Source organism: Mycobacterium sp. IS-1556, from assembly GCF_001499985.1.
Lineage (GTDB): Bacteria > Actinomycetota > Actinomycetes > Mycobacteriales > Mycobacteriaceae > Mycobacterium.
Genome location: NZ_LQIM01000001.1, coordinates 569976 through 626366, shown reverse-complemented (window position 1 = coordinate 626366; position 56391 = coordinate 569976). Strand labels below are relative to the sequence as shown.

Below are 56391 nucleotides of genomic sequence, written 5' to 3'. Positions count from 1 at the left end.
GGCACGCACCGGTCGCACGCCGCCGAGCGCGAACAGGTTCTGTCCCTCGTCGCTGTAGAGGAATTCCTGCCACAACCGCGCGGCGGCCGGATGCGGCGCGTCCTTGTTGATCGCCTGGTAGTAGTAACCGGCCACCGCGTGGTCCGACGGCACCAGCACCTGCCACGACGGCAACCTCTTGGTTTCGGCGGCGTTGGTGAAATTCCAATCGATGACCACCGGCGTCTGCCCGGACTCGATGGTTGCCGGCGTCGGGTCGACGGGCAGGAAGTTGCCCGCGTCGGCGAGCTTTCGGAAGAACTCGACGCCCGGAACGATGTCGTCGACCGAACCGCCTTGGGAGAGCGCGACCATCAGCACACCGGAGAACGCGGCACCGGCCTGGGTGGGATCGCCGTTGAGCGCGACCTTGCCGCGGTACTCCGGTTTGAGGAGATCATCGACAGCCGTCACCGGCGGGACTTTGGCCGAGTCGTATCCGATCGACATGTAACCGCCGTAATCGTTGACCCAGGTGCCGTTCGGGTCCTTGAACGCCGCGGGGATGTCGTCGAAGTTGGCCACCTTGTACGGCGCGAACATCGCGGTGTTGGCCAACGCAACGGACTGGCCGAGGTCGAAAACGTCGGGCGCGGTGCTCTTACCCTTCTGCTGGGTGGCCGCGTTGATCTCATCCTGGCTCGACGCGTCGGGCTGCGCGGAGTTCACCTTGATGCCGTACTTGTCCGAGAACGCCTTGATGATCGCGCCGTAGTTCGCCCAATCCGGTGGCAGCGCAATGACATTGAGCTCGCCTTCCTTCTTGGCTGCCGCCACGAGCCCGTCGATTCCACCGAAATCCTCGGCGGAGGTGGCCTCGGCGGCCTTCACGCCGGACTCCGTCTGTGCGCCGTCTCCGCTCTTCTGCGGCGGCGCGCACGCGGTCGAACCGACCAGCAGGAGAACGGATGCGGCTGATGCGGCCACCAGGCCTGTGAAGTTCATTGCCGAACCTTCCGATGGTCTGGCGAAACGGCGCAGTGGCGCAGCGGTTACCGCATCCGATCGCCGCGGTGAATCAATCTGTGCGGGGCGCTCGAACCCTATCGCGGCCGTACAGAGGACGGGAAACTTGCTTCTGTTCAGTTTGTCCGACCGGACATTTGTGCAGGTCTGTCGGCGTTAACATTCCTGTGTGGCGGAACGCGAAGCCTCGGGGGACTTCGACTACCTGTCCGACATCGTCGATGTCGCGGACGCCGATGAGGCCCGCGACGATGAACTGCCGGAACCGAACATGGCGTTCGACGCCTTCGACGAGCGCACCTGGTACTTCGAACCCGCCCCGCCGCCCTGGTATCGAACCAAGCCCATGCTGACCGTGCTGGTCGCCGCGTCGGTCGCGGCCGTCGCGCTCGTCGTCTCCGGTGTCCTGCTCATGTTCCGCGGACCCGGCGAGCCCGCCGGCGAGGAGGCCACCACGGTCACCCCGACCGCGCAGACCACGGCCGCCCCGGCGCGCACCGCATCGGCGCCCAGGAAGTCACCGCCGCCACCTGCAGCACCACCGCCGGTCGTGAGGTCGGCGGCACCCGCCGCCCCGCCGCCTGCCGCGACCAACCGGCCGCCCCCGCCGCAGACGAGGGCCACCCGCGACGCGGAGTTCGGCGTGACGCGCACGCCGGTGACGCGATCGCCGATCAGCGTCGCACCGCGGCGACCGGGGCAGGCTCAGCGGTGATGCCACCGCCGGAGGGATCCGGAATACGCTGAACGTATGGCCGAATTCGATGCCGAGGCCGTCTTCGCCGAGTCGCCGGTGGCGATGCTGGCCACGGTGGGGCCGGAGTCGACGCCGCACGTCGTTCCGGTGGTGTTCGCGGTGCACCGCAACGTCGTCTACACCGCGGTGGACGCCAAGCGGAAGTCGACACACCGGCTGCGCAGGCTGGTCAACATCGAAGCCAACCCGCAGGTGAGCATGCTGGCCCATCACTACGACGACGATTGGGCCAAGCTGTGGTGGGTGCGCGCCGACGGCCGCGCCGAAATTCATTACAGCGGCGAGGAAATGGCGGCCGGTTACGCGCTGCTGCGCCGCAAGTACCCGCAATACCAGCGGCTCGAGCTGGCCGGGCCCGTGGTGACCGTCGACATCGAGCGATTGTCGTCATGGCAGGCCTGAACAGCTTCGCGCAGCCCTTGTGCTCGCTGACGGTTAGAGGAATTGTGGTCTAACACACACTGCGGCGGCTGGGCGGCCGCCATCGGACGGGCGGTGGGAAGGGAACGTCATGGCCGACAAGACGACACATGCCCAGGGCGCCGGAGCCGCTCCAACCGCGGACAGTCCGGCCGCCATCCGAAACGTGGTGCTGGTGGGCCCATCGGGTGGCGGCAAAACCACACTTGTCGAGGCGCTTCTGGTGGCCTCGGGTGTGCTGACCAGAGCCGGCTCCGTGCAGGACGGCAGCACCGTCTGCGACAACGACGAGGCCGAGATCTCCCAGCAGCGTTCGGTGGGCCTCGCGCTCGCGTCGCTGCGACACGACGGCATCAAGGTCAATCTCATCGACACGCCCGGCTACGCAGACTTCGTCGGCGAACTGCGCGCGGGGCTGCGGGCCGCCGACTGCGCGCTGTTCGTCATCGCCGCCAACGAAGGCATCGACGGACCCACCAGGTCGCTGTGGATGGAGTGCAGCCAGGTCGGCATGCCACGCGCGGTGGTGATCACCAAACTCGACCACGCCCGCGCGAACTACGACAACGCGTTGGCCGCCGCGCAGCAGGCGTTCGGCGACAAAGTGCTTCCGCTGTACCTGCCGGCCACGCAGGCGAAGCCCGGCGCCAACGGAGCGGATTCACCGTGCACCGGGCTGATCGGGCTGCTGTCCCAGACGCACTACGAGTACGCCGACGGCAAACGCACCGCGACGCACGATCCCGACGACGCTTACGCCGAGGCGATCGAGGAGCACCGCGGCGCGCTGATCGAGGGGATCATCGAGGAGTCCGAGGACGAGACGCTGATGGAGCGCTACCTCGGCGGTGAGCAGATCGATCAGTCGGTGCTCATCGACGACTTGGAGAAGGCCGTCGCGAGGGCGTCGTTCTTCCCGGTCATCCCGGTGTGCAGCAGCACCGGGGTGGGCACCGCCGAACTCCTCGAGATCATCACCGCGGGATTCCCCTCGCCGCCCGAGCATCAGCTGCCGGAGGTCTTCACCCCGCAGGGCAAGGGACGCGACCGGCTGCCGTGCGACGCGGCCGGCCCACTGCTGGCCGAGGTCGTCAAGACCACCTCCGATCCCTACGTCGGGCGGGTCAGCCTGGTCCGGGTGTTCTCCGGGACCATCTCCCCCGACGCGACCGTGCATGTGTCCGGCCACTTCTCGTCGTTCTTCGGCGGCAACGGCTCCCTCACCGGTTCGCCGGCCGGCTCGCTGGCCGGGCATGAGGACCACGACGAGGACGAGCGCATCGGCACGCTGTCCTTCCCGCTCGGCAAGCAGCAGCGGCCCGCACCGTCGGTGATCGCCGGTGACATCTGCGCGATCGGGCGCCTCAGCCGCGCCGAGACCGGGGACACGCTGTCGGACAAGTCCGATCCGCTGGTGTTGCGGCCATGGACGATGCCGGAACCACTGTTGCCCATCGCAGTGCAGCCCCGGGCGAAGACCGACGAAGACAAGCTCTCCGTGGGGTTGCAGCGGTTGGCCGCCGAAGATCCCACCCTGCGCATCGAACAGAATCCCGAGACGCACCAGATCGTGCTGTGGACCATGGGCGAGGCGCACGCCAGCGTCGTGCTCGACGCGTTGTCCCGGCGCTACGGTGTCGCCGTCGACACCGTCGAGTTGCGTGTGCCGTTGCGAGAAACCTTCGCGGGCAAGGCCAAAGGTCACGGCAGGCACGTCAAACAGTCAGGCGGACACGGTCAGTACGCCGTGTGCGACATCGAAGTCGAACCTCTACCCGAGGGCTCGGGTTTCGAATTCGTCGACAAGGTGGTCGGCGGCGCGGTGCCCCGCCAGTTCATTCCGAGCGTCGAGAAGGGCGTGCGGGCGCAGATGGAGAAGGGGGTCGGGCCGGGCTATCCGGTCGTCGACATCCGCGTCACGCTGTTCGACGGTAAGGCGCACAGCGTGGACTCGTCGGACTTCGCCTTCCAGATGGCCGGCGGGCTGGCGCTGCGTGAGGCGGCCGCGGCCACGAAGGTGAACCTGCTCGAACCCGTCGACGAGGTGTCGATCCTGGTTCCGGACGACTTCGTCGGCGCGATCATGGGCGATCTGGCCGGGCGGCGGGGCCGTGTACTGGGCACCGACAAGGTCGGCGAGGACCGCACGTTGGTGAAGGCCGAGATCCCTGAGGTCGAACTGACCCGCTATGCCGTCGATCTGCGTTCGCTGGCGCACGGCGCCGGTACCTTCACCCGCTCGTTCGCCCGCTACGAACCGATGCCCGAGCACGCCGCTGCGAAGGTCAAGGCCTCGGCCTGACTCAACCGGACTTCAGCGCGGTGAGTGCCTCGTCCAACGTCGAATACAGCGAGAACACCTGATCGAGTCCGGTCAGCTGGATCGGCCGACTGGTCGCCGGGCCGTCCGCCACCACCGCGAAGCGGGCGGCCTTGCTGACACTCTCGTGTGTCGCGACCAGCGCCTGCAGCCCCGCGGATGCGAGGAAGTCCACCGCCGACAGATCCACCACCAGCGCCGACGGCTCCTGTGTGAGTGCCTCGGTGATCGCCGCCTGGAACACGGGGACGGTGGCGAGGTCGACGTCGCCGCCGACCTCCAGCACAGCGATGCCGCCCTCGTGCGAGATCGAGGTGGAAATCGGGTCATTACGTGACAAGGCCGTCCTCCGGTCAGCGCCGCCACCGCGACGGCAATGGGCCGAGCTTAACCCGTGGCGTGCGGGCGGATATCAAAGCTTCAGCTGATCGGGCCGCGATGCGCAGGCTACTGTCGAATCGACAGACCTGAGGTGCTCGGGGATTCCGGTGCGCGCGAGCTGGGAGGGCCGACTGCGTCGAACATGACCGACCCCGGAGACTTGTACCACCGCTATGAGCGGGAGCGGGCGCGCGCCGACGATCTGGCCGATCGCGATGAGTTCCGCGGCGCACTGGTCAATTCGCTGCAGGAAGGCTTCTTCGTCGCCGACGACCACGGGTGCGTTGTCGAGATCAACGACGCCTTCGCCGAGATCACCGGGTACGGCCAGGAAGGCTTGCCCTATCCGATGCCCCATCCGTGGGTGATCGACGACGCAGCGGCGCATCACCGGAACAAGGCGCTCCTCCGCAACGGCAGGATCACCGCCGAGATCAGGATCCGGCACCGCGACGGGCGCCTGCGTTGGGTGGCGGTCAGCATCAACGCCGTCCCGGATCATCACTCCCGCCGAGGCTTGTACGTGGGCACCATCCGCGACGTCACCGGGCCGCGCGCCGCCGCGGAGCGCGACCGTGCGGTAGCGCGCCTGGCCACCGCCGTCAGCGTCGCGAGGAACGTCGATGAGGTGCTGGCGATCACGTTGGCCCAGTGCCGCGTACCGCTGGATGCGCAGCGGCTGATGGCGGTCATATGGCCGAAGACCGAGGGCGAGCAGCCGACGGTACGGGTCGCGGGCGAACCGGGGTTGGCCGGCTGGGAGGACCTGGACGAGGACTGGCGCCGCACATTCGAGGACGCCCGCATGTGGATACCGCTGACCGTGACACCGGTCGGCGCGGCGCCCAGCGCCGGCACCACCCGCGGTTTCGTCGCCGTCCTCTCCGGCGCGCGCGACGTCGTGTTGTGCCTCGAGCACCGGGAGCCGCGGGTCGTCAGCGCGGAGGACCGGCGCTTGATCGGGGCACTGGTCGGCCACCTCAGCCTGGCCATGCAACACGTCCGGCAGTTCGAAAGCGCCCGGGAGACGTCGCTGACGCTGCAGCGGTCGCTGCTGGCACCGACCGATCTGCCGGCAGGGTTCGCCGTCCGCTACGAGCCGGCGGTGCATCCGCTGGAGATCGGCGGGGACTTCTACGACGTGCTTCCCGTCGGTGAACGCCGGATCGGGCTGGTCGTCGGAGACTGTGTGGGCCGCGGCCTGGCGGCGGCCGCGGTGATGGGCCAGTTGCGCGCGTCGACACGCGCGTTGCTGCTGACCGGCGCGCAGCCCTCGACCGTGCTCGAACACCTCGACTCGGTCGCCGAGTTCATCCCGGATGCCTTCTGCACCACCGTGTTCGTCGCGATCATCGACACCGAATCCGCGACGGTGCAGTACAGCAGCGCCGGACATGTGCCGCCGGTGCTGGTGTCCGAAGCGGCGCCACCGCAGTTGCTGGACGCGGCGTGCTCGGTTCCGTTGGCGGTCAAGCACACCCAACCGCGCCCGCAGGCAACGCACCTGTTGGCCCCGCTCTCGACGCTGATGCTCTACACCGACGGTCTGGTCGAACGCCGCAGCCGACCGATCGACGCCCAGATCGAGCAGGTGGCCACCGTGGTGGCCGACACCGCGGATCTGCCGATCGAAGAAGTCGCCGACGCGGTGCTGGCCAGAATGTCACCCGAGGGCGGCTACGACGACGACGTGGCGATCGTGCTCTATCGGTCCACCCGCGCCGCGCTTGTCATCGACGACACCGCGACCGCCCCGAAGCTGACGGAGGTGCGGCATCGACTGGCGGCGTGGCTCAGGTCGAACGGTATCTCCGACGCGGCGGCGGCCGACCTCGTCCTCGTCGTCAACGAGGCGTGCTCCAACAGCGTCGAGCACGCCTACCGCGGACGTGCGCCCGGGCGCATGCGCGTGGAAGCCGAGATTCACGACGACGCCGTGCATGTGCGGGTCACCGACTTCGGGTCGTGGAAGGCGCCACCCGCCGATCCCGGCACCCGGGGCCGCGGCCTGTTGTTGATGCGCGCGGTCAGCGATCACGTCGACCTGGACGGCACTCCGGCGGGGACGACCGTGGCTATGACGTTTCAATTACCGGAGATTCAACTTTGACGAAGTTCTACGCGGCGTCGACGCCGTCCGCGTGGTATTACATCTATCGGCAAGGACGTCTGTCGAGGAAAGGCAGCGGTGCGGACTATTTGGTATGCACGGAGGCGGCGGCGCCTCTAGGACACGGAGGTGCTGTGACTGGAACCGCTCACGTTGCCGTCGATGGGTGTGCCCGACTGTCGGTGAGACTCTGAAAGCCATGGGGCAAGACCAGTTCCGGTTCACCGCCGGAAGCGCCGAAGCGCGTCCGGTCGTCACCGCGGTCGGCGAGATCGACTTGGCGAACGTCGATGAGTTCAGCGCGGTCTTGTCGCGCGCTGCGACGGACAGCTCAGCGGTGACGGTCGATCTCACGCGGGTGACGTACTGCGACAGCGCCGCGTTGCGCGCGCTGTTCTCCGTCGCGGCGAGCGCCAAGCTGGATTTGATCGTGCCCGCGAAAGGACCGATCACCACCCTGCTCACCATTTCCGGCCTCGACAAGGTCGCCACGGTCACCGTCGTCGACTGATCGGTTCGCCTGACGGCTAAGACCCGCGCTTCGCGGCCGCTTCGAGTTCCTCTTCCAGCGCGCCCTCGTCGCGGCCGAGCGCGATCGTCGCCGCCGTCATCGCGGCGATTGCGATCGTGATCGCGATGGCCTTTCCGCCGTCGACGGTCAGATCCTCGCCGAGCACCACCGCGCCCAGCACGACGGCGATCACGGGTTCGAGCACCAACATGGTGGGCACGGAGGTCTGCAAGGAGCCGGCGTGAAATGCGGACTGCTGCAGGAACACCGCGACGACGCCCAGCACGAGAAGCAGATACAGTCCCGGTGCGGTGAGGACGGCGCGCACGCCCTCATGCGTGAGCAGGTGCATGACGATCTTGGTCAGCACCGCGACGACGCCGAACAACACACCCACCGCGACCGCCAGCAGCACCGCCCGCTTCCATCCGCCGTTGCGGACCGCGACGGTGACACACACCATCACCGCCCCGGTACAGACGACGGCGACGAGCGCCGACAGCGGGGCAGACGCCTCGTAGTCGCCGGGCCGCGTCTTGGCCAGCAACACGAAAACGGCCAGTGCCGTGGTGAGCACCAAAGCCCACATCCACTCTCCGCGGGTGACCCGGCGGTTGGCCAGCCGTGCACTCATCGGCAGCGCGAACAGCAGAGCGGACACCAGGATCGGTTGCACCAGCAGCAACGATCCGTTGGCCAAGGCGAGAGCCTGAAAGACGTAGCCCGCAACGGCCGCGGCCGTGCCCGCCCACCACAGCCGTCTACGTAGCAGCGTCATCACCATCACGGTGCTGACACCGTGCTCCTCGGGGACGTCCATGGTCGCGCGCTGTCGAACCACGATGCCGATCGCCAAAAAGACCGCGGCGAGCAGGGCGAGCACGACGACCAGGCCCTGGCCTACCACGACGGGCCTACCAAAGCTGGCCTACCAAAGCGTTCCGCCCCTTTCCGGCCACAGCGAGCACATCGGACAAGCACAACATACGGCCGGCCGGTCCGCCGAACTGGCGACCGCCCGCGAGGTTTGGTGCCCCAACTATCGGGGCATCAAACCGATCATGAACTTGCGACGTTTGATCCTGCTGGTCGGCGCAGTCGTACTCGTCATCGGGGTCGTCGGGCTGCTGATGCCCGTATCGATCTCGGGACCCGACAACCAGGAGATCGGATGTGGCAACGCCGTCGCCGCGGACGACTCCGCGGCCCGCGAGGCCAACACCAACGACCCGAACCAGCTGAAGAACCTGCCGGTAATCGACGAGCTGACGGAGGATCCGCCCGACTACGTCGCGCAGTGCAACTCGGCGGTCTCCGACCGCCGCATGTGGTCGATTCCCGTGGCCGTCATCGGTTTGGTGGTGCTCGTCGGCGGCTTCCTGGTCGGCGGACGCGCGACCCGCGCGGGTTAGCTGGCCTCGCGACCGCCCGCGACGACCCGCAGGGTCGGGGCCGTACTGTCGGGCGCGATCCTGTCGTTGACGTTCGCGACGACCGAGTCGACGCGATGGACCGCCCGGTCGCACAGGCCGCGTACCTTGTCGCTGGCCGTGTCCACGTCGTCGGCCGCGCTCAGCAGATAGGCCCGCACGTTGACGCGCAGTCGTTCGCCGGCGGAGCGCACACGGCGGCGCAGCCGATCGTCGATCTCGACCGTGACGTAGGGCATCACGTGAAGCTTCATAGGCCCACCTTAGCCGCGGGGACCTGCTGGTCGCTGGTTTGGACGAGCGGTCGGCCCGCGGACTCGCGCAGAGTGAGGATCGCCGCGAGCGAGACGACGGCGGCGACGATCAGGTACCACGCGGGCGCCAGGTCGCTGCCGGTCTCGGAGGCGAGCCAGGTGACGACGTAGGGCGTCGTACCGCCGAATCCGGCGACGCAGATGTTGTAGCCGATCGAGAACCCGCTGTAGCGCACGGTGGTGGCGAACAGTTCGACGCCCGCCGACACCGCGGCCGAGACGTAGATCGACTCGATGACCGCGAGCCCGCAGTGCGCGGCGATCGCGGCGACCATCGATCCGGAATTCAACAGCAGGAAGAACGGATAGCCGAGCACCGCGAACGCCACCGAGCCGGCGATCAGCATCGGCCGGCGGCCGATCCGGTCGGACAGCGCGGCCAGCGGAAGAATGAGTATCAGCGCGACGAGGCTGGCCAGGGTGATCGAGACGAAGGCGTCGGTCTTGCTGAACCCGAGTGTCTTGATGAAATAGGTCGGCAGGAACGTGAACACCACGTAGTAGCCGATGTTGAAGACGATGAACAGGCCGATCACCTGCAGGATGAGCCGCCACGACGTCCTCACCGCTTCGCGCAGCGGCGACTTGGCGACCCGGTCGCTTCTGCTGAGCTCGGCGAACTGCGGCGTGTCGTCGAGGCGAAGCCGGATGTAGAGGCCGACGAGGCCCAGCGGCCCGGCGATCAGGAAAGGAATGCGCCAGCCATAGCTCTCCATCGCCGCGGGCGGCAGCAGCGCCTGCAGCAGCGTCACGGTCACCGAGCCGAGAAGAAAGCCCAGGACACCGGACCATGCCATGAACGTGATCGTCAGCCCGCGACGCCGGTCGGACGCGAACTCAGCGAGATAGACTGCGCCGCCGCCATATTCGCCACCAGCCGAGAATCCCTGCAGGCAGCGCAGGAACAGCAGCAGCAGCGGAGCGGCCACACCGATCGAGGCGTATGTCGGCAGCAGGCCGATCAGTACCGTTGCGCCGCTCATCAGCAGGATCACCAGTGCCAGTACCCGCTGCCTGCCCAGCTTGTCGCCGAGCGGGCCGAAGACGAACCCGCCCAGCGGCCGCATGAAGAAGGCCGCCGCGAAGATCGCGAAGGTGTTGAGCAGCGCTGCCGTCTCGTTGCCCGCCGGGAAGAAGTTGGCGGCGATGAACGTCGCCAGGAAGCCGTAGATCGCGAAGTCGAACCACTCGACCGCGTTGCTGATCGAGGCGCCGGTGATCGCCTTGCGCACCTCGCTTGGCATCCCGGCCTCCTGAAAGTAAGCGTCCCGCTGAGCATTTCGCTTATCGTTTGATAAGCGTCCTAAGACGATATCGGGCAGCGCGTCAACGGCCCACCGTCTCTTGGTATGAGGTCGACGTCAAGCGCGCCTCTACCGTCGCCGCTCCCCCACCCAGAACGGCCGCGTCGCCAACACCACGGCCGTCAGCACTGCAAGCGGCGCCAGCAACGGCACCCACGGCAGCTCCAGCGGTAACGCGACCGCCGCCAGCCCGATGGCCGCGAAGCCGAGCGCACCGATGACTGTCGGGGCGGTGACGTCCGCGGTGTGCCGCAACACCAGATACGCGGCCCCCGACAGTCCACACAACGCCGCCACAGCGGGAGTCGCCGAAGCAAGGACGATCGCCGCGGCGGTGGACACCACCGCCAATGTCGCGGCTGCACGAAACACGTTGCCCGCCAAGATGAGTACTACCGCCACGCCACACGCGGCCAACGCCGCACCCTCGGACTGCAACGTGGCCGCGGCCACCATGACCAAGCCGAACGCCGTCGACAATGCGCGGTTCACCGTCGCCCCCGCACCGGTCGCCGTCGATGGGGCACGAGTTGCATGGATTGGTCGAGGGTGTCCTCGTCGCGCCATGCCACGATGTCGACGCCGACGGTGCCCATGTCTCGGTACATGAACGACCGTTGCAGGGACCACATTCGGGCCACCAGCCCGTCGCACTCACCCTCGAACGGAGCGCCCTGCAGCACGTCGACCGCGATGACGGTGTGGCCACGCTTACGGAGATCGATCAGCGCCAGCGCGAACTCGGTGTCGAGCAGCGTGGAGAACGCGACGACGATGGCGCCCGGCGGGATCGCGGCGCGCGGCGCCAGCGTGCCCGAAGTGGTGTCGTATCCACCGCTGACCCCGAGCATCGCGTCGAGCACCCGGTAGAACTGCCTGCGACCGATGTCGGCGCTCAGCCATCGCGGATGCCGGTCCCCGAGTGCGACGACGCCTGCCCGGTCACCACTGCGCAACGCGCTCTGCACCACCTGCACGGCGCCGCGTGCGGTGCGTTCGGTGGCTTCGGTCGCGGGGCCCGCCGGTTGCGCATAGTTGTCGATGAGCACGACCACGTCGACGGCGCGATCGGTCAGTCGCTCGGTGACGTGCAGGCTGCCCCGGCGCGCGCTGACCGCCCAATTGACCGTCCGGAGCTGATCGCCCGGCACGTACCGCCGGACGTCGGCGTACTCCACGCCGGGGCCGATGTGCCGGGTCAGGTGGGTCCCTAGGCGGTCGAGCAGTTCCGTGCGCGGCATCCCCGTCGACTGCGGCGGGGCCATCGGAAACACGTAGACGTCCGCGGCGTCGACCACTGCGATGCCCTCGACGAGACCGCCGCGCGCAGTGGCGGTCACCTGCGCGCGAAGCGGATACCGGCCCCACCGTTGCGCGGCCGCCACCACGGTCTGCCGGCTTACGCTCTCCCGCTCGGCGACCTCCAGTGTCATCCCTTCTACCGCAGCGGCTTTCATCGCCGCCGCATCGTTCTCGGCCTCGGCCCACAGCGTGATCCGCGCCGGCTCGCCTTCGAAGCATCGGTGGATCCCGGGGTCGGCGTACACGTGCACCTTCGGCACCGGCCGCTGCCAACCCACCGAACACAGCACCCCGATCAGCGGCGCGGCGAACACGATGAGTTCCCAGCGCGAGCCAATCACCGCGGCGGCCATCGACAGCACCGCGCAGGTCAACAGCGCTCGCGCGAGTGGCGATGCACGCCAGTCCAGTTCGGCCTCGGTGCAGCGGGTTTCGATCACGGGTTAGTCCGCGGCACCGGCAGCCGTCGTAGCAGCTCGTCGACCACGTCGCTGCCCCGAACCCGCCGCACCCACATCTCCGGGCGCAGCGTGATGCGGTGCGCAATCGCAGGTATGGCAAGGGTTTTCACATCTTCGGGGACGACGTAGTCCCGGCCGAGCAGCAGCGCGCGGGCGCGGGCCAGCGCAACGAGGTCGAGTTCGGCCCGTGGGCTGGCGCCCACCGCGATCTGCGGGTGCTGGCGGGTGGCGGCGGCCAAGGACACGACGTAGCGCAGCACGTCGTCGTGCACGCTGACCTGTTCCACCGATTCCCGCATCGCGACGAGTTCGTGCGCGTCGACGACCTGCCCAACTGTGGGCTCCGCCGATCCGCGGTCGATGCGGCGGCGCAACATCGAGGCCTCCTCCTGCTCGGACAGATACCGCAGTTCGAGCCGGATCGTGAAACGGTCCAGTTGGGCCTCGGGCAGTGGATAAGTGCCCTCGTACTCGATCGGGTTGTCGGTCGCCAGCACGATGAACGGCGACGGAAGCTTGTGTGTGGCGCCGTCGATGCTCACCTGGCTTTCGGCCATCGCCTCGAGCAATGCCGCCTGTGTCTTGGGAGGCGTGCGGTTGATCTCGTCGGCGAGCAAGAGGTTGGTGAAGATCGGGCCGGGACGGAATTCGAAGCGACCCGACTGCATGTCGTACACGGTCGAGCCGAGCAGGTCGGCCGGCAGCAGGTCCGGGGTGAACTGAACGCGCTTGAACTCCAGGCCGAGCGCCGCCGCGAACGAGCGGGCGATCAGCGTCTTTCCGAGGCCCGGCAGGTCCTCGATGAGCACGTGGCCGCCGGCGAGCACGGTGGTGAGGATCAGGGTCAGCGCCCCGCGTTTGCCGACCACGACCCGCCCGATCTCGTCGAGCACGGTTTCGCAGTTCGCGGTGGTAGTCGCCGCAGGCAATCCTGCTGTCATACCCGCTCCAACCGTTGCAGGATCTCATCTAGCGTCGCGCGGCCGGGACCGGGTTGGTCCGCAACGCTTTTCACGACGTTCTCCGGGTTGACCCACTCCCACAGTTCCGGGCCGAACAGCATCTCACCGGTGGCGTGATAGGCGGTGCGGTTCCGGTTCCGGCGTTGGCCCGTCGCCAACTCGAACTGCCGGGCGAGCATCGGCCGCAGGTGCCGGTCCCAATCCTTGCGCGTGGCCTCCGCGCGGCTGATCAGCGTCTCGGTGCGAGATCGCCAGCGAAGCAGCGACTCCGCGGCGTCGTCGGAAGGCGTTGCCTCATAACTGGTCTCGTCCTCCCGCGCGAGCTGCCACCGCACGCCGAGCAGCGCCAACGCCAGCGCGCCACCCGTGACAATGAGGATCAGTTGGCGGTCGCGGGTTGCGATCGCGATCAGTTCGGTCCCCGCCACCAACAGGAATGCCGCTGCCGCAAGCTTTCTCATGAGACCGCCCCCGCGGTCCGCTGTGGCAGTTCGGCCAGCACCCGATTCAGGACGTGCACGGCGGCGTCGCGGTGCGACTCGCTCATCACATGCGGCGAGAATCGGGCCTCCTCGAACAGATCGACCAGTTCGGTCGCGCTGTCGGAGCGCAACGCGCCGCTCGCTACGGCCCGGGCAAGTACCTCGGTGGGGGTGTCGCAGGCCTGGGGCACCGCACCGGGGACGCGGGTGAGCTCGCGTTCCATGGCGGCATAGCACGCGATGATCGCCTCTCGTGGTTCTCGGCTGAGATCGCCGATCTCGGCGAGCCCGATCTCGGCGGCCCTGGCAAGCGACGTCGCGGTCGCCGGCCTCGCCGGTTCGTCGACGGCGTCGAGGACGGCGGCCGGAACAGGGGCGCGAGTCCGCCGCCGGGAGGCGACCGCCATGCTGACGACGATCAGCGCCATCAAGATCAGCATCGGCGGGATGAGGTAGCTGATCACATTCGGGCCGGCGGCGTCGTCCTCGCCCGGCGGGCGCGGAGCAGCCGGATCAGCAGGAACCCGATCATCGGGAACCGATTCCGGCGGACTGCTCGGCGGCGGTTCGATCGGCCCCGGATCGGGCAGCCGTGACAGCAGCACGACCACCAGCAGCAACACGATCACGGCCGCGAGCGCGACGACCGCGAAACGCCACGTCGGCCGCTCGGAGGTCCCCACGCTGCGCGGCAGGTCGCCCGCAGGCGCGCGGCGTGGTCGCGGGTTGCGCATCCGCACGACGATCGCCAAACCCAGGATCGCCACCGCCACACACAGCAACACGACGACGGCGGCCAGCGCGGCCGGATTGCTGCGCTGTGGTTCCGTCCGGTCGACTGTCCGCTCGACGCCGGGTACGTAGCCGCGCAGCGCCCATGCAGCAAGCACCATGAGCGTGATCACCGCAATCACGCGTCGCGTCGACGTGCCGGAAGCGCCCATGGCCCTGTCGCCATCCTGGCACGGAAGGGTGTCGGCCATTTCAGTTCGGCCCGATACGTTGGACGTCATGGGCATCTCACTGCACAACCCCGAAGTCGCCTCGGCACTCGACCGGATGTACGCCGAAGCCGGCGACCAGATGGCGGCGCTGCGTGACCGGGGCGCCGACTTCTCCCGCCTGTCGGAGGCGAGCCCGCAGGAGCGCGCCGATGCGCTCAGCGACTTCTATATGCCGGTCACCCCGGAGGCGGGTCGGCTGCTCTATGCGCTGGTGCGGGCGAGCAGACCCGCAACCATCGTCGAGTTCGGGATGTCCCTGGGGATCTCCGCCATTCACTTGGCCGCCGCCGTGCGGGACAACGGCAGCGGTCGCGTCGTCACCACAGAGCTGAGCGAAGCCAAGGTCGCCGCCGCGACGAAGACCTTCGCCGACATCGGGCTCGACGATGTCATCACGGTGCTGGCCGGTGATGCGCTCAAAACCCTGCAGACGCTGGAGGGCCCAGTCGATTTCGTCCTGCTCGACGGCTGGAAGGAGCTCTACCTACCGGTACTCGAGCTGCTGGCGCCCCGCCTGTCGCCGGGCGCACTGGTCATAGCCGACAACACGTCGATGGCCGACCTCGCGCCGTACCTCGAGCACGTGCGCGACCCGAGCAACGGCTACGTCAGCGTCCCGTTCCCCGCGAGGGAGAGCGACAGCATGGAGATCAGCTGTCGCGCAGTCACTTAACGCGCCGCAGCCGCGTCTTGGCCTCCTTGACGACGGCGGCGGCGTCGCGGCTGGCTTGCTTGGCCTTGTCGTAGGCGTCCTCGGCGCCGGCCAGGGCGCGTTCGGCTTCCTGCAACCGCCGCTTCGCATCCTGGTGTCTCAGGCGCGCTGCCGCCAGATCCGATTGCAGCTCGGACAGCGCATCGTCGGCCTCGGCTTTGGCGTGTTCGGCGGCGGCCAGCGCGGCGCGCGCCTGTTGCTTTTCCCGCCGGGCCGCCGCATCTTTGTCGTCGCGCGGCTCGTCCTTCGCCGCCGGTTCGGGTTCGGGTTTGCGCTCCGGTTTACGTCTGGTCGTCGGGCTGACAACGATTGCGGTGTCGCCGAACTCGCCGAAGCCGGACCACTCCTCGGCCTTGGTCAACCGACCCAGCCGGTCGGCGACGTCCGGGTCGGCGACCGCGGCCTGCAGCGTGCCGGTGACGTCGTCACGCAACGCCCCGGTCGCGCTCTTGAGCTCGGCCTCCTCGAACGCGGTGCGGGTCAGGTCGTTGACCAGCCGGCGCTGCTCGGCGGACAGCTCGCGGATACGTTCGCCGTCCATCGCGGCGTGGGCGTCGCGCAGCCGCTCGCCCAGATCCTTCAGGCGCCGCTTGACGCCGTCGTCGCCCAGCGCCAGCCGGTTGACCACCCAGGCCGCGGACGTCGGCTTGCGCGCGGCCGAGATCCGTTTGGCCACATCGGTGTCGCCCCGCTTCTTCGCCTCGCCGGCGAGCTTGGTGCGCAGCGCGGTGAAGTCTTCGGGCTTCGCGGCGTACAGCTCGTCGAGCGCGTCGTCGGCCATCGGATCATCCTCAGGCCATGCCGAACGGTGCCAGCAGAACGGCCGTACGCCACCACACCAGCAGCGCGAACACCACGAGTGTGGCCGCGGTGGCTCCGGCCTGAACCAGGTTGCGGGAGCCGCGCGGGGCGTAGGCGTACGCCGTCGCGATCACGGCACCGGTGACCAGCCCGCCGATGTGGCCCTGCCAGCTGATGTTCTGCGAGCTGACCAGCGGTATGACGAACGTGAACGCCAGGTTGATCGCGATGAGCGCGACCACCCACCGCACGTCCATGTTCAGCCGTTTGCCGACCACGAAGACCGCGCCGAACAACCCGAACACCGCGCCCGACGCCCCCGCGGTCTGCGCGACCGGCGAGGACAGCAGGTACACCAGCACCGATCCGCCCAGCGCGCTGAGCAGGTAGAGACTCGAGTACCGCAGCCTGCCCAGCGCCGCCTCCAGCGGCGGGCCCACCACGTACAGGGCCCACATGTTGAACAGGATGTGCGCCGGACCGTAGTGCAGGAAAGCCGACGTCACCATGCGGTACAGCTCGCCGTCGGCCACGGCGTAGGACTGCAGCACCAGTTCGCGTTGCAGGCCCGGTACCAGGATCTGGAGCGCGAACATCACCACGTTCACGCCGATCAGCACGTAGGTGACCGTCGGTTTGGCCGTCGGCACCCCGCCGAACTGGGTGCGCACTTGGCGGACCTGGCTTGCGCCCGAGTTCACGCAGTCCACGCACTGATGGCCGACCGCCGCGTCGCGCATGCATTCCGCGCAGATGTAGCGGTTACACCGGGCGCAGCGGACATACGTCACCCGGTCGGGGTGCCGGTAGCACGTCGGCGTCACGGGCGGGGTCGACATGGACACCACCTTAGGTTCGGCCCGTCGGGGCCATCCGAACAGCTGGGTCGATAACAATTCGGTCACCATCTGCATCACGATCAATTAAGGGCGGTCGGCGAATTCTGAGAGTTTTCAAGATCTGTACATCGATCTGCCCGCGCGCTTATCGAATTCGGCCGGAATTGCGGCACAGATCACGGCGATCCGATGTAACGCCTGCTGGTGAGCCGTTTTCGGGCCCTGCGGCCACGTTTGCATCCGTTTGCCTTGGGTACCTTGGATTTCGCGGACGGGGGATCCGCGACCATCCCAATTCAAAGGAAAGAAACGCTATGAAAATCCGTGGAATCGCCGCGCGTCGGCGAATCGCAGGCGCCTGTGCTGCCAGCCTGCTAGGGGGTCTGGCCGCAGCAACCATCGCCGCACCGTCGGCGGCGGCCGCGCCGGACTGCAGCGCCAGCGCCGTGTCCGGCACCGTCAGCTCGGTGACCGGCTCGGCCCGGTCCTATCTGGACAGCCATCCCGGTGCCAACCAGGCCGTGACCACCGCGTTCAGCCAGCCTCGTGCTGAGGCGTCGGCCACTCTTCGCGGCTACTTCACCGCGAACCCGCAGGAGTACTACGACCTGCGCGGCATCCTCGCGCCGATTGGCGACGTGCAGCGCACGTGCAACATCCAGGCGCTGCCGCCGGACTTGGCATCGGCCTATGACGAGTTCATGGCCGGCTGATTCCGGGTTGCAACCGGTTGAATCCGTCTGAAGTGACCCGCCGCCGCAGCTCCCGCTGTGGCGGCGGGTTTTTGATTGCCATCGGCAACTTGCGCTTAGACTGGCTCCCTATGAAGCTGACGCGACCCGCAACCGTCGCCGCGACGGTGCTCCTCGCCCTGGGTGGGGCGGGTGCCGCGCAGGCCCAGCCGGACGAACCTCACCATCCGGATCCAGCCGCCCCGGGGCCATCTGCCGCGCCCGGGCCGGCACCGGCACCGGGGCCGGGACCGGCCCCGCAGGCTGCGCCCGCGACGCGCATCGACCGCGACGGCACCTACAAGGTCGGCACCGACATCCTGCCGGGTACCTATTCGACGGCAGGTCCGATCGCCGACGGCGCCTGCTACTGGAAGCGCGTCAACAACGACGAGATGCCGGACAACGCGCTCACCAAGAAGCCTCAGGTGGTTCGCATCGAGGCGACCGACACCGCGTTCACCACAAGCGACTGCCAGCCGTGGCAGCAGACCAACGCCGCCCCGCCGCCCCAGGCCGCGCCCAGCGACCTGCTCGGACAGCTCGGCGCGTTCATCGGCAAGGGAATCCTGAACGGCGGCCCCGGCTAGCCTGGCGGCGTGGCTGATCTTCGCGCCGAGGGCCGGATCCGCGTGCCCGCCGATCTCGACGCCGTGACTGCGGTCGGCGAAGAGGACCATTCCGGAGTCGACCCCGCCTCGGTCGAGCGCATCTGGGACGCCGCCCGGCATTGGTATCGAGCCGGTATGCAGCCCGCGATCCAGTTGTGCCTACGCCGCAACGGCAGAGTCGTGCTGAACCGGGCGATCGGGCACGGTTGGGGCAACGGTCCCGCCGATCCGCCCGATGCGGAGAAGGTGCCCGTCACGACCGAAACACCGTTCTGCGCGTACTCGGCGGCCAAGGCGATCACGTCGACGGTGGTGCACATGCTCGTCGAGCGCGGGTGCTTCTCGCTCGACGACCGCGTCTGTGAGTACCTGCCCAGCTACACCAGCCACGGCAAGCACCGCACCACGATCCGGCATGTGCTGACCCACAGCGCGGGGATTCCGATCCACACCGGACCGCGTCCGGACCTGCGCCGCATGGACGACAGCGAGTACACCCGCGAGAAGCTGGGCGAACTCAAACCGCTGTATCGGCCCGGCCTCGTCCACATCTATCACGGGTTGACGTGGGGTCCGCTGATCCGCGAGATCGTCGGCGCCGCGGCAGGCCGCAACATCCGCGATGTCCTGGCGTCTGAGATCCTCGAGCCACTCGGATTCCGGTGGACCAATTATGGCGTTGCGGCACAGGATGTTCCGCTGGTTGCGCCGAGCCACGCGACCGGCAAAGAGCTCCCCCAGCCGGCCGCCACCGTATTCCGGTTGGCGGTCGGCGGGTCGCTGTACAAGATCATTCCGTTCTCGAACAGCCCGCAGTACCTCACCAGCGTGCTGCCGTCGTCGAACACCGTGTCTACCGCTTTCGAGCTGTCGCGCTTCGCCGAATTGTTGCGTCGCGGCGGCGAACTCGACGGTGTGCGGGTGTTGGCACCCGAGACACTGCGCGCTGCGACCGCCGAATGCCGACGGCTGCGGCCGGATGTCGCGGTCGGGTTGGCGCCGCTGCGCTGGGGCACCGGCTACATGCTGGGGTCCAAGCGGTTCGGACCATTCGGCCGCAATACTCCCTCAGCGTTCGGGCACACCGGCCTGACGAACATCGCCGTGTGGGCCGATCCGCAACGCGGGCTCGCCGCGGGTTTGATCAGCAGCGGCAAGCCGGGACCGCATCGCGAGGCCAACCGGTACACCGCGCTGCTGGACTGCATCACCTCGGAGCTCCAGCCGAACTGACCCTGCGCCAGAGCCCCTACGCGACTTCAGTTTCGACGCACGCCGCGGTAGATGCCGCGCCATACGATCCAGGGCATCAGCACCCGATCGATCGACCAGCCGGGAAAACCGAACGCCTGGCCATTGGGCGTGAACACCTCGAGCCCGTCGGGCTGCGGTCCGAGCACCGACCCCCAGCGACGGCTCGCCGGCCGATAGGACCGCAACGGCTTTCCGGCCAACTCGGCGCGAATGTTGTGGGCCAGCAGCCCGTCGGCGCGGTTGCGGGCCGACGTGCGCAGCGGATCGGTCGCGGCGACGTCACCGATCGCGTACACACCGCGCTGCCCCGGAACCCGAAGCTCGGGTGACACTCGCACGAAGCCGTGCTCGTCGAGCATCTCCGGCGGCAGCCACTGCGTGTTGGGCCGAACCCGGCCGATCGCCCACAGCACCGCATCCGCGGCGGTTTCGGGTTGGGCGGTGCTCCACTGCACCGGCCCGGTGGTGAGATCGTCGCACTCGAAGCCGTCCGGTACGACTGCCCGGTGACCGGCGTGCACTCCGACGCCGAAGTCGTTCAGCCGGCGGCTCACCCGGTCCCAGACGCGGGCGTGGTGGTGCACCAGCGCACGGTCGCCGGGGTAGTACAGCCCGATGCGCTTGCCGGGGTAGGTGCGCGCGAGGTTGGCGGCGCTGCTCACCGCGGCGGCGCCACCGCCGATGACGACGACCGAACGGGCTGCGGCCAGGCGCTGATGCGCCTCGCGGAGGTCGGTGGCGATCTCGTCGGCCGACTGCAGGCGCGGTTGGCGCCAGAACCCGTTGGTGACGCCGGTCGAAATGACCAGGGCGTCATAAGGTTCGGCGGTCGTGCTGCCGTCGCCCTGTTGTACGAACACCTTTCGCGCGGCCAGGTCGACTCCGGACAGCGTGCCGTGAAGTGTCCGAACACGATCGAGGCCGCGGAATCGGTCGAAGGTGATCCAGTTGTAGCGGGCCCAGTCGTTCGGACGGCTCAGCCGCATCCCGAGTTCCTGGCCGCTGAGCAGACCCGGCTTGGCGGAGATGCCGACGACGTCGGCGTGCCGCGCTAGCTTGATCGCGGTCAGCACACCGCTGTCACCGAGGCCCGCGATGACCACCCGCGCGCGGCTCATCGACCGCCGTTCTTCAGGTGTCGCACCCAGTCACCCTAGCCAGTCGGCAGGTTGCCGACCTCCAGACCGGCGATCTCGGACTCTCCGTCGAAGATCACCCGCCCGAAATCTTTGACCACGCAGCGCAACCGGCCGCCGAGATGCTCGAAGTCGGTGTCGACGTTGCATCGCTCGGCGGGCAGCGGCACGGGAAGCGTGTGCGGCTCCAGATGTGTGCCGTCGCCGTGTAATTCGATCTGATAGCGCAGCGACGTCGCGCGCAGGCGCCATGTGCGGTCCCCGATGTCCGAGCGCACCCACGCCGTCGGCGGAGTCAGGCGAAAACCCTCTACGACGGCGTGGGCAACCGGACCCGGTACATCGACGGCCAGAACTTGCCGGTCAACAGATATTCGTCGCCGTCGACGTGGGCGATGCCGTTGAGCACCTTTTCACGGCCGGCGTCCTGCTCGGGCCACAGCCCGGCGGCATCGACCACGGTGTCGACCCTGCCCGTCGCCGGATCGATGCGCACGATCAAGTCGGTCTGCCAGACGTTGGCCCAGACCCGGCCGTCGACGCACTCCAACTCGTTGAGGTTCCGCAATGGCTGATCGTCGCGGGTGACGGCGATGGAGCCGGTCTCGGCGAACGTCGACGGGTCGTGGAACCGCAGCTGGTCGGTGCCGTCACTGCGGACCAGCCGGTCACCGTCTCGGCACAAACCCCAGCCTTCCCCGTCGACCGGAACCTCCCGCAGCGGGGTGAGGGAGCTCTTGTCCCATTCGACCGCAACCCCGTCCTCCCAGGTCAACTCCCAGATCCGGTCGTCGACGACCGTGATGCCCTCGCCGTAGTAGTTGTTCGGGACGGGCACCGCTCGGCGCAGCTCGCCGGTGTTCGGGTCGAGTTCGCGGAGCTGCGATTTGCCGGCGACGCCGGTGCCCTCGTACAACGTCGACCCGTCGAGCTCGAGCCCCTGGGTCCACGCCGTGCTGTCGTGGGGAATCTGGGCCAGCACAACGGGTTTGATCACCGGTGCCGGACCGGTCGACGGGTCACTCTGCGCGGTCGGCGACGAACCGCCACACGCCACGGGGACGACGGCGAACATCGCGATCGCCACACGGCGGGCAACCCAGGAATACATAGGCCCTATGCCTACCGGATGCAACGGCTTCGCGCGCGGTTGCGGCGAACTACGCGCTACCGGGTCAGGGCGGTCCGCAGTTGCGCCGTCAGGGCCGGACCGCGTCGATCGCCCGGTAGATGCGCTGTTCGCTGACCGGCCGCGGGGTGCCGAGCTGTTGCGCCCACAAACTGACCCGCAACTCCTCGATCTGCCGGCCGATGTCGCGGACGTCGGCGGCGGCCGCGCGCGCGGGCGACAATGCGTGCACCAGCTCGTCGTAGGCGTCCTGCACCGCGTGCACCCGCTGCATCCGGTCACGGTCGGCGCCGGGCGCGTGCGGCAGCCGATCCAGCCGCCTGCCGATCGCGAGCAGGTAGCGGCGCAGGTCGGCCAGATGCGCGGCCCCGGTCGCCGTGACAAAGCCGCGGGGCAACAACCGGTCGAGCTGCGCTCGGATGTCAGCGACCGCGTCGGCCTGGGCGGCCGACGGCGCCGCCGGCAGCGCCACTTCCACATCGTGCGCCGCCGCGAGCACCTGCTCGACGCGCGTGACGATTTCGACGGTGGTGCGCACCAGGTCGGAGGCGACGCGGTCGCGCAGCGCAGCGAACTCGTCGCCTGTCCACGCCGGTGTGGGTGCCAGCAGGTCGGTCGCCGCGTCGGCGCAGTCTTCGAGCAACGCCTGCAGTGAGCCAGCCGGGTTGGCGCCGAGAACCAGCCGGGTCCGCGGCTGTAGCTGGCGTTCGACGGCTTTCACCGGAGAAGACACGGCGATGCGCAGCAGTCTGCGGGTACCCGGCCCCATCGACGCCTGTTGTTCGGCAGCTGTCGGGAACACGTGGACGTCGACCGCGGCGCCGGCGTCGACGAGTGCCGGATATCCCCGCACGGTGTGGCCGCCGACGACCCGTTCGACGCTGCGCGGCAACACATCCAGGTCTTCGGGCCACGAACGCAGACCGATCCGGTCCAGGTCGCCGGCGACCGCGTCGGCAACCGCGCGTCGCACCGGGGCCGCGAGCCGCTGCTGGAGGGCTTCGAGGTCCTTGCCACGTGCCAGTTCGGTGCCGTCGGCGTTCTCGACGGCGAAGGTGACGCGCAGGTGCGACGGCAGCTTGTCGAGGTCGAACGCGTCGATCGGCACCAGAACGCCGGTGCGCCGGTGCAGTTCGCGCTGCACGGCCTCGAGGAGCGGTTCGCCGCCGGGTGTGATTCCGGCCAACACCGCGCGCGCCGTGTCCGGAGCGGGAACGAAGTTGCGGCGCAGGTTTTTCGGCAGCGACCGGATCAGCGCGGTGACCAGTTCCTCGCGCAGCGCGGGCACCTGCCAGGCGAACTCGTCGCCGCCGAGCCGGGCCAGCACCTCGACCGGCACGTGCACCGTGACACCATCGTCCGCGGCGCCCGGTTCGAATCGGTAGCTCAACGGCAGCGACAGCTCGCCGGCCTGCCAAGCATCCGGCTGGCCGTCGACCGCGTCGTCAGTTCGCAGGAGATCGTCGCGGGCGAAGGTCAGCAGCTCCGGCGTCACGTGGCGCTGCTTCTTCCACCACGCGTCAAAGTGCCGCGCCGACACCACATCCGCCGGAATGCGGGCGTCGTAGAACGCGAAGACCTCGTCATCGCCGACGAGCAGGTCGCGTCGGCGCGCCTTCTCCTCGAGCTCCTCCAGTTCCGCCCGCAGCCGGGCGTTGTCACGGAAGAAGTGGTGGCGGGTCTGCCAGTCGCCCTCGACGAGGGCATGCCGAATGAACAACTCGCGGGCGAGGTCGGGTTCGATCTGCGAGTAGTTCACGCGGCGGCGCGGCACCAGCGGCAGCCCGTAGAGCGTCACCCGCTCATAGGCCATCACGGCGCCGCGCTGGGCGTCCCAGTGCGGCTCGCTGTAGGTGCGCTGAACGAGATGCGCGCCAACCCTTTCGGTGACTTCGGGTTGGATACGCGCGCCGATTCGCCCGTAGAGCCTGCTGGTTTCGACGAGGTCGGCGACGACGATCCAGCGCGGCGGGCGTTTCGTCAGCGCGGAACCCGGCGCGAGAACGAACTTCGCGTTGCGCGCGCCCTGGTATTCGCGGCCGTCGCCGTCGCGCAGCCCGATGTGCGACAGCAGGCCGGCGAGCAGCGCGGCGTGCACCCGCGCCGGATCGGCAGGCTCCCGGTCATCGGACTCCGTGATACCCAAGTCCCTGGCGATGCTGCGCAGCTGCCCGGTGAGGTCCTGCCACTCGCGGATCCGCAGGTAGTGCAGGAACTCCTCGCGGCACATGCGACGAAACGCATTGCCGGACAATTCCTGTCGCTGCTCGCGCAGATAGCGCCACAGGTTGAGGTAAGAGACGAAATCCGAGTGCTCGTCGGCGAACCGAGCGTGCTTTTGCCTGGCGGCCTCCTCGCGGTCGGCGGGCCGTTCCCGCGGATCGGGGATCGACAGCGCCGCGGCCAACACCAGGATCTCCCGCACGCAGCCTTCGGTGTCGGCCTGCAGGATCATCCGGCCCAGCCGCGGGTCGATCGGCAACTGCGCGAGCCGCCGGCCGATGTCGGTGATCGCACCGTCGGCGTCGAACGCGCCGAGTTCCTGCAGCAGCTGCACACCGTCGCGGACGCTGCGCCGATCCGGCGGGTCGAGAAACGGAAACGTCTCGATATCACCGAGATTCAATGCCGCCATCTGCAGAATCACCGCGGCCAGGTTGGTGCGCAGGATCTCCGGGTCGGTGTAGCGCGGCCGCGATGCGAAGTCTTCCTCGGAGTAGAGGCGGATGCACACACCGGGTGCCGTGCGGCCCGAGCGGCCGGCCCGCTGCGCGGCGGAGGCCTGTGAGATCGGCTCGATCGGCAGCCGCTGAACTTTGGTCCTGCGGCTGTAGCGGGAGATGCGGGCGGTGCCCGGGTCGACGACGTACCGGATGCCGGGCACCGTCAACGACGTCTCGGCGACATTGGTGGCCAGCACGATGCGACGCAAGGCGCGGCTGGGCTGAAACACCTTCTGCTGCTCGGCCGTTGGCAGCCGGGCGTACAGCGGCAGCACTTCGGTGTTGTCATCGACGATGCCGCTCAGGACCTGACTGGTGTCGCGGATCTCGCGCTCACCGGACAGGAAGACCAGCACGTCGCCCGGCGGCTCACTCGCCAGCTCACCGATGGCGTCGACGATCGCTTCGGTCTGGTCGCGCATCTCGGTGCGCACCACCTCGTGGTCGGGATCGTCGGGGTCCGCCGCGTCCGGGTCGTCGACCGGTGCGACGGCGACTTCCAAAGGCCGGTAACGAATCTCAACGGGATAGGTGCGTCCCGACACCTCGACGATCGGCGCACCCGCGAAATGGGCGGCGAAGCGTTGCGGCTCGATCGTCGCCGAAGTGACGATCACCTTGAGGTCCGGCCGCCTAGGCAGCAGTTCGCGCAGGTATCCGAGCAAGAAGTCGATGTTGAGGCTGCGCTCGTGGGCCTCGTCGAGGATCAGCGTGTCATAGCGCAGCAGGCGGCGGTCGCGTTGGATCTCGGCCAGCAGGATGCCGTCGGTCATCAACTTCACCAGCGTGCGGTCGCTCGCCTGGTCGGTGAAGCGCACCGTGTAGCCGATCGCATCACCGAGCGGACTGCCGAGTTCGTCGGCGATGCGCGCAGCGACGGTCCGGGCGGCCAGGCGCCGCGGCTGCGTGTGCCCGATGGTGCCGCGCACACCGCGGCCGAGTTCGAGGCAGATCTTCGGCAGCTGCGTCGTCTTGCCCGAACCGGTTTCGCCGGCGACGACCACCACCTGATGCGCGTTGATCGCCTCGGCGATGTCGTCGCGGCGGTCGCTGACCGGCAGGTCGGGATAGGTGATTTCGGGCATCGCGGCCATCCGGGTGGCCACCAGCGCCTCCGCGGCGGCGATCTGTTCGGCGATCCGGCGCAGGTTCTCCGGTCGCTTGTCGCGGAGGTTCTTCAGGCGGCGGCCGATGCGGGCCGCGTCGCGGATCGTCAGTGCGTCGAGCCGCGCTCGCAACTCAGCGGCTGACAGTCCGGACACTCGGGTCAGAATAGGCGTCGCGCGCGGAGTCAACTTCCTCGCAGAGGCGCTGGGCGTCGGTGTAGAGGCCACCGTAGATGGCCCACTGCGTCGGCCGGTCGAGCTCGCGGTTTCGGACATGCACCGTCAGTTCGTCGAACGCCGATGTGCACCTGCGGGCCTCCTCGGCCAGAGGTTCGTCGCCGAAGTCCGCGACGGTGTGCATCGCTCCTGCGGCCGCCACGGCGTCGCGCACGGCCGCGAGCAGGGTGCCGTAGTCGCGCAGGAACTCATCGTGTTGCATGCCCGACTCGTCGCGCTCGACGGCGCGGGCCAAACCGGTCGTCACCCATCGCAGCTCTTCGCTGATCCGCTCGAGCGCGTGGATCGTCACCCGGTGACCCGCGACCCCGGTGTCGGAGCGGACCAGGAGTCGCCGCAAATTCAGCTTTGTGGTGCGCACGGCGTGGTCGAGGGTGTGGCGCGCCTGCGCCGCCTTATTCGGCAGGGCGTCGGCGCGCCAACGCCAATCGCGCGCCGCCTCGATGCTGACGTCGCCGTCCACCAGCTCCTCGGCCATGTCCGACATCAGTTCGACCATCGATCCGCTGACCGATTCGACGGCGTACCGGGCGCTGCGATAGCGCAACGGCGGAGCGATGACCAGCGTCACCACGAGCGCCACCGCGGCGCCCAGCAGCACCATGCCCGCGATGGACGGCAGAGGGCTGCCGGTCGAGGCGTTGCCGGACGGCTGCGCGAAGGCGCCATACGCGAAGATCGCCGCGACCGTGACGTTTATCCCCTGGCTACCCAACCGGCGCCAACGCCCGATGACCAGCGCGACGATGAGCATCACCGGAAACAGCCACACCGCGACTCCCCACACCCACACCCCCGCTCCGGCCAGGCCGATGCCGGCGAGCATGGCCGCCGTGTACCGAAAAGCCTTCGCGACCGAGTCGGCGATCGTGATGTCGACCAGCAACAGCGCGGAGAACGCAGCGAAGGTGGCGTGTGAGGCGTCGAACACCTCGGCGGCCAGCAGCCAGGCGATGGTGCACGCGATAACGGACTTCACCAACGCGAGTGCCGTTTCGCGGTCCAGGCTCACCTGCGCGAAGCCCCGGGCGCGCGCTACGAGACTGCCCACCACCTCATCTGGCCTTCCCGCTGCCGCGGGACTTAACCGTCAAGCCTTGTCGGGTGCCCAGTACTCGAGCATCTCGGCGAAGGTCTCGAACGCGGGCGTGGACACGCCGTACGTCGCCTCGAGGTGGATGCTCAGCGGAAAGCCGAGGTCCGCGACGCCGTCGATGACGCGCTTGTACAGGTCGAGCATCAGCTTGCGCTTTTCCCCCGGCTCCGTGGCGGCCAGGCGCTTGACGAACTCCTGCTCCTCGGCGACCGCGGCGTTACCCGGATCCTGGATCAGCCAGTCGATCAACCCGACTTTGCTCTCCATCTTCGGCACGAAGCCGAACGACAGCAGGATCTCCGGCCGGTGATCGGTGTTCTCGGCGAAGTCGCGCAGGAAGCCCACGATCGCGTCCGAGTAGAGCAACTGGGTCATGCCGTAGGTAGCGCCCCGCTCACACTTGAAGGTGAACCGGCCCTGCTCCCCGTCGCGGGTCGGAATGAGGATCGCCCCGCGGTTCGGCACGAGATCGTCGTAGATCGACAGCGCATCCACCGGTGCGACGCCAGAGCCCTCGCCGTCGTTCATCGTGCGCGGCACCCCGACGAACGCGATGCCGTCGAATCCGGCACGCGACAGCTCCGTCAGGCGGCGCCGCAGCGTCGGTTCGTCCATGAACGCGGTGACCTGAGTGCACAAGCCGTTCACCCCGGCAAGCTCGGGCGTGATCATCGACCAGAAGTCGAGCACGTCGAGTTTCGGCTTCATCTCGATGGGCCGGTCGGCGTCCTCTTCGATCATGCCGGGGATCATCACGTGCCTGATGCGACCCTCGAGACCCGTCTCGGCGGAGCATCGCAGCACCTTGTGCGCATCCGCCAGCGCCTGCTCGCGGCCCCGCTCGACGTTCGGCGGCACGAGCTCGAGCGCGATGGTGTTCAGCGTCACCGAACTGCTCCTCATCAGACAATTACTTCCCGCGGCGCGGCAGGTCCACGATGACCACTGGTCGCGAATTCGCGCTGCTGCCCCGGGAGCATCACCATACAGCCCCGCGCGTTTGTGAATCTGACGACGCAAACGCGCCTCAAACCGTCGCCGGATTCACAAATGAAGACCCGGCGGATCCGCTCGTACTGTGGAAGGGGTGAGCATCGCACCGCCAGCCTTCGCTTTCGCCGACCACTACGCCAGCCAGCTGCCGGAGTTGGCGGTCCGCTGGCAGGCCGAGGCGGCGCCCGACCCGCGGCTGCTTGTGCTCAACGAGTCGTTGGCCGCCGAACTGGGAATCGACGCTGAGTGGTTGCGCGGGCCCGACGGGCTGCGGCTGCTGGTCGGCACGCTGGTGCCGAGCGGCGCCACGCCGGTCGCGCAGGCATACGCCGGGCATCAGTTCGGCGGTTACGTCCCGCGGTTGGGCGACGGACGGGCCCTGTTGCTCGGCGAGCTCACGACGACCTCCGGAGAGCTGCGCGACCTGCACCTGAAGGGATCCGGCGCGACGCCGTTCGCCCGCGGCGGCGACGGGCTGGCGGCGGTGGGCCCGATGCTGCGCGAGTACATCGTCAGCGAGGCGATGCACGCGATGGGGATACCGACCACGCGCTCGCTGGCCGTCGTCGCGACCGGCCGCCAAGTGCAGCGCGAGACGCTCCTGCCGGGCGCGGTGCTGGCTCGCGTCGCCCGCAGCCATCTGCGCGTCGGCACGTTCCAGTACGCCGCGAACACCGGCGACACCGACCTGTTGCGGCGCCTCGCCGACCACGCGATCGAACGGCACCACCCGGCGGCCGCGGACGCGGGCAACCGTTATGTCGCGCTGTTCGAATCGGTGGTGGCGGTGCAGGCGGCGCTGCTCGCGAAGTGGATGCTCGTCGGTTTCGTGCACGGCGTGATGAACACCGACAACATGACGATCTCGGGCGAGACCATCGACTACGGGCCGTGTGCGTTCATGGAGGCCTACGACCCCGAAACGGTGTTCAGCTCGATCGACTCGTGGGGTCGCTATGCCTACGGCAACCAGCCGGCCATCGCGGTGTGGAACCTGGCCCGGTTCGCCGAGGCGCTGCTGCCTCTGTTCGCCGACGATCAACAGCAGGCGATCGCGATCGCCGAAGGCGGTCTCACCGGCTTCACGCCCCGGTTCCAGGAGGCGCTTTCGGCGGGCATGTGCGCCAAGCTCGGCCTCGCGGACACCACCCCGGACGAGATCGCGGTGCCGCTGATGAACGACCTGATCGCGCAACTGCACCAGAGCCACGTCGACTTCACGTCGTTCTTCCGCCATCTCGGTCAGGCCGCCCGCGGCGACCACGAACCCGCCCGCGGCCTGTTCCTCGACCTCGCCGCGTTCGACGACTGGCTGGCGCGGTGGCAGGCGTTGAAGCCCGACCCCGCGGTGATGGACCGCGCCAACCCGGTTTACATTCCGCGCAATCATCTCGTCGAGGAGGCGCTGACGGCGGCCACCGGCGGCAACCTCGAGCCGCTGCACCGGTTGCTGGACGCCGTGACCGCGCCTTACGACGAGCGCCCGGGGCTCGAACGTTACGCCGAGCCGGCGCCGGAGGACTTCGGGAAGTACCGAACCTTCTGTGGGACCTGACCCGCGAAGCACCGGGCTGTGCGTGCCGGTGATGACAAGGTATCCGCATCCGCCGGTCGCCTAGCGGCCGTCGCGTCGCCGCGAAGATTAGGCCGACGGCGTCACGGGCAATATCAAGATCTATGGCCACCGACGATGCGCTGCACCGCGACCTGCTTCAAGAATTGCTCCACGCGTACGGGCCGTGCGGCCAGGAAGACGCCGTGCGGGAGATCTGCCACCGCGAGTTGGGCCCACACGTCGACGAGGTATGGGTCGATGAGGCGGGCAACCTGGTTGGCCTGATCCGCGGCGCCGACAGCGAGGCGCCCGCCGTTCGTGTGATGGCGCACATGGATGAGTTGTCGATGCTCGTCAAGCGCATCGACTCGGACGGCATCCTGCACATGACGCCGCTGGGCACGATGTATCCGGGCAACTTCGGTCTCGGGCCGGTCGCGCTGCTCGGCGACAAGGAGACCGTCTGCGGCGTGTTGACGCTCGGTTCGGAGCACACCACCAAGGAGAGCGAGCGGATCTGGGAGACCAAGCCGGATCAGGGCGACAAGGCGCTGGACTGGATGCACGTGTACGTGTTCACCGGGCACAGTCCCGACGATCTCGCCGACGCGGGCATCAGACCCGGCACCCGGGCGTGCGTGCACCGAAGCAAGCGCACGCTGATCGACGTCGGCTCCGATTACCTCGGCTGCTATTTCATGGACGACCGCGCCGCGGTGACCGCACTGCTCGATGTGCCCCACCGGTTGGGGAAACGCGGGCAACGCCCCGCGCGGGACACCTATCTCGTGTTCACCACGAGCGAGGAGGTCGGCGGTATCGGCGGCTCGTACGCCAGCCATTCGCTGCCCGGCGATCTGACCCTGGCGTTGGAGGTGGGTCCGACGGAGGCCGAGTACGGCACCACCTGCAGCGGCGGCCCGATCATCGCGTATAGGGACGCCGAGAGCGTCTACGACAAGGTGGTGGCCGACACGTTGCTCGAAATCGCCTCCGGCCTCGGGATGTCCCCTCAGCCGGCGGTGCTGGGCGCGTTCGAATCCGACGCGTCGCACGCGAAGGCCAGCGGGCTGACGCCGCGCGCGGGCCTGTTGTGCCTGCCGACGCTCAGCACGCACGGCTACGAAGTGATTGCCCGACAAGCGATTCCGGACATGGCCGCGGTGCTTGCCGAGTTTCTGCGGCGCGGCGCGTAACGGCGCGCTCAGCCGTCGAGTTCGCCGGCGATACCCCGCTCGATGGCGGCGCGGGCACGCTCGGGCAGCACGATCAACCCGTCGAGTTCGCGACGCGCCAGCTCGTAGCCGCGTTCACGCTCCTGCGGGGTGGCCGCAGTGTCGGTGGCGACGCGCAGCATGTTCTGCGCGCGGGCGAGCCGCAGCTGCTCCTGTGCCGAGAAATCGCTGCGCCGACGCCGGACCGCCTCGTTCTCCGCGGCGTCGAAGGCGGTGACGTAGTCGGTCACCGCGTCGACGTACTCGCGCGCGGCCTCGCCGTCGACGGCGAGGTCCTCGGCCTTTGCCGGCCGCAGCAGGTCGGCGCGCAGCTTGGTGCGGTGAAACCGCTCGGTCAGCGGGTCGCGCATGTCGGTCATCAGCGGGAAGTCGAGCAGCTTGGCCAGATCCAACTCGTACTCCAGCCAGCGGGTGTCGGTGCGGTCGTGCTCCTTGACCGCGCGGGCGATCGCTTGCCAAGGGGCGGCGGTGTTCGCGCGCCGCGGCGGTTCGGCGGCGGATGGTCGGGGCGGCTCGCCGTGGCGTGCGCGGGCCGCCGCCACCGCCCGCCATCCGCCGTACAGCACGCCGGCGAGCGGGACGAGCACGATCAACAGCTCGACCAGGCGGAAGATCAGGCCCATACCGACTCCATGGAGCCAGGATGCCACTGCCGGTGCAAGGGGTGCCGGTCCGTGGACCTACGCGCGAGATTGCACTCAGGGTTGCGGATGTGCGCTTGAATCGGAGGCAGCGAGCACAACCCTGACCGCAATCTCGGCGGTAGCTTCGACACCCATTAGCTACTCGGCGCCGGTGCCGTACGCGCGCGCGATGTCGGGCGAGTCGAGCCAGCCCGAGTACGTCGGGCGCTGCGGCCAGCCCTCGGGCGAATCCTGCCACTCCTCCTGGCGACCCCAGGGCAGCACGTCGATGAGCGCGAACGAATGGCTGAGTTGTTCGGTGCCGCGGCCATTGGTGTGCCATGTCCGGTACACGGTGTCACCGTCTCGCAGAAACACGTTTACCGCGAACCCTTCGCCGGGCGCGGCATCGACGTCGGCGCCGAACGAACTCTCCGACGACGAGTACCAGGTCATCTTGTTGCCGACCTTGGTGCGGTAGGCCAGCGCCTCCTCGATAGGGCCGTTGGTGACGATCACGAACCGGGCGTCGTAATTGTCGAGGAACTCCAGCCGGGTGAACTGGGAGGTGAAACCGGTGCAGCCGCCGCACTGCCACTCCGCGCCGTCGGTCCACATGTGGTTGTAGACGATCAGCTGCGAGCGCCCCTCGAACACGTCGGCAAGCCTGACGGGACCGTGCTCGCCGATCAGCGTGTAGTCGGGCATCCGGACCATGGGCAGCCGCCGACGCTGGGCGGCGATGGCGTCCAGTTCGCGCGTCGCGGCCTTCTCACGCCTTCGCAGGTCGTCGAGCGCGGCGCGCCACGTCGCCACATCGACGACGGGCGGTAGGGCGGCCGGTTGAGTCGTGACGGGGTTCGTCATCGTCAATCCTCCTGCGGGAGATGGTGCACTCGCAGGTTATGACCGACTCAGCGGCCGAAAGTCATCGTCAGCTCTTCTTGGACCCGCCGGACTTCTTGCCGCCGCCGGAGTTCTTGCCGCCCTTCTTCGACGCGTTGGGCGTGTTCGCGATCGCCGCAGCGCGCGACTTGCTCATGCCCTTCTTGCGCAGGCCCTCGTACTGTTTGTCGTTCTTGACGCTGGAACCGTGATCCTTCGCCATGGTGGCCTCCTCCATCGTGGTGCGTTCGGGATACCCGCAGATGACGGCCCCCACACAGCGATGACGTGCGTGGTGTTTAGACAGCGGCGGCGGCCTCGCCTTGAAGCTGCCGGTCGCGGACATCGGTGAGGAAGTTGCTCACCTCGACGGCGAGCCGCCGCGCGTGCGACGAATCGACGAGGTCGAAGGCATGTCCGGCGCGCGGTATCTCGCTGTACTCCACCGTATTACGCGATACCGCACGTAATCTCTCACCGAACTCTCGCGCCTCACCCACCGGGATGATGGTGTCCTGTTCACCGTGAACGAGCAAGAACGGCGGCGCGTCCTTGTGAATGCGCGCCAATGGAGAAGCGGCGGTGAAGATGTCGGGATGGCGAGACTGCCTGCGTCCCACGACAACTCGCTCCAGGAAGTTCTGGAAGTTTCTGCGCGCCGGGGTCGAGCGGTCCTGCCAGTCGTAGCGACCGTAGATACCGACGACCGCGTCGACGGAGGTGTCGGCGTCCGTGGTGAGCTCACCGCGGAACGCCGGGTCGCCCGGTGTGAGGGCGGCGAGCGACGCGAGGTGCCCACCCGCCGAGCAGCCCGCCACCGCGACGAAGTTGCGATCTCCGCCGTACTTGTCGACGTTGGCGCGCGCCCACGCGATCGCTGCGTTGACGTCGGCGATCTGGCGCGGCCAGCGGTGCAGCGGTGACACCCGGTAGTCCATCGTCAGGCACACCCAGCCCTGCTTGACCAGGTGATGCAGCATTGTGTGGCCCTGCATGACGCGGGAGCCCTGCACCCAGGCGCCGCCGGGCACGAACAGCAGCACCGGGGCGTCGGGCGGCAGGTCGGGCAGCCGCCAGACGTCGAGAAGCTGTGCAGGGTGATCGCCGTAGCGCACCGATCTGCGGTAGAGGCACTTCTGCCGCTGCGCACGGAAGCGCAGGTACGGCGGTACTCGGGTGCCGCGCTGCGACGCGATCGATGCGTCGGCGGCGTCTGCCGGTGCGGCCTCCGGAGCCGCACCGAAGCGGCGGGTGACCATGCCGCGCACCGCGGCGGGCGCGTAGTGGTGGCCGTACATCGCCATCGCGGTCAGGCCGGCGAACGGCTCGAGGTGCTTGCCCACCACCGGCAGCGACGAGTACAGCCTTGTCGACGCCATGACCAGGTCGAATGGGTGAAGCGAGCGGGGCAGCGACATCGTCATCCGGCCATCGCCAGGTCGGCATCGCCAGCTCGACCGCTGCAGGAGTCGCAAGCGACTTCGTCAAGGCTGAAATGCCCGCAAGTGGGACAGATGAACTCGAGCATGCGATACGCCTTTCGAGGCTGGTGTAAACGCCGACTTTCTGCAGCCCGCCTCACATACCCCGGCCCTCGGGCTGCAAAACCCGTCCGGTGTGTCAGTACCGTGGGCACGGTGAAGTACTTGGACGTCGACGGAGTGGGCCGGGTCAGCCGTATTGGGCTTGGCACCTGGCAGTTCGGCTCCCGCGAATGGGGTTATGGCGACACGTATGCGGCCGGGGCCGCCCACGAGATCGTGCAGCGCTCGCTCGCCCTGGGCGTCACGCTCTTCGACACCGCCGAAATTTACGGGTTCGGTAAGAGCGAGCGCATCCTGGGCGAGGCGCTCGGTGACGCCCGCGCTGACGTGGCGGTGGCCAGCAAGGTGTTCCCGGTCGCACCGTTCCCGGCAGTGGTCAAACAGCGTGCACAGGCCAGCGCGCAGCGGTTGGGGCTGCAGAAGATCCCGCTGTATCAGATTCACCAGCCGAACCCGGTGGTGCCCGATTCGGTGATCATGCCCGGTATGCGCGACCTGCTCGACAGCGGCGTGATCGGCGCGGCCGGCGTGTCCAACTATTCGCTGGACCGCTGGCGCAAGGCCGACGAGGCGCTGGGCCGGCCGGTGATCAGCAATCAGGTGCACTTCTCGCTGGCTCATCCGCAGGCGCTCGAGCATCTCGTGCCGTTCGCCGAACGGGAGAACCGCATCGTGATCGCCTACAGCCCGCTCGCTCAGGGGTTGCTCGGCGGCAAGTACGGACCCGAGCACCGGCCCAGCGGCGGCGCCCGGGCAATGAACCCGCTGTTCGGCACGGAGAACCTGCGCCGCGCCGAACCACTGCTGCAGACGCTGCGCGATATCGCCGCCGACGTCGGCGCCAAACCCGCGCAGGTGGCGCTGGCGTGGCTGATCGGCCTGCCCAACGTCGTCGCCATACCGGGCGCATCGAGCGTCGAACAACTCGAGTTCAACGTGGCCGCCGCCGACATCGAACTCAGCGCGGACGCTCAAGCAGCGCTCACCGCGGCGGCCCGGGCGTTCCGGCCGGTGTCGACCGTCCGCTTCCTGACAGACACGGTCCGGGAGAAACTCGGCGTGCGCTAGCGGTCGTCGAGACTAACGGCGCAGCTTTCCGCCGATGTATTCGGCACGACAGGCGCCGCGGGCGAGCTTGCCGCTCGTCGTGCGCGGAATGGCCCCTGCCGCGACGAAACGGATATCGGCGGCCGCGATGCCGTGTCGCAGCACGACAGCGTTGCCAATCGCCTCGATCGCCGGCGCCGGATCGAGTCGTGCCGTGCCGCTCGCGCGTTCGGCGACGATCACGAGGGCGCCCTCGCCATCGGGTCCCGGCACCGTGAACGCGGTGACGTGCCCCGGTCGCGCCATCGCCGAGGCGTCTTCGGCGGTGGCCTCGACGTCCTGCGGGTAGTGCTGTTTGCCGTCGATGACGATCATGTCGGCGCGCCGGCCGGTGACGTACAGCTCGCCTTCTCGGTGAACGCCCAGATCGCCGGTGCGCAACCAGTTTGCCTGCAGTGCAACGCCTTCGGCGTGACTGCCGGATGGCAATCGGGACGTGAGCCGGGCCCCGAAGGCGCGACGTGTCTCGTCGGGCCGGCCCCAATAGCCTTTCCCGAGATTGTCGCCGTGCAGCCAGATCTCGCCGATCCGGCCGTCCGGCAATTCCGCGCCGGTGTCGGGGTCGGCGACGACGGCCCACTGGCTGCGCGCCACCTGTCCGCAGGACACGTGCGCCACCGCGCCGGGACAACCTGCCGCGACGGGCACGGCGTGGCCCTCGGCGAGTTGCTCGCGGTCGAAATACACTGCGCCGGCGTGGGCGTCCGGTGCGATGGTCGAGACGAAAAGCGTTGCCTCCGCGATACCGTATGACGGTCGAAACGCATTGAGCGGCAATCCGTATGGTGTGAACGCGGCGTTGAACGTTTCGATCGCCTCGATGCTGACGGGTTCGGAGCCGACGATCAGCACCGCCTTGCTCAGGTCGAGGTGGTCGCCGGGTGCGGGCAGACCCCGCTGCGCCGCGTACTCGTAGGCGAAGTTCGGTGCCGCCGTGACCACCCGGCCCTCACGCGCACCGTCCGACAGCGCCTTGATCCACCGCTGTGGACGGCGGATGAACGCGGTGGGCGACATCAGCGTCGAATGCCCGCCGTACACCGCCGGGAACCCGATCATCGACAAGCCCATGTCGTGAAACAGGGGTAACCAGCTAACGCCATGCACTCTTCGGTCGAGCAGGTCGATGGACAGGATCATCTGGATGAGGTTGGTACCGACCGCGCGGTGCGTGATCTCGACACCGACCGGCGGCCGGGTCGCACCAGAGGTGTACTGCAGATGCGAGATGTCGTCGAGACGCAGCGGCACCGGTTCGAAATCGTCACCGGAGTCGGTGATGTCGTCGAGCAGTACCACCCGTGGAGCGGGCACGCCGTCGAGGCCGGCGAGAAAGTCGTGCACGTTCGCGGCCGCGGCCGCGGTGGTCACCACCACCGAAGGCTCGGAGTCGCGTAGCGCGGTGCCGAGTCGTTGGGCGTGGCCCTGTAATTCGGGTGCGAACAACGGGACCGCGATGGCGCCCGCCTTGATCGCGGCGAAGAACCCGGTGACGTAGTCGAGGCCCTGCGGCGCCAGGATGGCCACCCGGTCTCCTCGCTGCGCGACCCGTTGCAGGTGCGCGGCGACCGCCCGTAGGCGCGCGCCGAGTTGCCTCCAGGTGAGTTCTGTGACCCGGCCGTCGGTGTTGCCGGTGTAGTCCAGGTAGCGGTAGGCCGGCGCATCGCCGACGTTGGCGATGTTGCGGTCGATGAGCGAGATCAGGTTCACGCCGGCGGGCACCGCGACGTGGCCGTCGGCGTCCAGGCAGTCCTCGATCCGCAACAGTCCATCGTGGGTCACGGTCCGTTCACCCATGAGCGCAGTCTAGGTACCGCTGCCTCGGTCCTGGTACGTCCGTACCAGAGCCGGTTACGCCTCGCGTTGGAGTGAGAGGACCGTGATGTCCGGTGGCGCACCGATGCGTACCGGCGGGCCCCAGAACCCGACCCCCCGCGTGACGTACAACTGGGTGCCGTCGACGGCCGAAAGCCCCGCGAGGGACGGTTGCACGCTGCCGACGACGTAGTGGAACGGCCACATCTGCCCGCCGTGGGTGTGCCCGGACAGCTGCAGGTCCACTCCGCGCTCGGCGGCCTCGTCGACCAGCACGGGCTGGTGCGCGAGCAGCACCGTCGGGCCCGCCGGACTCCGTCCAGACAATGCTCGGTCGAAGTCCGGACCGTCGGATCGCGATGCCCCGGCCAGGTCGTTGACGCCGGCCAGGTTGAATACCGCACCCCCGCGGCGGATCAGCGTGTTCTCGTTGCGTAGCGGCCGGATGCCCAACCGCTCCAGCTCTCGAAGCCACTCGAGCGTGTCGTCGACGAAGTATTCGTGGTTGCCGGTGACGAAGAACGTGCCTTCCCGGGACGCCAGGTCCCCCAACGGGGCTGCGGCCGAACCGAGTTCGCCGACGGTGCCGTCCACCACGTCGCCGACGATCGCGACGAGATCCGGCGAGGTGCCGTTGATCATCTCGACGATCCGCTCGGTGTGTCTCCGCCCGGCCAGCGGTCCGAGATGGATGTCGCTCACCACCGCGATGCGAAAGTCGTGAAACGCCGGATCGAGGTTGCGCAGCCGCACCGGTACGCGCAGCAGGTCGGGTGGACCGGTCGCCGTGGCCGCCCCGAAACCGACGAGGCCCACAGATGCTGCGCCGGCGGTGACGGCGCCCGCCCGGGCGAGGAACAGGCGTCGAGTCAGATCTGCTGGCGCCGTCGGGTTTTCTGGGTCGGTCGGCGCCGTCTCGGCGCGCACCCATCGGCGCAGCACCAGGCGCACGGGTTCGAATACCAACAGGACCAGCAACAGGTACGCGGCCACTCCGAACCACAGGTAGCCGGGCCAGGCGAACCAACCCGACTCGGCCGGGCCGATCACCCGGGGCAGCACCAGCGCGGCGAGCAGCACACCCGCCAGCGCGAGCAGGATGGCGGTCAGCGCGCGACGCGCCCGGCCCGGCCTGGTGGTGTCCTTGATCAACCTCTTCCACAAATAGAGGTGCATGACCGCGAGCACCGCGCCGAGAACGACGATGAACATGCGCACCCTTCGCGGTCGAATTGGTGATTTCGGTGTCGTTGGTTGCGTTCAGCGCATCCCCCGACACCGAAGTCGCTCAGAGGGACACCGTTCCGTAGTCGCCGACGTGGCCGACCAGCGTGCGCAGCTGGTCGTCGGCCGTGCCGAACGTGTTGTCGATCGCGGTGAGCCGCGCGGCGTAGTGGCCGACCGGATATTCGGCGGTCATGCCGATGCCACCGTGCAGCTGGATCGCTTCCTGCGCGATGTGCCGCCCGGACCGGCCGATCTGCAGTTTGGTCCGCGCCGCGATCACCGGGTCGAACCGCCCGTCGGCGATCGACATCGCGGCGTAGAAGTTCATGCTGCGCGCGAGCTCCAGCGAGACATACATGTCCGCCGCGCGCTGCGTCAACGTCTGGAACTTGCTCAGCGGAACACCGAATTGCTTACGGCTGGTGAGGTATTCGGTGGTGAGCCGCAAAGCCTCCTCCATGGCGCCGACCGCCTCCGAGCACAGCGCCGACTGATAGCGGATCACGGTGCGCGCGACGTACTCGGCCGCGTCACCACCGTCGCCGAGCGGTTCGGCGGGGGCGGCGTCGAAGTCCAGCTGAGCACCGCGGCGGCCGTCGAACGTGCGATAGGCCTGTCTGGTCGTCGCGGCGGCCTCGACGATGAAGAGGCCGATTCCGCCTTCGGGCAGCGCCGCGGTGACGACCACGGTGTCCGCCGAATCACCGGCCAGCACAGGGTTTTTCCGACCGCTGACCGTCCACGTGTCGCCGCTTCGCTCCGCACGAGCGGCAGGCTCGGTGGTCGGGACGCGCGCGCCGGGCTCCGCATGGGCGAAGGCCAGCAGCGTGTCACCCGCCGCCACCCCCTCGAGGATCTCCTTCTGTTGTTCGCTGCCCAGTTCGGCGATCAGGCCGCCCGGGACGAGCGCCGCCTGCGCGACCGGCTCCGGTGCGAGCCGCCGGCCGATTTCGGTCAGCACCACCATCGCCTCGATCTGGCCGGCCTCGGTGGGGTCGAAACCGAGCCCCAGAATGCCAACCTCGGCCAGTTGGGCCCACACCTCGCGGCGCCAGCCGGGCTCGGCCTTGGTGACACCGGCGATGTCGTCGTCGCGCGACAGCACGTCACGGGTGACGTCGCGGAGCAGTTGTTGTTCCTCGGTCAGGTCGAAGTCCACAGTCGGCTCACAATCCCAGGATGGTCGAAGCGATGATGCTGCGCTGAATCTCGTTGGTACCGCCGTAGATAGACGTCTTGCGATAGTTCAGGTAGCGGGGCGCGGCGTCCTGTGCCCACGCCGGAGTATCGATGTCACCACCGGCGTCGAACGGCAGGGCATCCGGACCGGCCACCTCGACGAGCAGCTCGGTGGCGGCCTGCTGCAGCTGGCTGCCGCGCAGCTTGAGGATCGACGACGCGGGGTTGGGTTTGCCATCGGCCTCCGATCCGCTGACCCGCATCTGCGTGAGCTCCAGCGCGAGCAGCCCGGTTTCGATCTCGGCGACGCGCGCGGCGAACAGCGGGTCATGCAGCAGCGGAGTGCCGTTGACCTGCAGCTGTGCGGCATGGTCCTTGACTTGAGACATCCACAGCTTCGTCAGCCCGATGCGGGCGATGCCGGTGCGTTCGTTGCCGAGCAGAAACTTGGCGTAGGTCCAGCCCTGGTTTTCCTCGCCGACGAGTTGGTCGGCCGGGATCCGGACGTCTTCGAAGAAGATTTCGTTGACCTCGTAGCTGCCGTCGATCAACTCGATCGGGCGCAGTGTGATCCCCGGTGTGGACATCTCGGCCAGGAGGAACGAGATGCCGGCCTGCCGCTTGGGCGCGTTCGGATCGGTCCGCGCGAGCAGGAAGATCCAGTCGGCGTACTGGCCGAGTGTCGTCCACGTCTTCTGGCCGTTGACGACGTAGGTGTCGCCGTCGCGCACCGCGGTGGTGCGTATCGACGCGAGGTCCGAGCCCGCCTCGGGTTCGGAAAAGCCCTGGCACCACCAGATGTCGATGTTGGCCGTCGGCGGCAGGAACCGCTCCTTCATCGCTTGCGAGCCGAACTGGGCGATCACCGGGCCGACCATCTTGGTGTTGAAGGCCAGCGGTTCGGGCACACCGGCCAGTTGCATCTCGTCGAGCCAGATCTGCCGCTGCAGCGGCGACCACTTCTTACCGCCCCACTCGACCGGCCAGTTCGGCACGGCCAGCCCATTCTCGTTGAGGATCCGCTGGCTGATCACCATGTCCTCGGGGAAGTTCGGATGACCGGTCTTGCCCCTGTCGCGGATGTCTTCGGGAATCTCGGTGGCGTAGAACCGCCGCAACTCGTCGCGGAACGCAGCGTCCTCGTCACTCAGTGCCAACTTCAAGGTCCACCCCGTTCTGTCGTGCGGTTGCTCACCGGATACCCGTGTCCGGCAAGTCCATGTGAGTGCATATGAATTGTGCCCGTCCTACTTCCACGCGAAGACCGGTTGCTCGAGTTCGTCCACCGGATCGTGGCGGCCTTCCAGGCACCACCACCGCAGTTGCAGAAGCACCGCGCCCGTCGGCGCGTGGATCAGGTCATTGCCCAGCGGTACCTGCACCACCGGTCGCGGGCTCTCGGGGATCTCGATGAACCGCGGCGAGTCGTCGCGCTGCAGCTGGTGTAACCCGACCCGGTACACCGCGACCACCTCATCGGGCGCCGGTCGCGGATCGAGCCGGCCGCCACCCCAGAGCACCACCGGGGTGATGACGTATCCGGATCGCGTCGGATAGTCGTCGAGCAGGCCCAGCACCGTCGACTCCGGCAGCCTTACCCCAACCTCCTCGTCCAGCTCGCGCAGTGCCGCGTCGATCACGGTCTCCCCAGCGTCGAGCCGGCCGCCGGGCAGCGCCCACTGCGCGGCGTGCGATGTCAATCGGGATGCCCTGCGACACAACAGGAAAGCCGCGCCGCCCGAGACGTCGACCATGCGTCCGTCGAGGCCGGCTTCCGGCATCGGGCGCCCGTCGATCCAGTCGTCGACGTTCGCCGGATCCACCCGGTCCTCACCGACCTCGGAATCGACGAGCACCACGGCGACCGCCGCGTGCCTCTTGGTCGGGTCGGTCACCGCGCGACGCCGGTGTCCCGACAGGTTCGCCCTGATCCGCTCGCGCAGCGCATCGTCGTAGGAGATCGTCACCGCTTGACCATAATGACGCGTTGTTTCGTCGGCGCGGTCCGGGGCAACTCCGTCAGCACGCTGCAGTACCAGCCCAACGGAAGGGATCGACATGGCACTCGACGACGACGACATCACCACGTCAGGCGCAGAAGGCGAAGGGCCGGCCGACGGCGGCTCGAATCCGGAGGGCCACGACGGCGGCGCAGACGGCACCGCTGGCGGTGAAGGCCCCGCTGACGGCGGCTCCAACCCCGAAGGCCACGACGGCGGCGCAGACGGCACGGCCGGCGGTGAAGGCCCCGCTGACGGCGGCTCCAACCCCGAAGGCCACGACGGCGGCGCCGACGGAACCGCCTGATCCCTTCCAATTCTGAGCCCGATGCTGACGCGCTGCGTTGCGACCGATGCTCGACGGTTCGCCGACGAGTACTGGGGTCGCAAACCGTTGCTCAGCCGGGCCGACGCGTTACCCCGCGACTTCAGTGATCTGTTGTCTCCCGACACGGTTGACGAGTTGATCGCCGAGCGCGGGGTGCGCGCGCCGTTCATCCGGCTGGCCAAAGAGGGTGACGTCCTGTCCAAGGACTGCTATCTCGGGCCGGCTGGGTTCGGCGCCGAGATACCCGATCAGATCGACTCCGCGAAGCTGCTGAGCCAATTCGTCTCCGGCGCAACGATTGTGCTGCAGGGTCTACACCGGTTGTGGCCGCCGCTCATCGCTTTCGTCCGCCAGGCCGTCGACGAGCTCGGTCATCCGGTACAGGCCAACGCCTACGTCACCCCGCCGGTCAATCGCGGCTTCGACCCGCACTACGACGTGCACGACGTCTTCGTCTTGCAGGTCTCGGGCCAGAAGCGCTGGATCGTGCACGAGCCGGTCTTCGAGCACCCGCTGCCGTGGCAACCCTGGACACAGCATCGCGCCCAGATCGAGAAGCGGGTCGCCGACGCACCGGTCATCGACACTGTGCTGTCCGAAGGTGACGCGCTCTATCTACCGCGGGGCTGGGTCCATTCGGCGCAGGCCCTGCAGATGACCTCGATCCACCTCACCATCGGGGTGGCGCCGGTGACCGGTGTCGACGTGGCCCGCGCCGTCGTGGACCAGTTGGCGAGCACCGCGTCGTTCCGGGAGTCACTGCCGATGGGCGCCTCGGACGCCGATGAGACGATGGCGAAGGTGAGCAAGGTCATGGCGCAGATGGTCGGGGCGTTGCGGGATGAGGCGGCGACGCTCAGCGCAGGCGCCGCCGCGCAACTGTCGCGGCGTCACGCCGACAGGACCCGTCCTGTCGGCGTCCGCCCGTTGGCGTCGCTCGCGGCGGCCGATCGTGCCGCCGACGCGGTGGCGCAATGGCGACACGGGCTCTCCGCGACCGTCGACCGAACCGATGACCGCATCGTCCTGCGCCTGCCCGACCGGACCATGACCTTCCCGCAGACGTGCGAAGACGCGGTCCGGACGCTGCACCTCGGAGGCGTCGTCGATGCGACGAGCCTGCCGGGTCTCGACCACGCTGACGCGACCGTCCTGATCCGGCGGCTGCTGCGGGAGGGAGTCGTCGTTCCGGTGACCTTCCCGGCCGACGCCGGATGACCGCCGCGAAGCGAATCCCGTGCAGCGACCAGTCGCTGGCCCGCGACGACCCGATGTACGGCACGGCGTCGGCGGGGTCGTCGTGGGTGCTGCTCGAGTTGAGCGGGGCGTGGGGGCCGTCGGCGTTCCTGCAGTCGCCGAACTGCATCGACCCTCAACTCGGCCGCGCCATCGTCCGCCGTGTCGAGAAGGCGGGCATGCGCATTGCGGCCATCCGACGGCATGGTCGCCGCCCCGACATTCCCCGATGGCGCTGGTACATAGCGCACTCCGGCGTCGGCAGCGAGGCGCTGCACCATGGAGAGGTCACGGGCCCCGACGGATTCCTCGAACTCGCCCTCGACGGCAGCGACGGGCAGTTGTCCACCGATCCGCTGATCGCGATCTGCTCGCACGGCAAACACGACCAGTGCTGCGCGGTACGGGGCCGCAGCGCATGCAGTGCGATCACGGCAGAGTTCCCCGAATTCACCTGGGAGTGTTCACATCTCGGCGGCGACCGCTTTGCCGCCACCATGCTCGTCCTGCCCGAAGGGCTGTGCTACGGACGGGTCGACTCGACCGATTCGGCTGGGCTGGTGCGCCTGTATCTCGACGGACGGCTGGACAACCGGTTCCTGCGCGGGCGCACATCGCTACCGCATGCCGTGCAGGCCGCGCAGTACTTCGCCCGCGAGCGCAACGGCGACGACCGCATCGACGCGCTGCACCCGCTGCACGTCGAGCGCGGAGAACATCGGATCCGCGTTCTGCTCGATGGCGGGGCGGGGCCGATCGAGGTGATCCTGCACGAGGAATTGTCCGAACCCCTGCTGTCCCAATGCCATGCCCAGGTCGCCGGCCAGGTCCGCATCTTCACGCTCGGGTCCCTGGGTTCTGCCGACGCTTAGGTCCTGCCCCGAGTAGTCACAGACGATTTCGCCGCGGATACATGTATGTGCTATGCATACTTTGTGACGCCGTCACGATACGACCAACTCGACGAACTGCTGACCCGCATCGCCATAGCGCGGCAGCGACCGAGTTGGCGGGACCGCCTTCTCGCCGGTGCCGGCCCGGTGACCAGCGCGTCCACCCTGCGGGTACTACGAGCGGTCGAGCAGTGCCAACAGCTTTCCGGCGGGGCCTCGATCCGCGAGGTCGCGGACTTCATGGCCGTCGAGCACTCGACGGCCAGCCGGTCGGTCGCCGCCGTCGTGAGCGCGGGCCTCGTCACCAAGACGTCCGCCGCCGATGACCAACGGCGGTGCACGCTGGTGCTGACCGAGGCGGGTCGTCAGGCGCTGGAGATCGTGGCCAGCCGGCGGCGCGACCTTGTCGCTGAGGTGATCGCCGACTGGCCCGAAGCCCGCGTCGACACTCTGGTCGAACTCCTCGACCGGCTGACCGAGCGATTCGAACGCGCGGCGGCCCGATGACCGCCGAGGCCACCGTCCGGTCGCAGGCGCGCGGCGCGTTCGGGTTGATCTTCGACCCGGTGTTCGGCGCGCTGTTCTGGGGCAAGATCTTTTCCGTCGTCGCGGTGTGGACGCACGGCATCGTCGCGGCGATCGTGATGTACGACGCGACCGGTTCGGCGCTGATGGTCGGAATGGTCGGCGTCGTGCAGTTCGCGCCGCAGTTGATCCTCAGCCCCACCAGCGGCAAATGGGCCGATACCGGCGACCCCGCCCGGCAGATCCTGCTCGGTCGAGTGTTGTGTGTCGCCGGTTCCGGCCTGACCGCGGCCTGGCTGTTCGCCGAACCCGCGCAATCCGGCATGTCTGCGGCGATTCCCGTGCTGCTCGGCACCCTGCTGGTCGGGTTCGGCTTCGTGGTGGGCGGACCGGCGATGCAGTCGATCGTGCCGAACCTCATCCGCGACGGCGAACTGTCGACGGCCATGGCGCTCAACAGCTTTCCGATGACGGTCGGGCGCGTCGTCGGGCCCGCCGCGGGCGCGTACATCGCCGCACATCTGGGTTCGGGGGCAGCGTTCGCGGTCAGCGCCGGACTGCATCTGGTGTTCGCGATCGTGCTCGTCGCCGTCCGCTTCCCGGCGCCGCCGGCGCGGCTCGCCGGCACGGACTTCCGCGTGCGGGTGGCACTCAGATACGTTTGGCGGGACCGTCCGCTGTTCCTGGCGCTGGTCGCGGTCACGACCGTGGGGCTCGCGTCCGATTCGTCGATCACGTTGACCCCGTCGATGGCCGACGAACTCGGCGGCGGGGCCCGCCTGGTCGGCACCCTGTCCGCGGTCTTCGGCGTCGGCGCGGCCGTCGGCATGGCGGTGCTCGCGCTGATGCGCGGCCGGCTGGCGTCACACAAGGTATCGGCGGTCGGCATGGCCGGCCTTGCGGCGGGCTGCACGGTGCTCGCCGTCGCGGCGGCGCCGGCGGTGGCGGTCGCGGGATTCGTGCTTGCCGGCCTGGGATTCGGCTGGGCGATGACCGGCCTGTCCACCGTCGTGCAGGAGCGCGCGCCCGAAGAGTTACGCGGCCGGATCATGGCGCTGTGGCTGGTCGGCTTCCTCGGTTCGCGGCCGATCGCCGCGGCGCTGCTGGGCGGTACCGCCGACGCATTCAGCGTGCAGGCCGCGTTCGCGGTCGCGGCGGTGCTGTGTGCGGCCGCCGTGCTGTGGTGCCGGCCGGCCAAGCTCGCCGGCCCGCTGCCGGCTTCTTTGTGACGGCCCACTCGCCCCACCACTAGGCTTGGGCGCGTCTCGACAATTGTTCGCTGTCACAATGCTATTCGAATGGGCTGCTAGCTATCTCGTTCTAGCGCAGGCGGTCTCGCGGCGGACACGACGTCGATGCCGGCGCTCCTCGGTGGGAGCGTTGGATGCGATACCGACGCGGTAACAACATGGCGTCGGGCCGGCGGATCGGTGGATGAGCTGCGAACCGCTGCTACATTGGAAACACTGTGGAGTACACCGACGCGGATTCCAGGATGCGATGGCCGAAAGTCGTCGCGCTGATTCTCGCGTTCTGGGTTGTCGTGGCGGGTGCGGAATGGGTTATCTCATGCCGCGAAGAGTCGTCTCACGGTCCCCATGAGCTGACCGCGAGTGTGTATGGCGGATTTGCCGTCGCGGCTGATCATCCGCACATCGAAAATCATTCGACGCATGGGGCGCCCGACGCATTCGCAGAGGCGATGATGCCTCGCGGCGCAACCGTGCTCATCGCGCTGGCACTGTTCGCCGCAGTCGCCACCGTGGCGCCGTTCTGGCGACAGGGTTCGCTGGGCGCAATTCGTGGTCCACCCCGGTGGCCGCTTGCCACCGAAAGCGGCCGGGTCCTCTTGACCCGGCTGTGCATCGCGCGTCGCTGATCGCGTAGTTCAGACCAAGCTCGCTTTTTTTCGAGTTCGGTCGGTGACAGCTACCCATCATCAGCGGCCGCGCGGTATCCGTCGCGGCTCCAACCGGAAGCGACGCGTCCCATGAACCATGTCCTGTCAGTTCACACACCCGACCCACCCTTCTCCCCCGGGCGCCGGCTTGGCCGATACGAGCGGCCAGGCACCATGGTCGGCCGCACTCCGGTGCTGCGAATCTCGGCCCCTTTCACTATCAAAGAGCGCGGCTTTTGGGCCAAGCTCGAGGGCTTCAACCCAGGCGGCATGAAGGACCGCCCTGCCTTGCACATGGTCGAGCGAGCGCGGGCCAGCGGCGCGCTGCGCCCCGGCGCCCGGATCGTCGAGTCCACGAGCGGCACACTGGGACTTGGCTTGGCACTGGCCGGAACGGTGTATCAGCATCCCGTCACCTTGGTCACTGACCCGGGCATGGAACCCATCATTCAGCGGATGTTGACAGCATTCGGGGCAGAGGTCGATGTGGTCACTGAGCCGCATCCTGCGGGCGGCTGGCAGCAAGCTCGCCGCGACCGCGTCCAACAGATCCTCTCCGCTGAGCCGCGCGCGTGGTACCCAGATCAATACAACAATCCCGACAACGTCGAGGCGTACCGTCCGCTGGCGATGGAACTGCATCAGCAGCTCGGCCACATTGACGTCTTGGTGTGTTCGGTTGGAACCGGTGGGCATTCGGCCGGAGTGGCTCGAGTCCTTCGGGAATTCAATCCCGATCTACGGCTGGTCGGCGTGGACACCGTCGGATCGACGATCTTCGGTCAGCCCGCCGACAAGCGCCTGATGCGCGGGTTGGGTTCGAGCATCTATCCCGGCAATGTCGACTACGAGGCGTTCAGCGAAGTTCACTGGGTGGCTCCAAGCGAAGCGGTCTGGGCCTGCCGGACCCTGGCTGCTACCCACTACGCCAGCGGCGGATGGAGTGTCGGCGCAGTCGCGCTCGTCGCACGTTGGGTGGCCCGCACGATGGCCGCCGACACCACTATTGCCACCATCTTCCCCGATGGGCCGCAACGCTACTTCGACACCGTGTACAACGATGACTACTGCCGAGCCCACGGCCTGCTCGGCGTTACCGCGCCCGAAGAACCGACCGTGATCGATGATCCCAAGGCACAAGTGGTGTCGTCTTGGACTCGCTGCGCCAATGTCATCGACCCCTTGGCGGCGATGTGATGATGAAGGTGGTCACACAGTTCCGAAGTTTCGGCTGGCCCAGCCGGATGCTGATGATCAATCAGTTCGGCATCAATCTCGGCTTCTACATGCTGATGCCTTACCTTGCCGGTTATTTGGCCGGGCCGCTCGGGTTGGCTGCATGGACGGTCGGACTGGTGTTGGGAGTGCGCAACTTCTCTCAGCAGGGCATGTTCATCTTGGGCGGCACACTCGCGGATCGACTCGGATACAAGCCGCTGATCGTCACAGGCTGTCTGCTGCGGACAGCCGGTTTCGGCCTGCTGGTCTTCGCCGAGTCGTTGCCGGCGTTGCTCATCGCTTCGGCAGCAACGGGATTCGCCGGGGCGTTGTTCAACCCGGCAGTTCGGGCCTACCTAGCAACGGATTCGGGTCCCCGACGCGTCGAAGCGTTCGCGGTGTTCAACATCTTCTATCAGGCCGGTATTCTGGCGGGCCCGCTCGTCGGGCTGGCCCTGATGGCCCTGGATTTCCGCACCACCGCTGCGGCCGCGGCGATCGTGTTCGCGGCTCTGACCGTCGCGCAGCTATTCGCCCTGCCTCCGCAATCCGCCGGCATGCCGGAAAACAAGACCTCTGTGCTTGCCGACTGGCGCGTCGTTGTCGCCAACCGGTCGTTTCTCTTGTTCGCTGCGGCGATGATCGGCTCCTATGTGCTGTCCTTCCAGGTGTATCTGGCGTTCCCTCTGCACGCCAGATTGCTGGAGCCCCAACAGCAGTCGCTCGTTGTGGCGGCCGTGTTCGTGGTGTCCGGCGTGGTGGCGGTGTTCGGTCAGTTGCGCATCACCCGATGGTTTGGCACGCGATGGGGCGCGGGGCGTTCCCTGGTAGTCGGCCTCCTTCTTCTGGCGGTGGCGTTTGTACCGCTCATGGTCGTACCCGACGGCGGCCGCTTCGGCCACATCGCTGCGGTAGCCGCGCTTCTGGTGGCCGCGGCGGTGCTGGCCGTCGGTTCGGCCGCGGTGTTCCCGTTTGAAATGGACACCGTTGTCTCCCTGGCGAACGACCGGCTCGTCGGTACGCATTACGGGTTTTACAACACCATCGTGGGGATCGGCATCCTCATTGGGAACCTCGGTACAGGTTCACTGATGCAAGCTGGCCGCAACGCCGGTGTGAGCGAACTTATTTGGTTCGCTCTTGCCCTGGTCGGGCTGGCTTCAGCTGCAGCGCTGTACCGACTCGACAGCACGGGCAGGCTGCGGCCGATGCCGCAAGCTGGAGTCAGCGCACCCGGCGGCTGACTGCGGCAACGTCTTTGGGTCCATTGCGGCTATTCGTCAAGCCCGATCAGCCGGCGACCGTCGGCTTGCCACGCCCGCATTCCTCCCCGCAACTCCACAATGTCGGTGTAGCCGAGATCGTGAAGTGTTTGAGCGGCCGTCGTGCTCATCGGCCCTGTCCGACAGTAGATCGCGAGGCCAGTGCTGCGATCGGCTGGAAGGCGGCCAGCCTCGGACCTGATCTGGTCGAACGGTATCGACAGGTCTGTGCCGGCGATATCGCCCTCAAAGGGAACATGAACATTGATCGTCACGCGGTGGGGTTCGTCGACCACAGCGGCGAACTCACCGGGATCGACCAGGCGAGCGGTTGACGCCTCTTCAGTGAGGGAAGTTGGCGCCGCGGGTTGCCCTTGAGAACCGCAACCACTGAGCACCAGCACGCTCACCATACTGAGCGCGGCAAGGAGTGCGGGAAAACCACCTCGACGGGCCGGCCCGGGTCTGCCCCAAGCGATAACTGCTGTCAGCTCTAGGTGCTCTCGTAGATTCCGCACGATTGCAGGATACCCCTCGGGGGTACTTGACCGCCGGCGCACAGCGCATTAATGTTCGATGCATCCCGGTACCCCCCGGGGGTATATAAGGAGCTCGAATGCCGACGACACCTTTGACCACCGACTGGCATCTCCGCGGAGATTGGTTCGACGTTTGTAGCTGTAAATTGCCCTGCCCGTGCAGCTTCGCCCAAGAGCCGACCCACGGTGACTGCTTATTCACCCTCGTCTGGCACATCCGGGACGGGCACTTCGGCGAGGTGGATCTCGCTGGATTGAACGTGGTCTCACTCGGCGAGTTCACCGGCAACATGTGGGTCGACGACCCCAGCGCCATGATGAAGCTGATGTTCTACATCGACTCCGAAGCCGATCCCGCCCAGCGTGACGCGCTGGAGCGGATCTTCACCGGCAAAGAGGGCGGCTGGCCGGCCGAATTCGCCAGCCTCATCGAGGAGTTACGGGGCATCGAGTACGCGCCCATCACGTTCGAGGCCGCAGACGACCTTGCCTACTGGCGCGCCGAAGTCCCCGGCAAGGTCGACCTCCAGGTCGCTGCACTCACCGGACCGACGTCGGATCCTGGTCGACGAGTCACCACCGCGAATGCGCCGGGGGCTGAAGTCGGGCCTGGTCAGGTTGCGACCTGGGGAGTTGTCGAACGGGACCATGCCGTGGGCTTCGATTGGTCTCACGAGCACCGCGGCCGCTCCAGCAAGCACTTCCCATTCGACTGGCGTCCCGACAGCGCAGCCGGTCCATCGGCCGAACTCGAAGCCGGCCCGGACAAGGAGGCATCATGCCGGTGCCACGCGTGAACCGCACGCGCCGATACATGAGTACGACGGCCAAACTCGCCGACCCGCTGCCGGCAGCCCGGTAACCCGGTACGCCTCAGGCGGTTTCGGCGGCTTGCCGAGCCCGTTCGGTCATCGACGCGATCACTCCGCCGTCGTTGAGGATGTCGGTGCCGGTGAGGTACCCGGCCTTGGAACTGGCGCAGAAGGCGAGTAAGTCGGCCATCTCCTCGGGCCTTCCCCACCGCGGGACCGCGGCGTCGGCGACCATCGCGCCGGCGCCGGCCTGCTCCTCCAACCGGCCCATCTCGGTGTCGATGGATCCCGGCGACACCGAGACGATGCGCAGGCCCTTACCGTTGAACCGTTCGGCCTGCGACGTGCTGTACCACCTGACGAAGCTCTTGCTCAGCGCGTAGGCGATACCCGGTCGCGCTTCTGGCGGAACGATGTCGCATGCGGCCAGCATGGCGGTCATGAATGAGTCCTGATCCGTCAGCGCTTGCGGGAACTGGCTTTTCGGGATCATCTCGTCGGGCAGCATGTGCGCAGCCATCGACGCCACGTTCACGATCGCGGCGCCCTCGGCGGCGACCTCGAAGAAGGCCTCGTCGACGTTGACCGTGCCGATCGCATTGGTGCGCATGACGTATTCGGCGTCGCCCATGCTGGGACTCACCCCTGCGGTGTGGATCACGGAGGCGATGGTGCCCAGGCCGCACGCCGTCTCGAACAGGCGGCCGACTGCCAGCCGGTCGGTCACGTCGCAGTGCACGACGGTGGCCGCGATGCCGAGATCGGCCAACGTCGCAGCCGCACCGTCGAGGCGGTCCTTTCTGACGTCGCAGAGGACGACCGTGTGGTCCGACCCCACCACCTTGGCCGTCGCTTGACCCATTCCACCCGCGCCGCCCGTGATCACCGACACTCGACTCATACCCGGACGGTATACCGCTACCGGGATGCCTCAGACACCCACCGCGCGTTCCAACTCCTTCAGTGACGTTTCGAGGTGGCCGAGCAGCCGCTGAAGATGTGGGACCCTTCGTCGATCGCCGACCAGCCCGAAGTCGAGGTTGCCGGCGCTGTTGGCCAACGTGATGTTGAGCGCCTGGCCGTCCAGCGGAATCGAGAACGGGTAGTTGCCGTCGAGGCGGGCGCCGTTCCAGTACATCGGCTCCCTGGCGCCGGGGACATTGGAGATCACGATGTTGAACGGCGGCGGCGCGGTCGCGACGAAACCCGGCAGCAGCGCGAGTGCGAGCCCGCCGATCAGCATCGCCGACACCGCCAGTTGCTGGACTCGCGGCAGTTCGGAATAGACCCTCTTGTTGTCGCGCATCGAGGTGGCAATGGCGTCGAGCCGCCGCACCGGATCGTCGAGATCGGTGGCGAGGTTGCACAGGATCGCGCCGACCAGGTTGCCGCCGCCGTCGGCGTCCTTCTCGGTGCGCAGGTTCACCGGCACCATCGCGACCAGTGGGGTGTCGGGCAGCGCGTTCTCGTCGGCCAGGTACTCGCGCAGCGCGCCCGCGCACATCGCCAGCACGACGTCGTTGACGGTCACCCCGGCGGCGCTCTTGACCTTCTGGATGCGCTCCAACGCCCAGGACTGCGCGGCGACCCGTCGAGCCCCGCCGATGCGGACGTTCAACATGGTCTTCGGGGCCCGGAACGGAAGCGTGAGTTCCTGTTCCAACAGCGCCGCGCGGGCCAGCGTCAGCGTGGTCGGCGCGGCGCCGACGACCGAGCCGGCGGCCTGGCTCAACGTCTGCAGCAGCGACGAACCGGTCTTGGCGCCAGTCCCGCGGCGAGGCGGCAGACTCCAAGGCGCCCGGACATCCGTGTCGGCCGGATCGGTCGTCAACGACCGCTGCATCAGCTTGCTCGCCGACACGCCGTCGATCAGCGCGTGATGGAACTTCGTGTAGACCGCGAAGCGCCCGTCGTCGAGGCCTTCGATCAGGTGCGCCTCCCACAACGGGCGATGACGGTCGAGCAGGGTGCCGTGCAGCCGCGACACCAGCTCGAGCAGCTCACGCACCCGACCGGGCGCGGGCAGTGCCGAGCGGCGCAGGTGATACTCGAGGTCGACCTCCTTGTCGGACGACCAGACCAGGTTGGTGACCCCGCCGAAGAACGCCGGATGCTTACGGAACGTGGACTGGATGTTGGTCTGCTCGACCAGGGCGTCGTAGGTTTCGCGCAGGAATTCGGGCCCCGCTCCATCCGGTGGCGCGAACAGCTGCAGACCACCGACATGCATTGGGTGCTCGCGGGATTCGCCCAGTAGAAAGATCAGGTCGGTCGGCGATATCGGTTGCATACAGCCTCCGGGCGTGTCATCCGACGGCGGACGTCGATGCCGGCGCGGAGTCGCCCTGCGGCTCACGAACCGACATCAACCGGACGATCTCCTTGCGGTCGGCCGCGGACGGCAGGCCCATGTCCGGCTCGTAACCGTACACCTCGTGCAACGGCGTGGAAGCGGTTCGGGTGTCGAGGATGTCCACCGCGTCGGTGGTGATCAGCCCGGGATGCTCGACACCACACGCCTCGGCCACCTTGACCAGGTCGCGGCGCAGCGTCTTGATGTAGTTGGCCACGCGTTCGGCCTTGACGTCGGGCACCAGGCCTCGGGCCAACCACGCGTTCTGGGTGGCGACTCCGGTGGGGCATGTGTCGGTGTGGCATTTCAGCGCCTGGACACACCCGATCGCGAGCATCGCCTCCCGCGCGACGTAGACCATGTCACAGCCGAGCGCGAAGCCGACAACGGCGTTGTCCGGCAGCCCGAGCTTGCCGGCGCCGATGAAGACGAGGTCTTCGTGCAGGCCCCGCTCGGCGAAGATCCGGTACGTCTGGGCGAAGCCGAGTTGGAAGGGCAGTGACACGGTGTCGGTGAAGATCAACGGCGCCGCGCCGGTGCCGCCCTCGCCGCCGTCGATCGTGACGAAGTCGACGCCTCGGCCCGTGTCACGCATGAGATCGGCGAGTTCGTGCCAGAAGTCGAGGTCACCGACGGCCGACTTGATCCCCACGGGCAGGCCGGTTTCGGAGGCGAGCAGTTCCACCCAGTCGAGCAGGCTGTCGGTGTCGGAGAACTCGGCGTGCCGCGATGGGCTGACGCAGTCGCGCCCCTCCGGAACGCCTCGGGCGGCCGCGATCTCGCTGGAGACCTTGGGCGCCGGTAACAGCCCGCCGATGGTCGGCTTGGCGCCCTGGCTGAGTTTGATCTCCAAGGCTCGCACCGGCGCACCGGCCACCACATCCTTGAGCTTGTCGATGTCGAAACGGCCTTCGGCGTCGCGGCAGCCGAAGTACGCGGTGCCGATCTGGAAGATCAGTTCACCGCCGTGACGGTGATAGCGCGAAATGCCGCCCTCTCCCGTGTTGTGCAGGCAGTCGGCCATCACCGCTCCCTTGTTCAACGCCTCGACGGCGTTGGCCGACAGCGACCCGAAGCTCATCGCCGAGATGTTGACCACCGAGTGCGGTCGGAATGCGCCCGGCCGGCCCCGCGCCGCGCCGATCACCTTGGCGCACGGCACCTTTGTCTCGAGCGTCGCGGTCGGCGCCGACGGGGGCACGGCACGAGTGAACGTGCGGTGCTTGATGACCGGGTAGCCGGACGTGTATTCGAGGTCGTTGTCGGTGCCGAACCCGAAGTAGTTGTTCTCTTTCTTGGCCGAGGCGTACACCCACCGACGCTGGTCGCGGGTGAACGGACGCTCTTCGTCGTTGGCCGCGACGATGTACTGCCTCAGTTCCGGTCCGACGGACTCGAGCAGATACCGGGCGTGCCCGACGAGAGGGAAGTTGCGCAGCAGCGCGTGCTTCTTCTGGAAGAGATCACGCGCTGCCACGGCACCCAACGTCGATGCGGCCACGGCAGCGAGACCACGAACAGTGCGGCCCATGCCGTCAGTGTTTCCAGCCACCGGCGGACCGAAACCGACTCGGCGTCGAACGAGCCGACGGCGTCTCGGGTTTGAAAGATCACCGGGCGGGGCATCAGGGCCCGGTGTTGACAGCTGTCTGGTTCGGTTTGGCCGCATCCAGCGCGCTTGTCATCGGCTCGCTCATCGGCGCGAAATGGAGTCCACCGAAAACGCTGACCGGTGTGCTCCTCGCATTCGCCAGCGGAGCGTTGATCTCGGCCCTGGCCTTCGAGCTGTTCGAAGAGGCATTCAAGATGGGTGGTCCGGCGCGATCGGGCCTCGGATTGCTCGCGGGCGCCGCGACGTTCGTCGCTGTCGACACCGCCCTGGACAAGTACATCAGCGGGAAGTCGGGCCCCGACAGCCGGGAAGTGGCGGGCTCCGGAACGCGCGGCGGGGTCGGCCTCGCGTTGTTGGCGGCGGTGACGCTGGACGGGGTGCCGGAGAACCTCGCGCTGGGCGTGTCGCTGGTCGGCGGCGCGTCGCTCTCGCTATTGGTCGCGATCTTCTTCTCCAATCTGCCGGAATCGCTCGTGGGTGCGGTCGCGATGCGGAACTCGGGAACCAGCGCGCGCGCGGTCGTCATCACCTGGTTGCTCTGCGCGTTGCTTCTGGCCGCCGCGGTGGTGTTCGGCCGGTCGGTCGCGGCGGGGATGAGCGAAACCGTGCTGGCAGTGGCGCTGTCGTTCGCCGGCGGCGCGGTGCTGGCCTCGCTGGCCGACACGCTCATGCCCGAGGCGTTCGAACACGGCCGCCCGCTGAACGCCTTCGCAACCGCGGGCGGGTTCTTCCTGTCGTTCGTGCTGGCCGGCTGACGCGGCCGGGTCTGGCCGCGGGCTGCTCGTCGCCGTGGGCTGAATTTTGCGCCCACGGTCGTGGCTTGCGCGATTACACAGCCCTCCACGCGAAAACGAGCGCTCCGGCGCTCGGCGAGTCAAACAATCGGTCGCCGGACCGTTATCAAGGTTTGCCTCAACTGTCACATGGGTAACTTCTATAACAGGGCGGTGAGTCGATGCCGGCCCTTCATCACGAAGAAAGAGACGAATGGGAATTCAGAATGAACACCGTCCTGTACTTCAGCACCAGCGGCGCGGTCTATGAGACCCGCGCCTACACCGAGGCCGACATCGATCATCTCGTCGAGGATCAGAGCCTGCAGTCCCTGACCAGCGCTGACCGGCAATTCGACTTCTGGTTCAGCCCGTCGACGCGCGGGTGCCAGCGGCGCACCAACCGAAAAGCCACTGAACTGCTGCTGGCGACAACAACTTTCACGCCGAGGACGGTGCCGCTGCTGCATGGCTGCGTTGTCGTGGCCACGCATGACGAAGACGGCGATCTCGACGGGCTCAGCTGGCAACAACTCGAGCTTCTGGTCAGCAGGCGCCGCTCACTGAGCAAGCGCGACGAGCGGGTGCTCAATCGGCGGATGACGCGCGACGATCGCAGTCAGCGGCGCTTTGCCCCGATCACTCCGGCCGTTCCCGTCGGCTGCGCAAGACCGCGCTCAGCGGCCAACCGCTGACATTGACGTGACACCGCACGCCGGAGCCGGAACACGTACGGTCAGGCGGTGAAGTTCGACGAGTACCGGGCACACGACGCGACGGGGTTGGCCAAGCTGGTCGCCGACAAAGAGGTGACCGCCGCGGAGTTGCTGGACGTGGCGAAGGAGCGGGCTGCGGCGGTCAACCCGCGGATCAACGCGATCGTGCGCGACGTTCCCGCATCGCCGACCGACGAGCTCAGCGGCCCCTTCGCCGGCGTGCCGTTCCTGATCAAGGACCTCGCGCAAGACTACGCCGGGCTGCCCAGCTCGCGCGGATCGCGCGCCCTGATGTCGACGCCGGTCGAAGAGCATTCGGCGATCGTCCAACGGTGGATCGACGCCGGCCTGGTCATCTTCGGCAAGACCAACACGCCGGAATTCGGGACCAAGGGAATCACCGAGCCGGACGCCTGGGGTCCCGCCCGCAATCCGTGGGACTTGACGCGGACGCCGGGTGGCTCGTCGGGCGGATCGGCGGCGGCGGTCGCGGCGGGAATCGTGCCGTGCGCGGGCGCGAACGACGGCGGCGGATCGATCCGCATCCCGGCGGCCTGTTGTGGGCTGGTCGGCCTGAAACCGAGCCGCGGGCTGACACCGTCGGGCCCCGCGACGGGTGAGTCCATGCACGGCGCGGCGGTGCAGGGCGTGGTGTCCCGGACGGTGCGCGACACCGCGGCGATGCTCGACGTCATCCGCGGTGGTGAGCCGAGCGGACCGTACGTGCCCGGCGTGCCGGACTTCCCGTTCGCGTCATGTGTGGGCGCCGATCCCGGCACGTTGCGGATCGGCGTGCGGATTCCGTCGGCGATCAACCCGACGCCGCACCGTGAGGCCGTCGCGGCCGTCGAGTCGACGGTACGGACGCTGACGGATCTGGGTCACCACGTCGAGGAGCTGCCGCACGCCCCGTTCGACGACGC

General features: G+C 68.0%; 56 protein-coding genes (2 of these 56 running past the window's edge). 25 read left to right on the top strand and 31 right to left on the bottom strand.

The features are described 5' to 3' along the window. On the bottom strand, positions 1-984 hold the 5' portion of the coding sequence (locus tag AU187_RS03025; protein WP_059100303.1) for an ABC transporter substrate-binding protein. 141 nt of this gene lie to the left of the window's left edge; the window shows 984 of its 1125 coding nt (coding positions 1-984); the start codon lies at positions 982-984; its stop codon lies off the left edge, out of view. A gap of 190 nt (positions 985-1174) precedes the next feature. On the opposite strand from AU187_RS03025, the gene AU187_RS03020 reads away from it, so the two are divergent. The 3 genes from AU187_RS03020 to AU187_RS03010 all read left to right on the top strand — a co-directional run bounded on the left by AU187_RS03020 (position 1175) and on the right by AU187_RS03010 (position 4484). Further along, entirely contained in the window at positions 1175-1720 is a 546-nt protein-coding gene (locus AU187_RS03020) for a hypothetical protein (RefSeq protein WP_059100304.1), read from the top strand. 36 nt (positions 1721-1756) lie between these two features. Beyond that, positions 1757-2164, top strand: coding sequence for a TIGR03668 family PPOX class F420-dependent oxidoreductase (locus tag AU187_RS03015; RefSeq protein ID WP_059100305.1), 408 nt, complete (start codon positions 1757-1759; stop codon positions 2162-2164). Positions 2165-2273: 109 nt separating this feature from the next. After that, positions 2274-4484: an elongation factor G-like protein EF-G2 gene (locus AU187_RS03010; RefSeq protein WP_059100306.1), complete on the top strand. Its 2211-nt coding sequence runs from the start codon at positions 2274-2276 to the stop codon at positions 4482-4484. Position 4485: 1 nt separating this feature from the next. On the opposite strand, the gene AU187_RS03005 is transcribed toward AU187_RS03010, so the two are convergent. After that, entirely contained in the window at positions 4486-4842 is a 357-nt protein-coding gene (locus tag AU187_RS03005; protein WP_059100307.1) for an STAS domain-containing protein, read from the bottom strand. A gap of 183 nt (positions 4843-5025) precedes the next feature. Between AU187_RS03005 and AU187_RS03000 the strand changes: the two genes are divergently transcribed. Both AU187_RS03000 and AU187_RS02995 read left to right on the top strand, forming a co-directional pair. Continuing rightward, a complete protein-coding gene (locus tag AU187_RS03000) occupies positions 5026-6993 on the top strand; it encodes a SpoIIE family protein phosphatase (protein WP_082691743.1) in 1968 nt (655 codons plus the stop codon). A gap of 199 nt (positions 6994-7192) precedes the next feature. Further along, positions 7193-7504 carry an STAS domain-containing protein gene (locus AU187_RS02995; RefSeq protein WP_059100309.1) on the top strand — a complete coding sequence of 104 codons (312 nt, stop codon included), beginning with the start codon at positions 7193-7195 and terminating at the stop codon, positions 7502-7504. A 16-nt stretch (positions 7505-7520) separates the two neighbouring features. Here AU187_RS02995 and AU187_RS02990 read toward each other — a convergent pair whose 3' ends face one another. Further along, the gene (locus AU187_RS02990) at positions 7521-8411 is read right to left on the bottom strand and encodes a DMT family transporter (protein ID WP_197413443.1); all 891 of its coding nucleotides are present in this window, start codon (positions 8409-8411) and stop codon (positions 7521-7523) included. A gap of 154 nt (positions 8412-8565) precedes the next feature. Between AU187_RS02990 and AU187_RS02985 the strand changes: the two genes are divergently transcribed. Further along, complete coding sequence (locus AU187_RS02985; protein ID WP_059100310.1) at positions 8566-8916, top strand: hypothetical protein; 351 nt, start codon at positions 8566-8568, stop codon at positions 8914-8916. On the opposite strand, the gene AU187_RS02980 is transcribed toward AU187_RS02985, so the two are convergent. The 7 genes from AU187_RS02980 to AU187_RS02950 form a co-directional block, all read right to left on the bottom strand. After that, complete coding sequence (locus AU187_RS02980; protein WP_059100311.1) at positions 8913-9188, bottom strand: hypothetical protein; 276 nt, start codon at positions 9186-9188, stop codon at positions 8913-8915. The genes AU187_RS02985 and AU187_RS02980 overlap by 4 nt on opposite strands. Next, positions 9185-10492 (bottom strand): MFS transporter, encoded by a 1308-nt coding sequence (locus AU187_RS02975; RefSeq protein WP_059100312.1) that lies wholly within the window; start codon positions 10490-10492, stop codon positions 9185-9187. The genes AU187_RS02980 and AU187_RS02975 overlap by 4 nt, the downstream gene beginning before the upstream one ends. Positions 10493-10621: 129 nt before the next feature. Then, a complete protein-coding gene (locus AU187_RS02970) occupies positions 10622-11044 on the bottom strand; it encodes a hypothetical protein (RefSeq protein WP_156425337.1) in 423 nt (140 codons plus the stop codon). Further along, the gene (locus AU187_RS02965) at positions 11041-12294 is read right to left on the bottom strand and encodes a DUF58 domain-containing protein (RefSeq protein WP_059100313.1); all 1254 of its coding nucleotides are present in this window, start codon (positions 12292-12294) and stop codon (positions 11041-11043) included. The genes AU187_RS02970 and AU187_RS02965 overlap by 4 nt, the downstream gene beginning before the upstream one ends. Further along, positions 12291-13256, bottom strand: a complete 966-nt coding sequence (locus AU187_RS02960) for an AAA family ATPase (RefSeq protein ID WP_059100314.1) — start codon at positions 13254-13256, stop codon at positions 12291-12293. Before AU187_RS02960 ends, AU187_RS02965 begins: the two co-directional genes overlap by 4 nt. Then, on the bottom strand, positions 13253-13738 hold the full coding sequence (locus AU187_RS02955; protein WP_059100315.1) for a hypothetical protein: 486 nt from the start codon (positions 13736-13738) through the stop codon (positions 13253-13255). Before AU187_RS02955 ends, AU187_RS02960 begins: the two co-directional genes overlap by 4 nt. Beyond that, positions 13735-14772, bottom strand: coding sequence for a DUF4129 domain-containing protein (locus AU187_RS02950; protein ID WP_231740356.1), 1038 nt, complete (start codon positions 14770-14772; stop codon positions 13735-13737). The genes AU187_RS02955 and AU187_RS02950 overlap by 4 nt, the downstream gene beginning before the upstream one ends. Here AU187_RS02950 and AU187_RS02945 point away from each other — a divergent pair. Next, positions 14771-15436, top strand: coding sequence for an O-methyltransferase (locus AU187_RS02945; protein ID WP_059100317.1), 666 nt, complete (start codon positions 14771-14773; stop codon positions 15434-15436). The genes AU187_RS02950 and AU187_RS02945 overlap by 2 nt on opposite strands. On the opposite strand, the gene AU187_RS02940 is transcribed toward AU187_RS02945, so the two are convergent. Both AU187_RS02940 and AU187_RS02935 read right to left on the bottom strand, forming a co-directional pair. Continuing rightward, positions 15429-16256, bottom strand: a complete 828-nt coding sequence (locus AU187_RS02940; protein ID WP_059100318.1) for a hypothetical protein — start codon at positions 16254-16256, stop codon at positions 15429-15431. The two genes, AU187_RS02945 and AU187_RS02940, sit on opposite strands and share 8 nt — an antisense overlap. Before the next feature lie 10 nt (positions 16257-16266). Further along, positions 16267-17115, bottom strand: a complete 849-nt coding sequence (locus AU187_RS02935; protein WP_059100745.1) for a rhomboid family intramembrane serine protease — start codon at positions 17113-17115, stop codon at positions 16267-16269. A 314-nt stretch (positions 17116-17429) separates the two neighbouring features. Between AU187_RS02935 and AU187_RS02930 the strand changes: the two genes are divergently transcribed. The 3 genes from AU187_RS02930 to lipE all read left to right on the top strand — a co-directional run bounded on the left by AU187_RS02930 (position 17430) and on the right by lipE (position 19690). Continuing rightward, positions 17430-17828, top strand: coding sequence for a heme-binding protein (locus tag AU187_RS02930; protein WP_059100319.1), 399 nt, complete (start codon positions 17430-17432; stop codon positions 17826-17828). 110 nt (positions 17829-17938) lie between these two features. After that, on the top strand, positions 17939-18436 hold the full coding sequence (locus tag AU187_RS02925; protein WP_059100320.1) for an Rv1352/Rv1906c domain-containing protein: 498 nt from the start codon (positions 17939-17941) through the stop codon (positions 18434-18436). A gap of 9 nt (positions 18437-18445) precedes the next feature. After that, complete coding sequence (gene lipE / locus AU187_RS02920; protein WP_059100321.1) at positions 18446-19690, top strand: lipase LipE; 1245 nt, start codon at positions 18446-18448, stop codon at positions 19688-19690. Between the two features lie 26 nt (positions 19691-19716). On the opposite strand, the gene AU187_RS02915 is transcribed toward lipE, so the two are convergent. The 6 genes from AU187_RS02915 to AU187_RS02890 all read right to left on the bottom strand — a co-directional run bounded on the left by AU187_RS02915 (position 19717) and on the right by AU187_RS02890 (position 28026). Continuing rightward, on the bottom strand, positions 19717-20829 hold the full coding sequence (locus AU187_RS02915; protein ID WP_059100322.1) for an FAD-dependent oxidoreductase: 1113 nt from the start codon (positions 20827-20829) through the stop codon (positions 19717-19719). Between the two features lie 35 nt (positions 20830-20864). Next, positions 20865-21125 (bottom strand): hypothetical protein, encoded by a 261-nt coding sequence (locus tag AU187_RS02910; RefSeq protein ID WP_059100323.1) that lies wholly within the window; start codon positions 21123-21125, stop codon positions 20865-20867. A 32-nt stretch (positions 21126-21157) separates the two neighbouring features. Beyond that, on the bottom strand, positions 21158-21958 hold the full coding sequence (locus tag AU187_RS02905; RefSeq protein ID WP_059100324.1) for a glutaminyl-peptide cyclotransferase: 801 nt from the start codon (positions 21956-21958) through the stop codon (positions 21158-21160). A gap of 88 nt (positions 21959-22046) precedes the next feature. Then, the gene (gene hrpA, locus AU187_RS02900; protein ID WP_059166208.1) at positions 22047-25961 is read right to left on the bottom strand and encodes an ATP-dependent RNA helicase HrpA; all 3915 of its coding nucleotides are present in this window, start codon (positions 25959-25961) and stop codon (positions 22047-22049) included. After that, positions 25939-27093, bottom strand: coding sequence for an FUSC family protein (locus tag AU187_RS25765; RefSeq protein WP_197413444.1), 1155 nt, complete (start codon positions 27091-27093; stop codon positions 25939-25941). Before AU187_RS25765 ends, hrpA begins: the two co-directional genes overlap by 23 nt. A gap of 39 nt (positions 27094-27132) precedes the next feature. Then, the gene (locus AU187_RS02890) at positions 27133-28026 is read right to left on the bottom strand and encodes a mycobacterial-type methylenetetrahydrofolate reductase (protein WP_059100327.1); all 894 of its coding nucleotides are present in this window, start codon (positions 28024-28026) and stop codon (positions 27133-27135) included. A 199-nt stretch (positions 28027-28225) separates the two neighbouring features. On the opposite strand from AU187_RS02890, the gene AU187_RS02885 reads away from it, so the two are divergent. Together AU187_RS02885 and AU187_RS02880 are read left to right on the top strand one after the other, a co-directional pair. After that, positions 28226-29686 (top strand): protein adenylyltransferase SelO, encoded by a 1461-nt coding sequence (locus AU187_RS02885; RefSeq protein ID WP_059100328.1) that lies wholly within the window; start codon positions 28226-28228, stop codon positions 29684-29686. 122 nt (positions 29687-29808) lie between these two features. Then, positions 29809-30882 carry a M42 family metallopeptidase gene (locus AU187_RS02880; protein WP_059100329.1) on the top strand — a complete coding sequence of 358 codons (1074 nt, stop codon included), beginning with the start codon at positions 29809-29811 and terminating at the stop codon, positions 30880-30882. An 8-nt stretch (positions 30883-30890) separates the two neighbouring features. Here AU187_RS02880 and AU187_RS02875 read toward each other — a convergent pair whose 3' ends face one another. The 4 genes from AU187_RS02875 to AU187_RS02860 all read right to left on the bottom strand — a co-directional run bounded on the left by AU187_RS02875 (position 30891) and on the right by AU187_RS02860 (position 33847). Further along, positions 30891-31544 carry a hypothetical protein gene (locus tag AU187_RS02875; protein ID WP_059100330.1) on the bottom strand — a complete coding sequence of 218 codons (654 nt, stop codon included), beginning with the start codon at positions 31542-31544 and terminating at the stop codon, positions 30891-30893. A 159-nt stretch (positions 31545-31703) separates the two neighbouring features. Further along, complete coding sequence (locus AU187_RS02870; RefSeq protein ID WP_059100331.1) at positions 31704-32411, bottom strand: DUF899 domain-containing protein; 708 nt, start codon at positions 32409-32411, stop codon at positions 31704-31706. 67 nt (positions 32412-32478) lie between these two features. Further along, the gene (locus AU187_RS02865) at positions 32479-32706 is read right to left on the bottom strand and encodes a DUF7218 family protein (RefSeq protein WP_059100332.1); all 228 of its coding nucleotides are present in this window, start codon (positions 32704-32706) and stop codon (positions 32479-32481) included. Between the two features lie 22 nt (positions 32707-32728). After that, positions 32729-33847, bottom strand: coding sequence for an alpha/beta hydrolase (locus AU187_RS02860; RefSeq protein WP_059100746.1), 1119 nt, complete (start codon positions 33845-33847; stop codon positions 32729-32731). 219 nt (positions 33848-34066) lie between these two features. On the opposite strand from AU187_RS02860, the gene AU187_RS02855 reads away from it, so the two are divergent. Next, positions 34067-35041, top strand: a complete 975-nt coding sequence (locus AU187_RS02855) for an aldo/keto reductase (RefSeq protein ID WP_059100747.1) — start codon at positions 34067-34069, stop codon at positions 35039-35041. Positions 35042-35053: 12 nt separating this feature from the next. Here the strand turns inward: AU187_RS02855 and AU187_RS02850 are convergent, their stop codons facing one another. The 5 genes from AU187_RS02850 to AU187_RS02830 form a co-directional block, all read right to left on the bottom strand. Beyond that, the gene (locus AU187_RS02850; protein ID WP_059100333.1) at positions 35054-36877 is read right to left on the bottom strand and encodes a fatty acyl-AMP ligase; all 1824 of its coding nucleotides are present in this window, start codon (positions 36875-36877) and stop codon (positions 35054-35056) included. A 54-nt stretch (positions 36878-36931) separates the two neighbouring features. Continuing rightward, positions 36932-38107, bottom strand: a complete 1176-nt coding sequence (locus AU187_RS02845) for a metallophosphoesterase (RefSeq protein ID WP_059100334.1) — start codon at positions 38105-38107, stop codon at positions 36932-36934. Between the two features lie 76 nt (positions 38108-38183). Continuing rightward, complete coding sequence (locus AU187_RS02840; RefSeq protein WP_059100335.1) at positions 38184-39281, bottom strand: acyl-CoA dehydrogenase family protein; 1098 nt, start codon at positions 39279-39281, stop codon at positions 38184-38186. Between the two features lie 7 nt (positions 39282-39288). Beyond that, positions 39289-40464 carry an acyl-CoA dehydrogenase family protein gene (locus AU187_RS02835; RefSeq protein ID WP_059100336.1) on the bottom strand — a complete coding sequence of 392 codons (1176 nt, stop codon included), beginning with the start codon at positions 40462-40464 and terminating at the stop codon, positions 39289-39291. 84 nt (positions 40465-40548) lie between these two features. Next, complete coding sequence (locus AU187_RS02830) at positions 40549-41268, bottom strand: NUDIX hydrolase (RefSeq protein WP_059100337.1); 720 nt, start codon at positions 41266-41268, stop codon at positions 40549-40551. A gap of 91 nt (positions 41269-41359) precedes the next feature. Here AU187_RS02830 and AU187_RS02825 point away from each other — a divergent pair, with 91 nt between their 5' ends. The 8 genes from AU187_RS02825 (at position 41360) to AU187_RS02790 (ending at position 48645) form a co-directional block, all read left to right on the top strand. After that, the gene (locus AU187_RS02825) at positions 41360-41608 is read left to right on the top strand and encodes a hypothetical protein (RefSeq protein ID WP_059100338.1); all 249 of its coding nucleotides are present in this window, start codon (positions 41360-41362) and stop codon (positions 41606-41608) included. 21 nt (positions 41609-41629) lie between these two features. Further along, positions 41630-42847, top strand: coding sequence for a cupin domain-containing protein (locus AU187_RS02820; protein WP_059166207.1), 1218 nt, complete (start codon positions 41630-41632; stop codon positions 42845-42847). Beyond that, a complete protein-coding gene (locus AU187_RS02815) occupies positions 42844-43737 on the top strand; it encodes a ferredoxin family protein (RefSeq protein WP_059100339.1) in 894 nt (297 codons plus the stop codon). The genes AU187_RS02820 and AU187_RS02815 overlap by 4 nt, the downstream gene beginning before the upstream one ends. Positions 43738-43782: 45 nt before the next feature. Beyond that, positions 43783-44265: a MarR family winged helix-turn-helix transcriptional regulator gene (locus tag AU187_RS02810; RefSeq protein WP_059100340.1), complete on the top strand. Its 483-nt coding sequence runs from the start codon at positions 43783-43785 to the stop codon at positions 44263-44265. Continuing rightward, positions 44262-45512: an MFS transporter gene (locus tag AU187_RS02805; RefSeq protein WP_059100341.1), complete on the top strand. Its 1251-nt coding sequence runs from the start codon at positions 44262-44264 to the stop codon at positions 45510-45512. Before AU187_RS02810 ends, AU187_RS02805 begins: the two co-directional genes overlap by 4 nt. Positions 45513-45751: 239 nt before the next feature. Then, positions 45752-46162: a putative copper homeostasis (lipo)protein LpqS gene (gene lpqS / locus AU187_RS02800; RefSeq protein ID WP_059100342.1), complete on the top strand. Its 411-nt coding sequence runs from the start codon at positions 45752-45754 to the stop codon at positions 46160-46162. Between the two features lie 111 nt (positions 46163-46273). Beyond that, a complete protein-coding gene (locus AU187_RS02795) occupies positions 46274-47380 on the top strand; it encodes a PLP-dependent cysteine synthase family protein (RefSeq protein ID WP_059100343.1) in 1107 nt (368 codons plus the stop codon). Further along, the gene (locus AU187_RS02790; RefSeq protein WP_059100344.1) at positions 47380-48645 is read left to right on the top strand and encodes an MFS transporter; all 1266 of its coding nucleotides are present in this window, start codon (positions 47380-47382) and stop codon (positions 48643-48645) included. Before AU187_RS02795 ends, AU187_RS02790 begins: the two co-directional genes overlap by 1 nt. Positions 48646-48674: 29 nt before the next feature. Here AU187_RS02790 and AU187_RS02785 read toward each other — a convergent pair whose 3' ends face one another. Next, positions 48675-49076 (bottom strand): rhodanese-like domain-containing protein, encoded by a 402-nt coding sequence (locus AU187_RS02785; RefSeq protein WP_059100345.1) that lies wholly within the window; start codon positions 49074-49076, stop codon positions 48675-48677. A 203-nt stretch (positions 49077-49279) separates the two neighbouring features. Between AU187_RS02785 and AU187_RS02780 the strand changes: the two genes are divergently transcribed. Further along, on the top strand, positions 49280-49999 hold the full coding sequence (locus AU187_RS02780) for a DUF1326 domain-containing protein (RefSeq protein WP_059100346.1): 720 nt from the start codon (positions 49280-49282) through the stop codon (positions 49997-49999). Positions 50000-50075: 76 nt separating this feature from the next. On the opposite strand, the gene AU187_RS02775 is transcribed toward AU187_RS02780, so the two are convergent. From AU187_RS02775 to AU187_RS02765, 3 genes are read right to left on the bottom strand one after another with little or no spacing between them, the layout of a single operon-like run. Next, positions 50076-50915: an SDR family oxidoreductase gene (locus AU187_RS02775; RefSeq protein ID WP_059100347.1), complete on the bottom strand. Its 840-nt coding sequence runs from the start codon at positions 50913-50915 to the stop codon at positions 50076-50078. 30 nt (positions 50916-50945) lie between these two features. Further along, positions 50946-52304, bottom strand: coding sequence for a WS/DGAT/MGAT family O-acyltransferase (locus AU187_RS02770; RefSeq protein WP_059100348.1), 1359 nt, complete (start codon positions 52302-52304; stop codon positions 50946-50948). Between the two features lie 16 nt (positions 52305-52320). Then, positions 52321-53898, bottom strand: coding sequence for an FMN-binding glutamate synthase family protein (locus AU187_RS02765; protein ID WP_059100349.1), 1578 nt, complete (start codon positions 53896-53898; stop codon positions 52321-52323). A 104-nt stretch (positions 53899-54002) separates the two neighbouring features. Here AU187_RS02765 and AU187_RS02760 point away from each other — a divergent pair, with 104 nt between their 5' ends. From AU187_RS02760 to AU187_RS02750, 3 genes are all read left to right on the top strand, one after another. After that, on the top strand, positions 54003-54734 hold the full coding sequence (locus AU187_RS02760; RefSeq protein ID WP_059100350.1) for a ZIP family metal transporter: 732 nt from the start codon (positions 54003-54005) through the stop codon (positions 54732-54734). A 245-nt stretch (positions 54735-54979) separates the two neighbouring features. Beyond that, positions 54980-55447 (top strand): hypothetical protein, encoded by a 468-nt coding sequence (locus tag AU187_RS02755; protein ID WP_059100351.1) that lies wholly within the window; start codon positions 54980-54982, stop codon positions 55445-55447. Positions 55448-55495: 48 nt separating this feature from the next. Further along, positions 55496-56391: the 5' portion of an amidase gene (locus AU187_RS02750; RefSeq protein ID WP_059100352.1), read on the top strand. It continues 574 nt past the right edge of the window; 896 of the gene's 1470 nt are visible here — the first part of the coding sequence; its start codon is at positions 55496-55498; the stop codon falls past the right edge of the window.

Coding starts and splice junctions, on each gene's coding strand:
- AU187_RS03015 (WP_059100305.1), top strand. CDS start 1,757: ATGGCCGAATTCGATGCCGAGGCCGTCTTCGCCGAGTCGCCGGTGGCG.
- AU187_RS03010 (WP_059100306.1), top strand. CDS start 2,274: ATGGCCGACAAGACGACACATGCCCAGGGCGCCGGAGCCGCTCCAACC.
- AU187_RS03000 (WP_082691743.1), top strand. CDS start 5,026: ATGACCGACCCCGGAGACTTGTACCACCGCTATGAGCGGGAGCGGGCG.
- AU187_RS02995 (WP_059100309.1), top strand. CDS start 7,193: ATGGGGCAAGACCAGTTCCGGTTCACCGCCGGAAGCGCCGAAGCGCGT.
- AU187_RS02985 (WP_059100310.1), top strand. CDS start 8,566: ATGAACTTGCGACGTTTGATCCTGCTGGTCGGCGCAGTCGTACTCGTC.
- AU187_RS02980 (WP_059100311.1), bottom strand. CDS start 9,188: ATGAAGCTTCACGTGATGCCCTACGTCACGGTCGAGATCGACGATCGG.
- AU187_RS02975 (WP_059100312.1), bottom strand. CDS start 10,492: ATGCCAAGCGAGGTGCGCAAGGCGATCACCGGCGCCTCGATCAGCAAC.
- AU187_RS02960 (WP_059100314.1), bottom strand. CDS start 13,256: ATGACAGCAGGATTGCCTGCGGCGACTACCACCGCGAACTGCGAAACC.
- AU187_RS02955 (WP_059100315.1), bottom strand. CDS start 13,738: ATGAGAAAGCTTGCGGCAGCGGCATTCCTGTTGGTGGCGGGGACCGAA.
- AU187_RS02945 (WP_059100317.1), top strand. CDS start 14,771: ATGGGCATCTCACTGCACAACCCCGAAGTCGCCTCGGCACTCGACCGG.
- AU187_RS02950 (WP_231740356.1), bottom strand. CDS start 14,772: ATGACGTCCAACGTATCGGGCCGAACTGAAATGGCCGACACCCTTCCG.
- AU187_RS02940 (WP_059100318.1), bottom strand. CDS start 16,256: ATGGCCGACGACGCGCTCGACGAGCTGTACGCCGCGAAGCCCGAAGAC.
- AU187_RS02935 (WP_059100745.1), bottom strand. CDS start 17,115: ATGTCGACCCCGCCCGTGACGCCGACGTGCTACCGGCACCCCGACCGG.
- AU187_RS02930 (WP_059100319.1), top strand. CDS start 17,430: ATGAAAATCCGTGGAATCGCCGCGCGTCGGCGAATCGCAGGCGCCTGT.
- AU187_RS02925 (WP_059100320.1), top strand. CDS start 17,939: ATGAAGCTGACGCGACCCGCAACCGTCGCCGCGACGGTGCTCCTCGCC.
- AU187_RS02915 (WP_059100322.1), bottom strand. CDS start 20,829: ATGAGCCGCGCGCGGGTGGTCATCGCGGGCCTCGGTGACAGCGGTGTG.
- AU187_RS02905 (WP_059100324.1), bottom strand. CDS start 21,958: ATGTATTCCTGGGTTGCCCGCCGTGTGGCGATCGCGATGTTCGCCGTC.
- AU187_RS02880 (WP_059100329.1), top strand. CDS start 29,809: ATGGCCACCGACGATGCGCTGCACCGCGACCTGCTTCAAGAATTGCTC.
- AU187_RS02875 (WP_059100330.1), bottom strand. CDS start 31,544: ATGGGCCTGATCTTCCGCCTGGTCGAGCTGTTGATCGTGCTCGTCCCG.
- AU187_RS02870 (WP_059100331.1), bottom strand. CDS start 32,411: ATGACGAACCCCGTCACGACTCAACCGGCCGCCCTACCGCCCGTCGTC.
- AU187_RS02860 (WP_059100746.1), bottom strand. CDS start 33,847: ATGTCGCTGCCCCGCTCGCTTCACCCATTCGACCTGGTCATGGCGTCG.
- AU187_RS02850 (WP_059100333.1), bottom strand. CDS start 36,877: ATGGGTGAACGGACCGTGACCCACGATGGACTGTTGCGGATCGAGGAC.
- AU187_RS02845 (WP_059100334.1), bottom strand. CDS start 38,107: ATGTTCATCGTCGTTCTCGGCGCGGTGCTCGCGGTCATGCACCTCTAT.
- AU187_RS02825 (WP_059100338.1), top strand. CDS start 41,360: ATGGCACTCGACGACGACGACATCACCACGTCAGGCGCAGAAGGCGAA.
- AU187_RS02820 (WP_059166207.1), top strand. CDS start 41,630: ATGCTGACGCGCTGCGTTGCGACCGATGCTCGACGGTTCGCCGACGAG.
- AU187_RS02815 (WP_059100339.1), top strand. CDS start 42,844: ATGACCGCCGCGAAGCGAATCCCGTGCAGCGACCAGTCGCTGGCCCGC.
- AU187_RS02810 (WP_059100340.1), top strand. CDS start 43,783: ATGTGCTATGCATACTTTGTGACGCCGTCACGATACGACCAACTCGAC.
- AU187_RS02805 (WP_059100341.1), top strand. CDS start 44,262: ATGACCGCCGAGGCCACCGTCCGGTCGCAGGCGCGCGGCGCGTTCGGG.
- AU187_RS02795 (WP_059100343.1), top strand. CDS start 46,274: ATGAACCATGTCCTGTCAGTTCACACACCCGACCCACCCTTCTCCCCC.
- AU187_RS02790 (WP_059100344.1), top strand. CDS start 47,380: ATGATGAAGGTGGTCACACAGTTCCGAAGTTTCGGCTGGCCCAGCCGG.
- AU187_RS02785 (WP_059100345.1), bottom strand. CDS start 49,076: ATGGTGAGCGTGCTGGTGCTCAGTGGTTGCGGTTCTCAAGGGCAACCC.
- AU187_RS02780 (WP_059100346.1), top strand. CDS start 49,280: ATGCCGACGACACCTTTGACCACCGACTGGCATCTCCGCGGAGATTGG.
- AU187_RS02775 (WP_059100347.1), bottom strand. CDS start 50,915: ATGAGTCGAGTGTCGGTGATCACGGGCGGCGCGGGTGGAATGGGTCAA.
- AU187_RS02770 (WP_059100348.1), bottom strand. CDS start 52,304: ATGCAACCGATATCGCCGACCGACCTGATCTTTCTACTGGGCGAATCC.
- AU187_RS02765 (WP_059100349.1), bottom strand. CDS start 53,898: ATGGGCCGCACTGTTCGTGGTCTCGCTGCCGTGGCCGCATCGACGTTG.
- AU187_RS02755 (WP_059100351.1), top strand. CDS start 54,980: ATGAACACCGTCCTGTACTTCAGCACCAGCGGCGCGGTCTATGAGACC.